The following is a 57,671-nucleotide window of genomic DNA, read 5'->3' as shown; positions in this document are numbered from 1 at the left end:
GCGCGGCACCCTGACCACCGAGGTCTGGGAAACCCAGAACCAGACCCACCTCGAAGTCATCCGCATGCTGCGCGCCGGGGATTTCGAGCGGGACCCGGGCAAGTTCTTTGAATGGGTCAAGTTTCGCTCGCACCTGTCGCGCGGCGTGACCACCGGCACCATGCTGCAGGACGAGGCCTATCATTTCTTGCGTGTCGGCACCTTCCTGGAGCGCGCCGACAACACCGCCCGGCTGGTCGATGTGAAGTTCCATGCCATCCAGAGCGACTTTCCCACCGTGGCGGGCGAGGAGGAGCAAGAGCACGATTTTTACCACTGGAGCGCGATTTTGCGCAGCGTCTCGGCCTTCGAGGTTTACCGCAAGGTCTACCGCGACGTGATCAAGCCCGAGCGGGTGGCCGAGTTGCTGATCCTGCGCCCGGACATGCCGCGCTCGCTGCTGGCCTGCCTGAACGAGCTGATCACCAACCTGTCGATGGTCACCAGCGACCCGCTCAGCGAAACCCAGCGCCGCGCCGGCAAACTGCGCTCGGACCTGCAGTACGCCCGCATCGACGAAATTTTGTCGGCCGGCCTGCATGCCTTCCTGATGCAATTCCTGGACCGCGTGAACGAACTCGGCGCGCACATCAGCCGGGAGTTCCTGGTTCCGGTGACGCGTTGAACGCGCTGAGCACGGTGCCGGCCGCGATTCCTGCAAAGGCCTTGCCATGAAGCTGCACATCAAGCACACCACCGACTACCGCTACACCGAGCCCCTGCGCTATGCCCTGCAGACGCTGTGGCTCACGCCTTTGAGCGGGCCGGCGCAAACCGTGGACTTCTGGAGCCTGGGCGCGCCCGAGGAACTGTTTGCCCAGACCGACGCCTTTGGCAACAGCATCCACTCCTATACCTTTGTCGGCGAACTGACCGACAACGTGCGCTGGAGCCTGGTGAACGCCGCCGGCGTGGTGGAGACCCTCGGCGTTGCCGAATTCACCGACGGGCAAGGCATGCCGCTGCCGCAGCTTTACCTGCGCGAGTCGCCACTGGCCCGGCCGCATCCGCGCCTGGCCGAGTTCGGCCGCCGCTTCATCGCATCCCCGGCACTTGACGGAACAGCCGATTTGCAAGCGATTTTGGCCTTGGCCGCAGGTGTGGCGGGCGTTGTCAGCTATCAAAAAAATAGTACTACTGTTACCACCACAGCATTGCAGGCGTTCGAGGCCGGTGCCGGCGTGTGCCAGGACCAGGCGCATGTGATGGTGGCCATCTGCCGCAGCCTGGGGATTCCGGCGCGCTACGTCAGCGGCTATTTTTACGCCGCCAACGAGCCCGACCTGGCCAGCCATGCCTGGGCCGATGTCTGCCTGGACGTGGCCGGTCGGCGCTGGGTCAGCATTGACGTGACCCACCGCTGCGTGATTGACGAGCGCCATGTGCGCCTGGCAATGGGCACCGACTACAGCGCCTGCCCGCCCATCAAGGGCGTGCGGCACGGCGGCGGCGAGGAGTCGATGACCGTCAGCATCACCATTGAGCCGGTCTGAGCCTGACCTTGCCGCGAATCACCGCTCGGCACTGCTGCTTCAGATGGAAAACGGATGGCGGTGCCAGCAGCTGATACCTGGTGTCAACAACCGACAGCGCGGGCTGGCTTGGCCAGGCCGTCAAGCGGCCAGATCAACCCGCACCCGGCCGCGCACCTGGCCCGCCAGCAGGCGCGGTGCCAGCGCAGCCACTGTTTCCAGTGCGATGGTTTCGGTATTGGCTTCAAGCACATCGGCAGGCAATTCGCGCGCCAGCCGTTCCCAGGCCGTCAGGCGTTTGGCCATGGGCGCTTGCACGCTGTCAATGCCAGCCAGCGTGATGCTTCGCAAAATGAAGGGCGCCACGCTGGCCGGAAAATCCATGCCCTGTGCCAGACCACACGCCGCCACGGTGCCGCCGTATTTCAGACTGGCGCAGATGTTCGCCAGCGTGTGACTGCCCACGCTGTCCACGGCGGCGGCCCAGCGTTCCTTTTGCAGGGGCTTGCCCGGCGCGCTTAAGGTGGCGCGGTCGATCAGTTCGGTGGCGCCGAGTTGCTTCAGGTGGTCGGCCTCGCCCATCCGGCCGGTCGAGGCATGCACTTCAAAGCCCAGGCGGGCGAGCAGCGCGATGGCAATGCTGCCGACGCCGCCGTTTGCGCCGGTGACCAGCACCGGGCCAGCCGCCGGCGTGATGCCCCGGTCCTGCAAGGCCATGACGCACAGCATCGCCGTGTAGCCGGCCGTACCGATGGCCATGGCCTGGCGCGCATCCATGCCTGCGGGCATCGGCACCAGCCAGTCGGCCTTGACCCGTGCCTTTTCGGCCAGGCCGCCCCAGTGGCCTTCGCCGACGCCCCAGCCGTTGAGCAATACCGCGTCACCCGGCTTGAAACGCGCATCCAGGCTTTCGGCCACCGTGCCGGCCAGGTCAATGCCCGGCACCATCGGGAACTTGCGCACCACCGGCGACTGGCCGGTGACGGCCAATGCGTCCTTGTAGTTGACGGTCGAATACGCCACGTTGACGAGCACCTCGCCTTCGGGCAACTGCGCCTCGTCAAGCGATGCCACGTCGGCAAGCGTCGTGCCTTCAGGGGTTTTGGTCAGCAGCAGGGCTTTGAACATGGGATTTCCTTTGGCTTGGTGATTGAATTCTTGGCGGGAGCGCGCAAGCATCGTACCGCGGCAAAATCCATGCACTATCGGCTTGTGTTTCATCCCGTTGCATCTGGCGCATCCAGTTTCACAGGACAACTCACCGCATAATTCTGCTGTCCTCCATGCCTGTGGGCTGCCCCTGAAATCGGGCATTCGCCCCGCCAAAAATTCCCCGAAAAGTCGAGTCTTGATGCGTTATTTGCAGAACGAACCCCAGGCCATGGACGGCGCGATGGCGCCCGTGCCCGCCGCCGCCCCTGAAACAAAAATCCGGATCGACATCGAGGCCGACCCCACGACCGGGTACGCCGCGATCCAGAATGCCGTGCCGGTGGTGCGCGCGTTGCGCCTGACCAACCTGCAGCCAGAAGAGATCGGGCAACTCGAAGTGACGATTTCATGCAGCCCCGCCTTTGCCCGCGGCCTGACACTGCGTTTCGACAAGCTGGCCGTCAGCGAAACCCGGCGCATCTCGCCGCTGGACCTGCTCCCCGACCATGATTTTCTGGCTGACCTGAAAGAGTCGGTCAACGCGTCCATCCGGGTGGTGGCCACCGCCGGCAGCCAGGAACTGGCCAGCGTCAGCCAGCCTGTCCAGGTGCTGGCCTATGACCAGTGGGCCGGAACGCGCGCGCTGCCCGAACTGCTGGCGGCGTTTTGCATGCCCAATCATCCGGCGGTCGATGGCCTGATCGGCAAGGCGTCCCGGCTGCTGCGCGCCAGCCATCCCGAGCTGTCGATGAACGGCTACCAGGCGAAAAGCCGCGATGTGGTCTGGAAACAGGTGTCCAGCCTCTACAGCACGATTGCGGCGGAAAACCTGCAATATGCCCTGCCGCCGGCTTCCTTTGGCAGCGATGGCCAGAAAATCCGCACGCCCGACCGCATCCTGGAGGCGCGCGTCGCCACCTGCCTGGACCTGGCGATGCTGTTTGCCTCGTGCCTGGAGCAGGCCGGCCTTCGACCGGTCATCCTGGTCAAGGAAGGCCATGCCTGGGTCGGCGTCTGGCTGCACCTGGCGTCTTTTGCCGATGTGCTGGTCGATGATGTGCAGGCCATTCGCAAGCGTGTCGACAGCGGTGAGTTGCTGGTATTTGAAACCACCGGCGTGGCCCGGCACGCCAGCCAGCGGCCCTCGCTGCGGGTCGCCATGGCGCAGGGCCATGCCCAGTTGCTCGAAGACGCCAGCTTTCGCTATGCCGTGGACATTCACCGCGCCCGCGAGGCGCAGATCAAGCCGCTGCCGTCGCGCGCGCTTCCCGCCGTACCGGGCGAGGCGCTGCCAGAGCCTGCGCCAGCGGCCATTGAAGCGATGCCGCTGCTGCCGTCGCTCGACGCCGATTCGCTGGCGCCGCTCAACGTGCGCGCAGACGACACGCCCGAGGGCCGGCTGTCAACCTGGAAATCGCGGCTGCTCGACCTGACATTGCGCAACCGCTTGCTCAACTTCAAGCCGACCAAGGCCACGCTGCAGTTCGTCGCGCCCGACCTGGCCCGGCTGGAAGACGCGCTGGCCGACGGCGCCGAATTCAGGATCCGGCCGCTGCCCGAACTGATGGAAGGCACCGACCCACGCATGGCGCAGGTGCATACGCAGCGCGCAGGCAGTACGCCGCTGGACGACATGGCGCTGGAGGCGCTGGGCAACCGCGAATTGCTGGCCCGGGCCACGAAGGACGCGCTGGACGGCAACCTGCTGGCCGTCTACAGCGCCGCCCGCACCGGGCTGGAAGAGGGCGGTGCCAACACGCTTTACCTGGCGATTGGCCTGTTGCGCTGGACCGAAGCCGACAATGCCGAGGCGGTGCACCTCGCGCCGCTGCTGTTGATCCCGGTCACGCTGCAGCGCCAGTCGGTGCGCAGCGGCTTTCGATTGACGCGCCATGACGACGAGGCCATCGTCAACCCGACGTTGCTGCACCTGCTGAAAACCAGCTTCGAGCTGAAGGTCGCCGGCCTGGAGTCGGTGCCGTCGGACGACAAGGGCATTGACGTGGCACAAGTGCTGCAATCGTTCCGGCTGGCGGTGCGCGACATTGCCCAGTGGGAAGTGCTGGAACAGGCGCACCTGGGCATTTTTTCGTTCACCAAGTACCTGATGTGGAAAGACCTGCAGGACCGCACCGAGCAGCTCAGGCAAAACCGGGTCGTCAGGCATTTGATCGACAAGCCCGGCGAGGCTTTTCCGCGCGAAGGCACGCCTGGCGAATTCGACCGGCTCGACGCCACCCATCGCCCGCAGGACATCCTGGCGCCTTTGCTGGCCGACTCGTCGCAGCTCAAGGCGATCTGTGCGGTCGATGCAGGCCGCGACCTGGTGCTCGAAGGCCCGCCCGGCACGGGCAAGAGCCAGACCATCACCAACCTCATCGCGCACAGCCTGGCCAGGGGCAAGACGGTGCTGTTTGTCTCGGAAAAAATGGCCGCGCTGGAGGTGGTGCACCGGCGCTTGAGCAGCATCGGGCTGGGTCCGTTCTGCCTGGAACTGCATTCATCCAAAGCGCGCAAGACCGACGTGCTCCAGCAACTCGGCCAATCGCTGGCCATCAATGCCCAGCGCACGGCCGATGACTGGGCGCGCGAGGCCGACCGGCTGGGGCAGATGCGCCAGTCGCTCAACGGGCTGGTCGATTCGCTGCACCGCGAATACCCCAATGGCTTCACTGTTTTTGAGGCGACCGGCATCTGCATTGCGCACACCGGCCAGGAGGCCTCAAGCATGCCGTGGAGCGACCCGCTGACGCACGACCGGGCGGCGCTGGACCGGCTGGAGGAAACCGTCCGGCGCATGGCCTCGCTGGCCGGCGCGTTACAAACGCTTCAGGCGCATCCGCTGGCCCTCATCGGCCAGACCGACTGGTCGCCTTCCTGGCAGGATGAACTGCTGGGCGCTGCCCGGTCGCTGGATGCTGCATGTGTGTCGCTGCAGGAAAAATCTTCTGGATTTGAAGTGCTGACCGGACAGCCCGCAGTCGGCCTGAGCCTGCAGGCACATGCCGCGCTGGACGAGCTGGCCGATGTGCTGCTGCAGGCGCCCAATGTGCCCGCCGGGCTGGCCGGCCAGGCGCACGAGCCGGGCACCCGCGCCCGGGTACATGCGCTGGCGCAGCATGGCCTGGCGCGCAACCGGCATTGGCAGCAGGTCGGCCTCGGCTGGACGGAGCAGGTCGCCACGCTCGATGCCACCGAGCTGCAAGCGCAATGGGCGCAGGCCCGTTCCGATTGGTGGCCCAAGTCGATGTTGGCGCAGCGCGCCATCACCGGCCGCCTGAGCGGCTTTCGCCGCGACGGCCAGCGGCCGCTGGATACCGATGTGCAGGCGCTGCTGGCGCCGCTGGCGGCGCTGAACGAGGAAGACCGGGCGCTGCGCGCGATGCAGCCAGACGCCGAGGCGCTGCTGCAGGAATCGTATGCCGGCTTGGCGACCGACTGGGCCAGCCTGGCCGGCCATGAGCAGTGGGCGAAGCAGTTCGGCGATGCGGTCACGCGGGTGGCGGGCGCTGATCTGGCACGGCTCGCGCCCTTGCACCAGGCGCTGGCACCGCTGGTGTCCGATGGCCGTGCGGCCTTGTCCGCCAGTGGCGCTGCCGGTGCTGCCTTGCTGGCATACCGGAACGCCTGGCGTGAATTCAGCCAGCAACTCGAAGCCCTGGCCGCGCTGGCGCAGCTAGTCGAACCCTTGCAAGGCCCGGTGGGTGCCGGCGCCGCGCTGGCGCGAATCCAGGGCGTGCTGGGTGCCTGGCAAGCCAGCCGCCGGCAGCTCCAGCCCTGGTGCCTGTGGCGCAACGTTCGCGGCCAGGCCATCGACCAGGGCCTGCAGGCGCTGGTCAGTCGCCTTGAAAGCGGGGCCGTGCCGCTAACCGATGTTGTGTCGCATTTCAACTACAGCTACCGCAACTGGTGGCTCAAACGGACCATCGACCAGGACCCGCTGCTGCGCGGCTTTTCCAGTGCCGACCAGGCACGCAAGATCCGCGAGTTCCGCGAACTTGACGCCCGTTTCCAGACGCTGACGGCGCAGTACATCGTCGCCACCCTGTCGGGCCGCATTCCGTCGATTTCCGGCGATGCCGTCGGCCCCGACAGTGAACTGGGCCGGCTGCGGCGCGAGCTGCAAAAGCAGCGCCGGCAGATGCCGGTGCGCCAGCTGGTGCACGGCTTGCCGACACTGCTGCCTAGGCTCAAACCTTGTTTGCTGATGTCGCCGCTGTCGGTGGCGCAGTACTTGGACGCCGGTTATGCGCCCTTCGACCTGGTGGTGTTTGACGAGGCCTCGCAAATTCCGGTCTGGGACGCGATTGGCGCCATTGCCCGGGGCCGGCAGCTGGTGGTGGTGGGCGACCCCAAACAGCTCCCGCCGACCAGCTTTTTCAGCAAGTCCAGCGACCCCGACGGCGGCGGCGCGGGCGACGAACAGGTCGAAGACCTGGAAAGCATTCTGGACGAATGCCTGGGCGCCGGCATGAACCGCCTGAGCCTGCAGTGGCACTACCGAAGCCGCCACGAAAGCCTGATCACCTTCAGCAATGTCAACTACTACGCGTCCAGCCTGGTCACCTTTCCCTCGCCGGTCACCCACGACAGCGCGGTGCGCTTCGAGCATGTCCATGGCGTGTACGACCGGGGCGGCAGCCGCACCAACCGGGCTGAAGCTGACGCGATTGTCGAAGGCATCAGCGCGCATTACCTGGCACCGGAAAAAAAGCAGCTGACGCTTGGTGTGGTGACCTTCAACCAGACCCAGCAGCAGCTGATCGAGACGCTGCTCGATGCCAGGCGCCGCAGCCACCCCGAACTTGACCGGGCGATCGCAGCGCGTGCCAGCGAGCCGCTGTTCATCAAGAACCTGGAAAACGTGCAGGGCGACGAGCGCGACGTGGTCTTTTTCTCGATCACCTACGGCACCGACGCCGCCGGCAAGACGATGATGAACTTCGGGCCCTTGAACGGCGAGGGCGGCCAGCGCCGGCTGAATGTGGCGATTTCGCGGGCGCGCGAAGCCGTCGTCATCTACAGCACCCTGCTGCCCGGGCAGATCGACCTGGCCCGCGTGCGCGCCGCCGGGGTACGCGACCTGAAGCATTACCTGGAATTCGCCATCCAGGGTTACCGCGCACTGGCCAGCCAGAGCCTGCCGACGGGCCGCGAGCCCGACAGCCCGTTCGAGGTGGCGGTGATCCGGCTGCTGCGCAGCCAGGGCTGGGAGGTGCATCCGCAGGTCGGCTGCTCGGGCTACCGGCTGGACATCGGCGTGGTCGACCCGCGCGCGCCGGGCCGCTACCTGGCCGGCATCGAATGCGACGGCGCCGCCTACCATTCGGCGGCCAGCGCGCGCGACCGCGACCGGCTGCGCCAGTATGTGCTGGAAAACCTGGGCTGGACCATCCTGCGCATCTGGTCCACCGACTGGTGGCTCGACCCCGAAGGCGAGATGGAAAAGATCAGCCAGCGGCTCCAGGCGATTCAGGCGCTGCCAGATTTAAGGCAGACAGCACAGGCCACCGGGGCACAGGGTGCCATGCCGGAGCCGGTTGTCGTCGAGGCGGAACCGGACCTGCCGGATGAACACGCCGATGCTCAAGCCCATGCACACGCCCCTGCGCCGCCCGAAGTTGCCGGGGAAGCGGTCCAGGTCCACGAAGCAGGTGCACAAGCGCATGCGCTGGCCGGTCCGGGCGAAGCGCTGGAAATCTACCGCCACGCCCTGTTGCCTGCCGGCGACCCTTTGCTGTTCCATGCACCGGACGCATCGGAAGTCCTGGTCGAGCACCTGACGCGGGTCATCGACGGCGAAGGGCCGGTCACCGAAGGCAAGCTGTTTCGCCGGGTTGCCCGCGCCTGGGGGCTGGAGCGGTGCGGCGCGCGGGTGGTCGAGCGTCTCAGGGGGCTGGTGCCTGACCGCATGGTTCGCACCATCGAGGGGGATGAAATTTTCTACTGGCCTGCCGGATCGGACATCAGCGCGTGGGAGCGCCTGCGCATTGCCGATGCTGGCGACGAGCTGACACGCCGGCGCATCGACGAAGTCTGCCTGGAAGAGATTTCAGCGCTGGCCCACCATGTGCTGCAACAGGCCGGCGCCGCGTCCCGGCAGGATGTGGCCCGGTCGGTGTGCCGGCTGCTGGGCATGACGCGCATCCCGGCCGAAGCACAAGCGCGCACGGATGAAGCGCTTGACCGGCTGCTGGCGCTGGAAATTGTTGCGGAACTGGCCGGTCAGGTGCGGCTGGCGGAATGACACGGTGGGCATGGCCCGATGGGCTGCTTCAGGCGCGTCGCGCATGCCCGCTATCGTTTGAATAGCTGCTTGTGCTTGTCGGTATTGCGCAAACGCACTGTTTTTCTGTTTTTTCAAGACCAAGGGGCGTCCCGTTGAAGGTGGCCCGTGGCACCTGCCAAATCTTCCAACCCCGGCGCGGACGGAAATCCGTGATCCCTTGCCGTTGTCGACAGCAGGCTTCAAACGCTAGCGCCCGTTGCCGTTGCCGTTGCCGTTGCCCATGGCCTGCGCCACTTCGCGCCCCAGCTCAATCACCGACAGCGCGTAATAGCTGCTCCAGTTGTAGCGCGTGATGACATAAAAATTTTCGGTGCCGGCCACGTAGCTTGGTGCGTCCGGGCCGTTGAGCAGCTCGACCAGCGCCAGCGGGCCTTGGTGTTCCAGCGCCGGGCCTTCGAGCACCGCGCCCTTGGCCATGAAGCTGGGAACGCCGAAGGTCGGCAGGATGTCGGGCGCCATCAGCGCGTCCATGTCCAGGCGGGACGCGTCAAAACTGACCGGGTAGTGCGTCGGCATGCCGGGCTGCCAGCCGTAGGCCTTGAAATAGCTGGCGACCGAGCCGATCACGTCGGCCGGGCTGTTCCACAGGTCGATGGTGCCGTCGCCGTCGAAGTCCACCGCGTGCCTGGCCTGGCTGGAGGGCATGAACTGCGGCATGCCCATTGCGCCGGCATAGCTGCCCAGGGGCTTAAAAGGATCGGCGTTGCGGCGGCTTTGCATCGCCAGGAACTGCTCGATCTCGCCCTTGAAATAGTCGCTGCGCTCCTTCGCGCGCGCATGGCTGGCGGGAAAGTCGAAGGCCAGCGTGGCCAGTGAATCCATCACCCGGAAGCTGCCGGTGTTGCGGCCGTAGATGGTTTCAACGCCGATGATGCCGACGATGATCTCGGCCGGAACACCGTAGTCGGCTTCGGCGCGCGCCAGGCTGCTGCGGTTGGCCTGCCAGAAATCGACACCGGCGCGTATCCGGACCGGGTCGATGAAGCGGCTACGGTAGGCGCGCCAGTTTTTCACGAAAGTTTTCGTCGGCGGCTGCATCAGCCGCGACACGGTCGGGTTGAAACGCGACTGGCCGATGGCTTGCCGCACCCACGCGGGGTCGAGGTTGCGTCGGCTGGCCAGGTCGTCGGCAAAGTGCATCGCGTCCTCGCGGGTGGCGTACAGCGGCCCCTGCGACTGCCCGGTTCCGGCGGAAACTTTGTTTTTCAAGGGTTTTGCTGCTTCTGCGCTTGCCAGGCATGCGCTTGCAGCTATAAAAAACAGAGCAATCTTGAATCGGAGCGAACGGATTTGAATGGTCATGCAGGGAAGTGAATAGGCTAGAGGCGGATTTTAAGCAGGCCAGCGCAGGCGGCTGTATTGCTGCCGGAGGTGTCCCAGCTGGCGATGCGTCGGCTGGACCCGGACTGGCGTTGTCGCGGTGGTGGTCGTGGTCGCGCCGGGTGAAGGGGCGGTGCCGGCATAGCGCTGCATTTCCAGTTGCATCAGCCAGTCATGCAGCGGTTGCCCCTGGGGGCCGTATTTTTGCAGCACCTGCCGGGCCAGCTGGCGCGGCGACGTGGCGGGCGTGCTGTCGATGCCGGTCCGGGCGAGCCGCTTGCGCGCCTGCTCCAGCAGCCGCAGCCACGGATCGTGCTGGCTGCGCTCCCACCAGGCCCAGCCGCCGCCGGCCACGCTGGCCAGCACCACGGCGCCGATCAGCAGCGTGGCCAGGTCTTCCCAGCCGGGGGATTCGAAGCCGATGTCTTTCAGCAGGTTCAGCTGCCGGCCCTGGGTGTAGTTGAGCACCCACTGGGACCAGCCGTTGTTGACGGCTTCCCAGGTGGCGCGCACGCGGCCCGACAGGTTCGGGCTCAAATTGCCGAAAGCCTGCGCGACGGCGCCCCGGGGCGGAGCCAGCCGCTGGAAGGCGCCGGTGCGTCCGGGCGCCACGGCCGAGGTCGGGTCGACGCGCATCCAGCCGCGTCCCGCCTGCCAGACCTCGACCCAGGCATGGGCGTCGCTTTGCCGCACCACCCAGAAGCCGTCCACGGCGTTCATCTCGCCGCCCTGGTAGCCGGTGACGATGCGCGCCGGTATGTCGAGCGCGCGCATCAGGATGACAAAACTCGACGCAATGTGCTCGCAAAAGCCTTCCTTGCGGTCAAACCAGAACTCGTCGGCGGTGTTCCGGCCATAGGCGCCCGGCTCCAGCGTGTAGCTGTAGCCCCCCAGGCGCAGCCGGTCCATCGCCACTTGCACCAAACCAGCGGCGTCGGCCTGGGCATAGCGCGGATCGCGCCGAAGTTCGCTGGCCAGCGCCAGCGTGCGCGGGTTGAAACCCGGCGGCAAATCGACGAACTCCTGCAGGCCCAGCACCTGCTGCGCCGGCCCATGGCTGAAGTGCGGGTAACTGACGGCCTGGTAGCGGACCAGGTCGGTGATGGGCCGGTTGGCCAGCCACTGCAGGTCGTCCTGCATCACCGCGCGGTAGCCGGGCAGTACCGGGCTTTGCGCCGCCGCTTCGAGCAGGAACAGCCAGGGCTGGTTGGTCGGCTGCAGCGTGACTTCATACGGCACGGGCTGGCCGGAAACCTGCAGGTCGGCGGGCAGGGCGTAGCGTGCTGGCAGGCTGGCGCGCAAGGGCAGCCACTGCCGGCCGTCAAAGCTGGACAGCACCGGCCCCCGGAGGTAGAGCTCGCGCTGCGGCGGCGTCTCGCCCTCGAACTTGATGCGCATGGCCACGCTGTTGTCCATCGCCAGCGTGGCGATGCTGCCGACTTCCATGCTGGCGCTCAGGCCGCTGCGCCCGGTCATGGCATCGCTGGGCACGCCCCACAGCGGCGCCATGCGCGGAAACAGCACGAACAGCACCAGCATGAGGGGCGCGCCGAGCAGGGCCAGGGTGCCGGCGGTCCTGGCGGCCTGCGCCAGCGGCGGCTTGCCGACCGGCATGTGGGCATTGACCAGCGCCGTCAGCAGGCCCAGCAGGCCAATCACCATGCTGACGGCGGTCAGCAGCGACTGCGAATAAAAAAAGTTGCTCAGCATGCAGAAAAAGCCAAGAAAAAAGACCACGAAGGCGTCGCGCCGGGCGCGCAATTCCAGCGTCTTGAGCGTGATCAGCACCACCAGCAGCGTCACGCCGGCGTCGCGGCCCAGCAGCGTGCCATGGCTGGCATAGGTCGCGGCCAGCGTCAGTACCAGCAGCACCAGCAGCCAGCGCTTGGCGGGCAGGGCGCGGCCATCAAGCGCCAGCCAGCCGCGCCACAGCAGGACCACGCCTGCGCCCAGGCTGCACCACAGCGGCAGCCGGCCTGCCTGCGGCAACAGCACCCAGCCGATGACCGCGAGCAGGAACAGCGTGTCGCGGCCGTCGCGCGGCAAGCTTCGCAGCGTGGCCAGCCCGGGTGTCAGCATGTGGCCAGCGCTTCCAGGCAATGGCGCTTGTGGGCTTCGCCGCTGGCCGGAGCGATGTCGCCAGCGCTCAATCTCAGGCCGTAGCGCAGGCCAAGACGGTCGGCCTGCAGCACCCAGGCGCAGAGCCGCGACAGCTGGCGTTCCAGGTCCGGCGGACCGGCCTGCCGGATGTCGAGCCAGAGCTCGTGGCGCTGGGCCTGCTGGGTGTCGCGCACCACCAGCCCGGCACTTTCACCGCCGTGGTCGCCGGCCTTGGCGGCTTTTTTCCAGAGCACGTTTTTCAGCGGATCGCCGCGCCGGTAGCCGCGCACGCCGTCGAATTCGCCGCTGCTCTGCGCACGCGCTGCATCGCCCGCGCCCTGGGCGCGCGGCTCGCCAAGCGGCAGCGGCGGCGGGCTGGCCTCGGGCGCGGGGTACACCATGACCTGCGCGGCGGGTCGCCAGACCGTCCAGACCCGGAAGGTGCCCAGCGGAAAACGCGTTTCGGCCGTCAGCGTCGGCAGGCGGTGCAGGCCGCGCCGCTGCGGCGTGAAGGCCACCTGCACCAGGCTGCTGCCTTGCGCCGGCACGTCGGTCCAGGCCCAATGCCGCCCGGCGCCTGGCTGGCCGTCAACCGCCTGCGGGTCCAGCAAGCTCAGGCCGATGCCGTGGCGCACGGAGCGTCGCGCATTCGTGAGTTTGATGTCAAAAGCAGTGTTCGCGCCCGCGTAGTGGTCGTTTGGTGCTATCAAATTCATGGCAAGACCGCGCAGCGTGCCGTGGCACACATGCATGCCGACCAGCGCGGTTCCGGCCAGCAGGAAGGTCAGCAGGTAGCCCAGGTTGAGCTGGTAGTTGATCGAGGCGACCAGCAGCACCAACAGCGTCAGGAACAGCATCAGGCCGGGGCGCGTCGGCAGGATGTAGACGGTCCGCTGGGTCAGCGTGACGCTGTCGGCCAGCGGCAGACGGGCTTCGAACCAATGTCGAAGGCGTGTCCTTGCAAACGACAATGGCTTGGAAAGAACAGCGAATGCGGCCATGAGAACAGAAGGACTGCGGCTCAGGGCAGCGGCACGGCGTCGAGCATGGCGCGCACCTGCTCGATCGCGCCCCGCCCGGCACTGCTCACCGGCACCAGCCGGTGCGCGGCGGTCTGCGGCAGGATGGCGGCAATGTCGTCCGGCGCGACGTAATCCCGGCCGCTCAAGAAGGCCTGCGCCTTGGCCGCCCGCATGATGGCAATGCCGGCGCGCGGGCTCAGCCCCTGCACAAACCAGCGGCCCGACCGGGTCGCGGCGATCAGGTCCTGCAGGTAGTTGAGCAGTGGCTCGGCGGCATGCACCTGCTGGACCCGCTGCTGCAGTTCCAGCAACTCGTGCGGCGCCAGCATGGCCGGCAGGGTGTCGAGCATCTGGCGCCGGTCAGTACCCTTGAGCAGTTCACGTTCGGCGGCGCGGTCAGGGTAACCCAGCGAAATCCGCATGTGAAAACGGTCGAGCTGCGACTCGGGCAGGGCGTAGGTGCCGAGCTGGTCATGCGGGTTTTGCGTGGCAATGACGAAAAACGGCAATGGCAGGGGGCGTGTCTGGCCTTCGATGGTCACCTGCTTTTCTTCCATGGCCTCCAGCAGCGCGCTCTGCGTCTTGGGGCTGGCGCGGTTGATCTCGTCGGCCAGCAGCACCTGGGCAAACATCGGCCCGGGGTGGAACACGAAGCTTTCCTTTTGCCGCTCGTAGATCGACACCCCCGACAGGTCGCTGGGCATCAGGTCGGCGGTGAACTGCACGCGTGAAAACTGCAACCCGAAAGAGCGCGACAGCGCATGCGCCAGGGTGGTTTTGCCGACGCCTGGAACGTCTTCAATCAACAAGTGGCCGCCCGCCAGCAGGCAGGCCACGCAGTCGCTGACCTGGGCGGTTTTGCCCACAATCACCGTGTTAAGCTGATTCAGGAGCGCCTGAAGTTTTTCTTTTGCATGCATGCTTCGAACCATAACGTAATTTTTAACATGATTTACTCATCATGAACAAAACCGGCTATTTCACCCATATGGATTGCTGGAAGCATGAAATGGGGCCAGGCCATCCCGAATGTCCCGAGCGGCTCGATGCCATCGAGCGCCAACTGTTGGCGTGCGGGCTGGCCGATTTGCTGGCGCGCCGGGAAGCGCCGCTCGCCGCCATTGGCGACATCGAACTGGCGCACGACCGCATGCTGGTGGCGGCCATTCGCGGCCTGGGCGAACAGCTCGCCGACGACATCGTGGCCGGTGGCCCGAGCCATGTGCAGATCGACCCCGACACCATGATGAATGTCCACACATGGCGTGCCGCCCTGCGCGCGGCGGGCGCGGCCATTGCGGCCACCGACAGCGTCATCGCCGGAGAAATGGCCAATGCCTTTTGCGCGGTGCGGCCGCCGGGCCACCATGCCGAGCGCAGCAAAGCCATGGGATTCTGCTTTTTCAACAACATCGCCATTGCCGCCAAGTACGCGCTGGAACGCCACGGCCTGAAGCGCGTCGCCATTGTGGATTTCGACGTGCACCACGGCAACGGCACCGCAGACATCATCCAGGGCGATGAGCGCATCCTGATGGTGAGCTTTTTTCAGCACCCGCTGTTTCCGTTCAGCGGCGCCGACAGCGAGGCGCCGAACATGCTCAACCTGCCCGTGCCGGCGCATACCCGGGGCATGGACGTTCGCGAACTGATCGACATGATGTGGATTCCCCGGCTGGAAGACTTCAAGCCCGAAATGATCTTCATCAGTGCCGGTTTTGACGCCCACCGCGACGACGAACTCGGTCAGATGAACCTGAATGAACAGGATTTCGCCTGGATCACTGCACGTATCAAGCAGGTTGCCGACCGCCATGCCAGGGGCCGCATTGTGTCGTCTCTGGAGGGCGGCTACAGCCACGGCGCACTGGGCCGCAGCGTCGAGGCGCATCTCCGCGTGCTGGCTGATTTATAGGAATTTGTTCATGAGCGTTATTTCCCTGGCCGACGTCTCGTCGCCGCTGCTGCACACCCGGGACGAGCACGGCGTTCACCGCCTGGTCTTGAACCGGCCGGCAACCTTCAATGTGCTGGGCGAGGACATGCTGTCCGCGCTGCAGTCGGCGCTCGACGCCATTGCGCTGGACGAATCGGCCCGCATCGTGGTGCTGTCAGCGCAGGGCAAGGCCTTTTGCGCTGGTCACAACCTCAAGGAAATGCGCGTCCGGCCCGAACTGGCCTATTACCAGAAGCTGTTTGCGCAGTGCAGCCGCATGATGCTCTGCATCCAGAAGCTGCCGGTGCCGGTGATTGCCCGGGTGCAGGGCCTGGCGACGGCCGCCGGTTGCCAGCTGGTGGCGCAAAGCGACCTGGCCGTGGCCGCCAGCCAGGCCAGCTTCGGCGTCAACGGCATTGACGTGGGGCTGTTCTGCGCCACGCCCAGCGTGCCGCTGGTGCGCAACATGCCGGCCAAACAGGCCATGGAAATGCTGCTGACCGGCGACTTCATCAGCGCCGACGAGGCGCGCGTCCGGGGGCTGGTGAACCGCGTCGTGCCGCTGGAGGCGCTCGACGACGAGGTTGAAAAAATGGTGCAGGCCATCCTGTCCAAGCCGCGCGAAGCCGTCGCCCTGGGCAAGGCGCTGTTTTACCAGCAGCGTGAAACCGGTATTGAGGCGGCCTACCAGCTGGCCGGGCAGACCATGGCCTGCAACATGATGCATCCCGTCGCGCAGGAGGGTGTGCAGGCCTTCATCGAGAAACGAAAACCGCAGTGGCCGGTGCTGGTGCCGGTGCCGGCGCCGTGAGCCTGGCTGAGGCTCCTCCTGTGGCGGTCTCTGCCGCGCCCGCGCCTCTGGACAGCCTGGACGCCTGGCTGCGCGCCATGACCCAGACCAACGCATTGATTGAACTGGCATCGCTGATGGCCTGCGTGCTGCTCGCCTGGCTGGCCGTGCGCTTGCTGAGCCGCACGCGGCATGTGGCGCACGACGCGTCGATCCTGTTTGGCCGGCGCATCGTCGATGGCGTGTTGTTTCCGCTGCTGCTGCTGGTGCTGGCGTATGTCGCGCAGATGCTGCTGGCGCGGCTGTTTCCGCTGGCGCTGTTCAGGCTGGCCATTCCGGTGCTGCTGGCGCTGGCGGTCATACGCCTGAGCGTCAAGGTGCTGCAGGTCGCTTTCAAGAACGCGCCGGTGGTGCGCGCGCTGGAGCGTACCTTTTCCTGGCTGGCCTGGGCGCTGATGGTGCTCTGGGTCAGCGGCCTGCTGCCCATCATCCTGGACGAACTGGACAACATCAAATGGAAGGTCGGCGGGTCGCTGCTGTCGGTGCGCGCCCTGCTGCAGGGCGCGCTGACGGCCGGCGTCGTGCTTTTGATCACCCTGTGGATCTCCTCGGCGATTGAAAGCCGGCTGCTGCGCTCGGCCACCGGCGGCGAGCTGTCGCTGCGCAAGGCGGTGAGCAATGCCACCCGCGCGGCGCTGATGTTCGTCGGCCTGCTGCTGGCGCTGTCGTCCGTCGGCATCGACCTCACGGCGCTGTCGGTGCTGGGCGGCGCCATCGGGGTTGGCGTGGGTTTTGGCCTGCAAAAGCTCGCCTCGAACTATGTGAGCGGCTTTGTCATGCTGGCCGAACGCAGCGTGCGCATCGGCGACAACATTCGCGTCGACAACTTCGAAGGCCGCATCACCGACATCAATGCCCGCTACACCGTGGTGCGCGCGCCGTCCGGACGCGAATCCATCGTGCCGAACGAGATGTTCATCATCAACCGCATCGAAAACCTGTCGTTGAGCGATACGCGGGTGCTGCAGTCCACCGTGGTGTCGGTTGGCTATGACAGCGACGAGGAACTGGTGATACGCCTTCTGACCGAGGCGGCGCTGGCGCAGGAGCGCGTGCTGCCGGAGCCGGCGGCGGGGGTCAACCTGACCAATTTTGGCGCCGACGGCCTGGAGTTCACGCTGAACTACTGGATTTGCGATCCTGAAAATGGGATGCAAAACGTGCGCTCAAAAGTCAACCTCGCCATCCTGAAATCACTGCGCGCGCACCACATCGAGATTCCCTATCCGCAGCGGGTGATTCACATCCATGCAGGCCCGGCCCTAGAGTCCGGCCATGAGTCATCGACGCCGGCCGCCGGCTTCGGTAAAGCCCTGCCGGAGTCCGAATGACAGCTGTTGCAGGAAGTGCTTTAATTTGGGGCAGCATGCCCTCTATAATTAAATAGAACGATCGTTCTTTTTTGTATTTGCGGCAAGATACGCTTTTATTTCGCAAAACGGCCGCATGGCACCCGGGGTGCCGCGGCATAGAATGCAGAGCTTACGTTTACGTCAACGTCAACGTCAATCAATAATTTTTGGAGCCCCGTCATGAAAATCCTGGTCCCCGTCAAACGCGTCGTCGATTACAACGTCAAGGTCCGTGTCAAAAGCGACGGCAGCGGCGTCGACATCGCCAACGTCAAGATGAGCATGAACCCGTTTGACGAGATCGCCATCGAAGAAGCCGTGCGGCTCAAGGAAAAGGGCGTGGCCACGGAAGTCATCGCCGTGTCCTGCGGCGTGCTGCAGTGCCAGGAAACCCTGCGCACCGCCATGGCCATCGGCGCCGACCGCGCCATCCTGGTCGAAACCGCCGAAGAACTGCAGCCGCTGGCCGTGGCCAAGCTGCTCAAGGCGCTGGTCGACAAGGAGCAGCCGCAACTGGTGATTCTGGGCAAGCAGGCCATCGATGACGACTGCAACCAGACTGGCCAGATGCTGGCCGCGCTGCTGGGCTGGGGCCAGGCCACTTTTGCCTCCAAGGTCGAAGTCGCCGACGGCAAGGCCAGCGTCACACGCGAAGTTGACGGCGGTCTGGAAACGCTCTCGCTCAGCTTGCCGGTCATCATCACGACCGACCTGCGTTTGAACGAGCCGCGCTACGTCACGCTGCCGAACATCATGAAGGCCAAGAAAAAGACGCTCGAAAACGTCAAGCCCGCCGATCTGGGCGTCGATGTCGCCCCGCGCCTCAAGACCCTGAAGGTCAGCGAGCCGCCCAAGCGCAGCGCCGGCATCAAGGTGGCCGACGTGGCCGCCCTGGTGGACAAGCTCAAGAACGAAGCCAAAGTGATTTAACGCGAAACGCAAATCATCCTCGCGAAGGCGGGGATCCATTACTTTCAAGGAACATGACATGACCGCACTTGTTATTGCAGAACACGACAACGCCAGCATCCGGCCCGCCACCCTCAACACCGTCACCGCAGCCAGCCAGTGCGGCGGCGACGTGCATGTGCTGGTGGCTGGCAACGGTGCCCAGGCCGCCGCCGAGGCCGCTTCCAAAATAGCCGGCGTCTCCAAAGTCATCCACGTCGAAGGCGAACACTTCGCCCACGGCCTGGCTGAAAACATGGCGGCGCAGGTGGTTGGCATGGCCAGCGCCTATTCGCACATCCTGTTTCCGGCCACGGCGTCGGGCAAGAACATTGCCCCGCGCGTGGCGGCCTTGCTCGATGTGGGCCAGATTTCCGACATCACCAAGGTCGATGCCGCCGACACCTTCGAGCGCCCGATCTACGCCGGCAACGCCATTGCCATCGTGCAGAGCCTGGACGCGACCAAAGTCATCACGGTGCGCACCACCGGCTTTGACGCCGCCGCCGCCACCGGTGGCTCGGCCAGCGTTGAAACCCCGAGCGGCGTGGCCGACAGCGGCAAGTCCAGCTTTGTCAGCGCCGAAATCGCCAAGAGCGACCGGCCTGAACTGACCGCCGCCAAGATCATCGTCTCCGGCGGCCGGGCACTTGGTTCGAACGAGAAATTCCATGAAGTGCTGGAGCCGCTGGCCGACAAGCTCGGCGCCGCACTGGGTGCTTCGCGCGCGGCGGTCGATGCCGGTTACGCCCCGAACGACTGGCAGGTCGGCCAGACCGGCAAGATCGTTGCGCCGCAGTTGTACGTGGCCATCGGCATTTCAGGCGCCATCCAGCACCTGGCCGGCATGAAGGACTCCAAGGTCATCGTGGCGATCAACAAGGACGCGGAAGCACCGATTTTCAGCGTCGCTGATTACGGCTTGGAAGCTGACCTGTTCAACGCCGTGCCGGAACTGGTTACCGCGCTGTAACCCATGACAAGCCAAAGGGCGTCTTGCAGGACGCCCTTTTTTTATCTGTACTGCCTGCGCTGCCGGGCAACTGTTGATTTATTGGAGAGAAGAAATGAGCTACAAAGCACCCCTTAAAGACATGTTGTTTGACATCCAGCATCTGGCCAACATTGACCAGATCGCGCAGATTCCGGGATTTGAAGACGCCGGGTTCGACACCGCGCAGGCCGTGCTTGAGGAATGCGCCAAGTTCAGCGAAGGCGTGCTGTCGCCGCTGAACTGGGAGGGCGACAAAAACCCTTCGAGCTGGAAAGATGGCGTGGTCTCCACCACCCCCGGTTTCAAGGAAGCCTTCAAGCAATACGCTGAAGGCGGCTGGCAGGGGCTGCAGCACCCGGCCGATTTTGGCGGCCAGGGCCTGCCCAAAACCATTGGCGCGGTGTGCGGCGAAATGGTCAACTCGGCCAACATGAGCTTTGCGCTGTGCCCGATGCTGACCGACGGCGCCATCGAAGCGCTGCTGACGGCTGGTTCTGACGCGCTGAAAGCGGTTTACCTTGAAAAGCTGGTCAGCGGCGAGTGGACCGGTACCATGAACCTGACCGAGCCGCAGGCCGGCTCGGACCTGGCCGCCGTGCGCACCCGCGCCGAACCGCAGGCAGACGGCAGCTACAAGGTGTTCGGCACCAAGATCTACATCACCTACGGCGAACACGACATGGCCGCGAACATCGTCCATCTGGTGCTGGCCCGTGCCAGTGGCGCACCGGAAGGCGTCAAGGGCATCAGTCTGTTTGTCGTGCCGAAATTCATGGTCAATGCCGACGGCTCGGTGGGCGCGCGCAACGACGTGCATTGCGTCAGCATCGAGCACAAGCTGGGCATCAAGGCATCGCCCACGGCCGTGCTGCAGTTTGGCGACCACGGCGGCGCGGTCGGTTACATCGTCGGCGAAGAAAATCGAGGCCTCGAATACATGTTCATCATGATGAATGCGGCGCGTTACGCCGTTGGCGTGCAGGGCATTGCGATGGCCGAGCGGGCCTACCAAAAGGCCGTGAGTTTCGCCAAGGACCGCGTGCAAAGCCGCCCGGTCGATGGCTCCATCAAGGCCAGCGTCGCCATCATTCACCACCCCGATGTCAAGCGCATGCTGATGACCATGCGCGCCTACACCGAAGGCTGCCGCGCCATGGCCGCCGTCGCTGCCGCTGCCTACGATGCCGCGCACCAACACCTTGACGCCGACGTGCGCAAGCAGAACCTGGCGTTCTACGAATTCATGGTGCCGCTGGTCAAGGGCTACAGCACCGAGATGAGCCAGGAAGTCACCTCGCTGGGCATTCAGGTGCATGGCGGCATGGGCTTTATCGAGGAAACCGGCGCCGCGCAGTATTACCGCGACGCCAAAATCCTGACGATTTACGAAGGCACGACGGCCATCCAGGCCAATGATTTGGTCGGCCGTAAAACCGCCCGTGACGGCGGCCAGACCGCCAAAGGCATTGCCGCCCAGATCGAAGCCACTGAATCCGAATTGCGGGCCCAAGGCAGCGACGACGCACTGGCGGTGGCCAAGCGCTTGAGCGCCGCGCGAGAAGCCTTTGTCGATGTGGTCGAGTTTGTCGCCGTCAATACCCGGGGCGAGCCCAATGCGGTGTTCGCTGGCAGCGTGCCTTACCTGATGCTGGCGGGCAACGTGGTCGCGGGCTGGCAAATGGCGCGTTCGCTGCTGGTGGCGCAAGAGCAGTTGGCGCAAGGCGTCGATGCGGCGTTCATGCAGGCCAAGATCACCACCGCGCGTTTCTACGCCGACCACCTGCTGACCAAGGTGCCCGGCCTGCGCGACAGCATCGTCGAAGGCGCTGACAGCGTGAATGCGCTGGCCCTCGACGCGTTTTGAGCATGCTTGAGTTTTGCTACTGAATCAATAGCTGACTGCGCACGCCAGTCTTGCGCAAAATCCACTTTTTACTTAAAAAACAAACAACGACCACGGAGACCACCATGTCCAGACTTCCCGGCGCCCTGAACCATTTGCCGCTGCCCATCATCGGCTCGCCGCTGTTCATCATCAGCAACCCCACGCTCGTCATCGAGCAGTGCAAGGCCGGCGTCGTCGGCTCCATGCCGGCGCTCAATGCGCGTCCGGCCGCGCAGCTCGAAGACTGGCTGGCCGAAATCAGCGAGACACTGGCGGCCTACAACCTGGCAAACCCTGACCAACCCGCCGCGCCGTATGCCATCAACCAGATCGTCCACAAAAGCAACGACCGGCTGGAGCACGACCTGGAGGTGTGCGCCCGCTTCAAGGTGCCCATTATCATCACCTCGCTGGGCGCGCGCGAAGACCTGAACCAGGCCGTGCACGGCTGGGGCGGCGTGGTGCTGCACGACATCATCAACAACAAGCATGCCCACAAGGCGATTGAAAAGGGCGCAGACGGCCTGATCGCCGTGGCCTGCGGCGCGGGCGGCCATGCGGGCGTGAAAAGCCCGTTTGCCCTGATCCAGGAAATCCGCCAGTGGTTCGACGGCCCGGTGGCGCTGTCCGGCTCGATCTCGACCGGCGGCGGCGTACTGGCCGCGCAAGCTATTGGAGCGGACTTTGCCTACATCGGCTCGGCCTTCATCGCCACCGAAGAAGCCCGGGCGTCAGACGCCTACAAGCAGGCGATTGTCGAAAGCAACTCGGACGACATCGTCTACAGCAACCTGTTCACCGGCGTACACGGCAACTACCTAGCCCCCTCCATCCGCGCCGCCGGCATGGACCCGGACAACCTGCCCGAAAGCGACCCCAGCAAGATGAACTTCGGCGGCGACAAGAGCAAAGCCTGGAAAGACATCTGGGGTTGCGGGCAGGGCATTGGCGCGGTCAGCAAGGTGCAAAGCACGGCTGATTTTGTGGCGCAGCTCAGGCGGGAGTATGAGGAGGCGCGGGGGCGGCTGCTGGGTTGATGTTGCGATTGATGGCGGGTTTTGATGTTTCTTAACGAGCGAGTCAGGTGTGGCTAATCCGGTGAATTTTAGGTTTTTCTCGGATAAATGGCGATTTGATAAGTTATTGAAAATAAAGAAAAAATTCTAGAATTATTAGGTTTCAGATTGCAGGTGTTAGGTCGTATTGAGTTGATGAATTTACGTCTGGCACATTGGAAGAAAAACAAAATGCCAACCCTCTTTACTGCTGAGGTTCACGAAGCGGCGAGGCAAGCGTACTTTGTTGGCTGGCTACCAGTGACGAACACGGCGAGACAAGTGTTTCACCCAAAGAGGTTTGGGCCGTCGCGGATGACGCGCACATCGTGGTGGCAAACATTGCCTCGCCAGGGTCAGCCATGAACATTGGGGCCAATGCGAAGGTGTGTTTGAGCTTCATTGATATCTTCGTTCAGAAGGGATTCAAGATAATCGGCACCGCAACTGACCTGAAGCCTTCTGCGCCTGAGTTTTCGAAATGGGCTGGGCCACTTCACGCGATGGTGGGTGATTGCTTTCCAATTCCCAGCGTGTTCGTTGTCTGTGCTACTTCTGTTCATCGGATTATTGCGCCAAGCTATGCTTTTTATCCATCCGAGACAACGGAAGAATCGCAGGTTCAATCTGCTCTGCGTAACTACGGCGCGCATAGAAGGGTCGGGCATGACTAACAAAATATTGCAGTGGATGGCATCGCCGCCCGCTGAAATCATCCGTTAGCGAGCTTGTTTGAAGTAGGGCTTGCGGTAAAGTAGAAATATGGCCCCTACAGTCGTCCGCGACGGACAGTTCCGTTTATTCTTTTTTTCCCGTGAAGAACTGCGCATTCATGTCCACGTGGCCCACCCTGATGGAGAAGCAAAATTCTGGTTAACGCCAGTTGTCACGGTAGCCACCTACACGGGTCTTTCAGCACGACAACTGCGCGAAGCGCAGGCTGTTGTCGAGACACATATCAAGGAGATTAAAGATGCCTGGAACGATCATTTCGGTAGCCGAGGTGACACACGTGTCGAAGCACGGCTTCTGGTTGCTGCTTGACGCAGAGGAATTGCTCGTTCCGTTTGAACACTTTCCATGGTTCAAAAATGCAACGATCGCGCAACTCTCGGATGTTCAGTGGCCCGCGCCCGATCATCTTTACTGGCCTCAACTGGACGCCGATCTTTCCGTCGAGTCCATTCGAAATCCTTCAATGTTTCCTCTGGTTTCGAAAAAAACGGGCTAAGCACAGTCCACGCCTGCGGCAGCCTTAGCCTGCTTAGGCAGCGCAGCGACCAGCGGTAACATCGCGCTTTCCATTTTCCAAACCCCTCCATGCCTCTCCCCAATCACCAACTCAGCATGACCGTGCTGATGACGCCGGACATGGCCAACTTTTCCGGCAATGTCCACGGCGGCACCATCCTCAAATTGCTCGATCAGGTGGCGTACGCCTGCGCCAGCCGTTACGCGGGCGAGTACGTTGTCACCCTGTCGGTCGATCAGGTCATGTTCCGCCAGCCGATTCACGTCGGCGAGCTGGTCACTTTTCTGGCGTCGGTCAACTACACCGGCAACACGTCGATGGAAGTGGGTGTCAAGGTGGTCACCGAAAACATCCGGGGCCAGAGCGTGCGGCATGCGAACAGCTGCTTTTTCACCATGGTCGCTGTGGGCGAAGACGGCAAGCCAAAAGCCATCGCGCCGCTTGAAGTCCAGACGCCCGACCAGGTCCGGCGCTACGCCGCTGCCAAGATCCGCCGCGAACTGCGGCAGGAGTTTGAACTGCGGCGGCAGGCGCTGACCGTCAAGCCTGCGTGAAGGCTGTTTTTATTGCCCGGCGACCGTGCAAAAGTGAAACAGCGCGCCAGCGTCTGCTGGCCTGATGGGGCGGCCCGTTCACCTGCGCCAGCCCGGCATTGACGCGCTCAAGGGTCTGGCCTGTCTGCTCATCATCTGGCATCACCTGGCTTTTTACGGGCCGATGTCGGATGTGGTCTATCCCTTTGCGCCTGACCTGACGGGCTGGCTGTATGACTATGGCCGCATGGCGGTGCAGGTGTTTCTGGTCGTGGGCGGCTTTCTGGCGGCCAGGTCGCTGGCGCCGCAAGGCCAGGCGACCTATGCGTCGCCGGGCAGACTGCTGGCGCGCCGCTACCGGCGGCTGGTGCTGCCTTATGTGGTGGCAGTGGCGGCGAGCGTGGCGGTGGCCGCGCTGGTGCGCCCGTGGTTTGTTCATCCTTCGGTTCCGTCTGAAGCCACGCTGTTCCAGTTGCTGGCCCATGGGCTGCTGCTGCAGGACATGCTGGAATTTGAAGGGCTGTCCGCTGGCGTCTGGTATGTGGCGATTGATTTCCAGCTGTTTGCGATGTCGGTGCTGCTGTTCAGTCTGTCGCGGCGGCTGGAGCGGCGCTGGCCGGGCTTGCGTGCCTGGCCGGTTGCGCCGGGCCTGATGTTGACGGTGATCGTTTGCGCCGCGTCGCTGTTCCTGTTCAACAACGACAGCCGCTGGGACATGGCCGGCGTGTATTTCTTTGGCGCTTACGGTCTGGGCATGCTGGCTTTTTGGGCTGGCAATTCAAACCGGTGGGCTTCGTGGCTGCTGTTCATCGGCCTGCTGGCCGGCACCGCCTTGCTGCTGGATTTCAGGGGACGGCTGCTGGTGGCGCTGGCCGTGGCGTTCGGGCTGGTGTTCTTGCAGCGTTACGCTTCAGGGACAGGCGTGCCACGCTGGCCGCAGCGGCAACTGGCCTGGCTCGGAAAAATATCGTATTCGGTTTTCCTGATTCACTTTCCGGTCTGCCTGCTGGTCAACGCGGTGGTCAGCTATTTTTGGCCTGCGCACTTGCTGGCCAATGTGGCGGGCTTGCTGGCAGCGTTTGCGCTGTCGGTGGGCGCGGGCAGCGTGTTGTACCGAAACGTTGAATCCAGAGCCTCGCTTTATTCTGGCCGCCTGAAATTTCGCTTTGTTGCCTGATGCGGCGTGACGCGCGATAAATTCAAGTAAAAAGTGCCGGTTGCGCCCGCTGGACGGGTTTATGATGCTATTTAATATATAGCGGTCAGCGCTTGAACATGTCCAGCTTCAACGCCGCTTCATGGCCCAGCCGCGACGCATGGGTGGTGTGGTCGGCCAGGTCGTCTCCAGTGAGGCCGTGCACCAGCACATTCAGTCCGTTGCGGTGCTCCTCAAACCAGGGAATCAGCCGGTTGAACCCGGTGCGGTCAAATGCAAGCTGGCAACTCCCGTGCGGATGCGGCCCGACCTCGCGCTCATGCACTTGGCCCACGGTGATGTCGAAAAGCTCGCCGGCCTGTTCGCACAGTGCGCGGGCTTGCGTTGGCGTCTCGGGGCCGAAATAGACGTGGGCGTGGTAACGCTCGTAAATGTTTTGGTGGCGTGGGGTCATGGGCGGATGGGCAGGTGTGGCGGTAAATGGTGGCGGCTGCAGCGTCGGTGCTGCATGGACAGGTTTTGTTTGTAGCGTGAACCGATGGGGTGGATGCGGTCGTCGTTGGTTTTTTTGGCTTGATTCTTGACCGGATTCATCCCGGTGCGCGAATGGCTGCAAGTGTGACTGGCGTCACGTCGATGCCGTAGGCCGCGCCGGCAGGGGAATTGTCGAAGGCAGTGCTCACCATGCCGGCGTTGGCCACCGCGTCAAGATGAAATGAAGCCATGCCGCCGCACACGATGAAGAGGAGGCCGTGCCGTGTTTCATGCGTGCGATGCGCCGGACGAAGGCCGTTCACGCGGGCAACCGCTTTGTGCTTTTGGCTCAGCCGTCTTGGCCGAAAATGCAGGGTGACTACACTGCAGAGTTCGTTTTTCCGCTTTCCTGTTTTTCAAACTTTCCGAAAAAACCGTACCCATGGATATTTTTATGCTGGCGATGCTTGTCGCCATCGCCGCGCACATGCTCAAGTCAAAATACCAGCGCGGGCGAATTGCCTTGCTGGGCAGCCACCTTGGGAAATACCAGATTGAAAAACTGATGGAAACGCTGACCGAAGGCTACATGCGGGCGCTGGGTGAATCCGATGGCCAGCGCCGCGAACAGATTTTCAACCTGCTTGGCACTACCGAGGCTTCGCTGTGCGACCAGCTCAATCGCTTCAGCGCCGAGTTTTCGAAAGTGGATGAAGCCGAGGCCCGGGTCAGCAAGCTGCCCCTGGCCATTCCCTATGCCGACAAGATTTTTCCTGCCGCTACGTTTGACCTGCGCAAGGCTTTGGCGATTCATGCGCAGGGTATTGCCGAGGCGGCAAGAAATGGCGACAACCGCAGCCCCAAGGCCAAGGCGTTCACCGTATCGGCCGAGCTGTTCCTGCTGCAGCACACCTGCCACTGGTTCTGCAAGTCAAAAACCGTTGCTTCCGCCCGCATGCTGGGCCGGCAGAAAACATCCTATGAGCAAGTCGTGAACGCCGTGGCGCCCGAGACCCGCAAGGCCTATTGCGCCCTGGCGGGGTGCTGAGTCCGTCCGCTGGCTACAGCGAGGCCGGGCGACTCGCGGTCGCGTTGGGCTTGCAGTGGGCATAAATGTCCAGCCCTGGCTGATAAACGCTGGTTTGCACGTTCATCAGGCCCAGCACCGAATGAAAATAATTGTCATGGCTGATTGGTGCCTCGAGTTCCTTGCGAAGGCAAGTGGTGGTGATCTGTGTGCGCTGCTCGAATTCAGGTGAAAGCCAGGTGATCCACGGCACATGCTTTTGTACGTCGGGTGCCACGCTGTAGGGCATGCCGTGGAGATAGAGGTTGTTTTCCCCCAAGGACTCGCCATGGTCGGCCAGATAGAGCAGGGCGGGCGCATTGCGCGGCGTTTGCCCCTTGAGCCACTGGATGGCGGATCCCAGTACGTGGTCGGTGTACACAATGCTGTTGTCGTAGGCATTGACAAGCCCTTCGGATGTGCAGCTTTGCAGCGAATTGTTGGTGCATTCGGGCAGAAACTTTTTGAAGGCGGCCGGCGACCGCTTGAAGTAGGCCGGTCCGTGGCTGCCCATCTGGTGCATCACGACCACCACGCCCTTGGCCCGGCGCTCGGCGGGCAGGGCGGCAATGCGCGCGTCCAGTCCTTGCAGCATGACTTCGTCGAAGCATTCGCCGCCGTCGCACAGGCCGGGAACTTTCAACTGGCTGGTATCGACATTGGGAACGCGGTCGCAAACGCCCTTGCAGCCCGACTGGTTGTCGAGCCAGAGCACGGCCAGGCCGGAATGCTGCAGCACGTCCATCAGGCCCTCGTAATTGGCCGGGCGCGATTCATAGGTTGCCCGCCCGAAATGGGAAAACATGCATGGCACCGAGGCCGCCGTGCTGGTGCCGCATGACCACGCGTTGCGCTGGCTGGCGATGTTTTCCTTGGACAGTTCGGGCGTGGTGGGACGGCCGTAGCCGTTGACGGCGAAATTGACACTGCGGCCGGTTTCGCCCAGCACCAGCAGCAGCAGGGGCGGTTTGGTTTGCGCCGTGTAGCTGGCGCCCAGCGTGGCGTCTTCGCCCAGCGGCAGGATGGCCGACTCGTCGCGCTGAAACGGCCTGGCCGCCACCGAGCCCAGCGCATAGAAGGAATTGAGCGGGTTGATCAGGTAGCGCACCTGGGGGTGGTTGCGCATCACCGAGGCAATGCTTTGAAAGAAAAGCACCATCACCACGACCAGCAGGGCGCAACTTGCCAGCAGGGCGGCCAGGTTGAAGACCGCCTGGCGCGTCGGATTTTGCAGCCGGATGTGCTGGCGCCACAGCAGTACGCAGGGCAGCACCGCCAGCAACAGCACGGTGGCCAGCAGGCGCCAGTTCAGCAGGTCGCGCGTTTCGCGCATATCGGTCTGCAGCGTGTTGACCATCATGGCCTTGTCGATGACCACGCCATAGGCCATCATGAAATAGGCGCCAAAAGCTGCCGATACGCAAAACAGCATGATGACCGGCTTGAGCGTCCAGCGCCAGGCCAGCAGGCTGAGCAATCCGGCCGTCGCCAGACCAATCACCAATGCCAGCCCCACGCTGACCGTGACCGCCTGGCCGCCGCTCAGGTCGGGCAGCCGGGCCAGCGCGCGCCACAGCGCCACGTTGCAAACCGTGGCAATCCAGAAGCTGGCGAGCACGACGACCCAAAGCGGCCGCATGCCGGCAGGACGTTGCCCGGCCTTCAAACTTGAAAGAGGCGGGACAGGCTGGGCGGCGTGTGGGGTAGGCAAGTGCAACGACATAGCGCGGCATTGTAGAGGCGGCCAGCTTAGGCCGGGCTTAAGACTTAAGGCTGCAACTGGTCGGCGTGGTGCCTCAGGTGGTCGGCCATGAAAGTGGCGATGAAGTAGTAGCCGTGGTCGTAGCCAGCATGACGCCGCAGCGTGAGGGGCTGGCCGGCCAAGGTGCAGGCCGCCTCAAACACTTGCGGATGGAGCTGGGCTGGCAAAAATTTGTCGGCCAGTCCCTGGTCGATCAGGATGCCGCCGGGGTAGGGGGCGCTGGCTTTTTGCTGCATCAGCACGCTGGCATCGTGGGCCAGCCAGTCCGATTCGTCAGCGCCGAGGTAGCCGGTGAACGCCTTGCGGCCCCATGGGCACTGGCTGGGCGCGCAAACCGGTGCAAAGGCCGACACGGACTTGAACAGGCCGGGGTGCTTGAGCGCCAGCGTCAGGGCGCCATGGCCGCCCATCGAATGGCCAAAGATGCCGATGCGTTCGGCGTCCAGCGACAGGCTGGCCGTCAGCAGTGGCAGCAGTTCGACCGTAAGGTAACTCTCCATGCGGTAATTTTCAGACCAGGGCGCCTGCGTGGCATCAAGGTAAAAACCGGCGCCCACGCCAAAATCCCAGCTGTCGGACTCGCCCGGCACCTTGGCGCCGCGCGGGCTGGTGTCGGGCGCTATCAGTGCTAGGCCCAGCTCGGCGGCCAGGCGCTGGGCGCCCGCCTTGGTCATGAAGGTTTCCTCGTTGCAGGTCAGGCCCGCCAGATAAATCAAGGCGGGGACCGGGCCCGTTGAGGACTGCGGCGGCAAGAATACCGAGAACTTCATCGGCAGGCCGATTTCGTTGGACTCGTGCTGGTAAAAACGCTGCGTGCCGCCAAAACAGCCGTGCTCGCCCAGCAATTCTGGTTGTGTTTTCATGCGCTTTTCAGTTCAGTCAAAGGCTGCCAGCAGGGGGGGGCGTGGGGGCTAATACAACACCACGCCGCGAATCGATTCGCCGCGTTTCATCAGGTCAAACCCCTTGTTGATGTCTTCCAGCGGCATGGTGTGCGTGATCAGGTCGTCGATGTTGATCTTGCCTTCCATGTACCAGTCAACGATTTTCGGCACGTCGGTGCGGCCGCGCGCGCCGCCAAAGGCCGAGCCTTCCCATTTGCGGCCGGTGACCAGCTGGAACGGCCGGGTGCTGATTTCCGCGCCGGCTTCGGCCACGCCGATGATGATGCTGCGGCCCCAGCCCTTGTGGGTGCATTCGAGCGCCTGGCGCATCACCTGCGTGTTGCCGATGCATTCAAAACTGTAGTCGGCGCCGCCGTCGGTCAGCTGAACAATCGCATCGACGACGTTTTCGACATTTTTCGGGTTGATGAAATGCGTCATGCCGAACTTGCGGGCCATGGCTTCGCGTTCGGGGTTCAAATCGACGCCGATGATCTTGTCGGCGCCGACCATCTTCGCACCCTGGATCACGTTCAGGCCAATGCCGCCCAGCCCAAACACCACGACATTCGCGCCGGCCTCGACCTTGGCGGTGAACAGCACCGCACCGATGCCGGTGGTGACGCCGCAGCCGATGTAGCAGACCTTGTCAAACGGCGCGTCCTTGCGGATCTTGGCCAGCGAGATTTCGGGCGCCACGGTGAAGTTGCTGAAGGTTGACGTGCCCATGTAGTGAAAGATCGGCTGGCCGTCCAGGCTGAAGCGGGAGGTCGCGTCGGGCATCAGGCCCTTGCCCTGGGTGCCGCGAATCAGCTGGCACAGGTTGGTCTTGCGCGACAGGCAAAACTTGCACTGGCGGCATTCGGGCGTGTAGAGCGGAATGACATGGTCGCCCTTTTGCAGCGATGTCACCCCGGGGCCGACATCGACCACGATGCCCGCGCCTTCGTGGCCGAGGATGGCGGGGAAGATGCCTTCCGGGTCGGCGCCCGAGAGCGTGTAGTAGTCGGTGTGGCAGATGCCGGTGGCCTTGATCTCGACCAGCACTTCGCCGAACTTCGGACCTTCGAGGTCAACGGTTTCGATGGTCAAGGGTTCGCCTGGTTTCCAGGCAACGGCGGCTTTGGTTTTCATGGGGTTTGGGTCTGCTTCACAGAGTGGGTAAGGAAAACAGATGGCACTATAAGCCAGACTGCCCATCAGGGTTGGCAGGTGCACGGCCAGGCCTTGCATCCTTGCCCCTAGCTACCGACCATCTCGCCAAGCACCCGGGTGCGAACCGGCGCAGCAGGGTCGTTGGGAAACTTGCGCCCAAAGAATGCGGGCGAAGTCTTGAGCTGCTCGATGTCTTTTTCCTCGAACAGGCGCGGGTGAGACTGGTCAAAGTGCTGGAAACAATGGTTCATCGGCCCTTTGTTCAATTGCAGATGCATCAGCAGCGTGGGCAGCACGATTTCCTCGGGCAGGCACAAGCGGCTGAAATAGTCCTTTATCTCGGGACGCTGAAACCGGTCAACCATTTCAGCAACGATGTGCCGGCGTGCACCGAACCAGGTGGTGCCGTAATAAGCGCGAAAGTTTTCGTCGAAAATGTGCCTTCCAATTGATTTTTGGCCAAGTGTCTTCGTCAACTGAAGCGCGAGCCACGACGCGGGATTTCTTCGGTCCCCGCTGCGCAGCCAGATTCCGGCTTCTTCGCGCCGGCCCAGCGAGGCGCCGAAGTACACATTTGAAAGCCGCCTGGCAACCCGAAAGCGAAATGACATGTCCGGCGTCAGTGCCCTGTAGCCGATCGACATCAGCGCGTCCTGGTCGCGCAACACATCAACACAGTCGAAATGTGCGTCGGCACGTCCCGAGATATGCGCTTCAAACTTTTGAATGGGCTTGATCGGCAGGCATGAGGGGCTCAACAATTGAAGGTAGTCAAAATCGAGGTTGGCCAGCGCGTACTGCATCGAATGAAAGACACCTTCCACGAAGCTGAACAGCCCCCAGCCTGTGCGCTTGGGATCGGGAACGAACACAACATTCGAAGCGCTGAGCGGGAAAGCGGGGGTCTGGTGAAAATCATGGTGCACCAGCACGGTATGCGGCGCCAGGGCCCTTGCAAGCTGATCGACGGTTTCCGGCTTGCTGACAGCAGACATCACAAGAAAAACAATATTCGGTTTCATCTTTTTTGCTTGTGGGTGATTTTTAGCAAATTGTTGGTCCGCTGCAGCCGGTGTATTTCAACTTGCAGAACAGGACGCGCTCTTTTTCATCAGGAGTTGCGCTGGTGAGATTTCAATTTTTATTCGACCGGCCATGACTCGCCGAACACCAAAGATGATCGTGATTGCAATCCATTCAGTCAATCTGGCAAACGGACTAATGAATTGCATGAAGTCATCGTTGACACTTGGCAAGACTCGTGATGGCTGGGCGCGCTCCTCTTGGGGACGTGCGCTGTGCGCAGTAAAGGGTGCAGCACAAGCCATTTGTCGGCCGACGCGCTCCAAGGGCTGTCCGAATCCCCACCCTGCGCCTTGTTCAGCCTGCGTCAGTCGCACCAGGTCTCCGGCCAGTGCAAGGCTTGGGTAAACCATAGGCTTGCATGACGGGTTTATGGTGAAAATCCAGCCTCACCCAATGAGGCTGTTTGCAGTGGAAAATTTTTTCCTGACACGCGATCGCCTTTACTTCATTGAAAGAAAAAAGCATGAAATTCTCGAACCTCATGACTGCCGTTTTGCTGGTCGCCGGTCTGGCCAGTACAGCCAGCGCCCAGACCCTGCAGAAAATCAATGACAGCAACAAGATCACCGTGTCTTACCGCGAGGCGTCGGTGCCGTTCAGCTACCTGATCGGCTCGTCCAAGTCCGTCGGTTTCTCGGTCGAACTGACCGATGCCATCATTGACGACGTGCGCAAAAAGCTCAAGAAACCCAACCTTGAAGTGGCCACCATGCCGGTGACCTCGCAAAACCGGATTCCATTGCTGGTCAACGGCACTTATGACCTCGAATGCGGCTCAACCACCAACAATTCGACGCGCGCCAAGGACGTAACGTTCGCCATCAACCATTTCTACACCGGCACGCGTTTGCTGACCAAGAAAAGCTCAGGCATCAAAAACTACGCCGACCTGGCCAAAAAAACGGTTTCCAGCACCACCGGCACCACCAACGCGCAGGTGATCCGCAAGTACAGCGCCGACAAGAATCTCGACATGCAGCTGATCCTCGGCAAGGACCATGACGACTCGCTGCTGCTGGTGGAAAACGACCGCGCCCTTGCGTTTGCGATGGACGACATCTTGCTGTTCGGCCTGATGGCCAACTCCAAGAATCCGGCGGCGCTGGAGGTGGTGGGCGACTCGCTGCAGGTCGAGCCTTATGCCTGCATGCTGCGCAAGGACGACCCGGAATTCAAGAAGCTGGTCGATGGCACCATCAACCGGCTGATGAAGTCGGGCGAATTCGAGAAGATGTACACCAAGTGGTTCGCCTCGCCGATTCCGCCCAAGGGCGTGAACCTGAACCTGCCGATGAGCGAGCAGCTCAAGGCCAACCTGAAGGCCATGAGCGACGCACCGGCACTGTGATTTCGAACCAAAATGGCTGCTTGCGCACTACTGACATGCACACAGCGCTATTGAAAACGTAGCAATTTCCTAACGCTCGACCGAAGCGCTCCAGCGGCTGTCCCAGTCCTTGCCATTCGCCTTGTCCAGGCTGCGGCGGTCGCGCTTGGTGGGCCGGCCGTGTTCCAGGCTGCTGGCCGGGTCGCTGGTCAGGTGCCGGTGTTCGGTGGCCTGGGCCTTGCGCGCCAGACTTTCTTCGGTCTCTTCGTAAAGCTGCTGCGCCACCGGTGCCGGCCCGCGCTGGCTGCTGATGCCGCGCACCACCAGCGTGCGGGTGAGCGTTCCCTGCCGCAGCGCCACCCTGTCGCCCGCCTTGACTTCGCGGGAAGGCTTGGCTTCCAGGTCATTGACACGAACGCGTCCCTTGTCGATTTCCTCGACGGCCAGTGAACGGGTCTTGTAAAACCGTGCCGCCCACAGCCATTTGTCGATACGCAATTTATCCATTCATCTTCCTCCTGAACTCGCATTCTGGACCAGCGGCAGTCGCACCGTGGCGTCCAGGCCCATCACCCTGCCGTGCGCAAGCCGATTTTCCAGGGCGATGCTGCCGCCCAGCGCCTGCACGATCTCCAGGCAGATGGCCAGTCCCAGGCCCGAGCCGTGGGGAACGTCGCCGGCGGAAAAGGGCTGATACAGCCGCGCCGCCAGTTCGTCCGGAATGCCCGGCCCGCTGTCGCTGATGCGCAACATCATGCGGCCTTCCGCGCAGGCGGTGTGCACCGTCAGTGTGCCGCCCGCCGGCGTGTGCTTGATGGCGTTGTGCAGCAGGTTGCGCGTCAGTTCGCCCAGCATCCATTCATGCGCCCGGACCCGGCCAGGCTGTGTTTCGATGCCGAAGTCGATGTCTTTTTCGGCGATCAGCGGCGACACGTCCAGCGCCACCTGCCGGGCCACCTGGGCCAGGTCGATGTCTTGCGGGTCGGGCTGCTGGCGCAACTGCTCGACCTTGGCCAGCGCCAGCATCTGGTTGGCCAGCAGCGTCGCGCGGTCCACCGTGTGGCTGATGTCGGCCAGCGCCTCGTGCGCGTCCAGGTCGCCGCGCAATGCCGACTGCACCTGCACCTTGAGCACCGCCAGCGGTGTGCGCAGCTGGTGGGCGGTGTCGCGGACGAAGCGCTTCTGGTTTTCCAGCAGGTGCTGCAGCCGGCCCATCACCTGGTTGGTCGCCTCCACCAGCGGCAGCAGTTCGCGCGGCGCATCGCGTGCGTCGATCACGCTCAGGTCGCCTTCGGGCCGCGCCTGAAGTTCGGCGCTGAGCCGACGCACCGGCCGCGTGGCGCGCTGCACCACGACCACGACCACCAGCGCAATCACGGCCAGCAACAGCGCCTGGCGCCACAGCGTGTCCAGCAGGATCTTGCGTGCCAGGGTGGTGCGCAGCTCCAGCGTTTCGGCCACCTGGATGACGGCCATGCTGCGGCCTTCGGAACTGGCGACCGGCTGCAGCAGCACGGCGACGCGCACCGCGTCCTCGCCAAACATATCGTCGTAAAAATCCACCAGTGCCGAATACGCCGGCTTGGCCGGAATGCGGCCGCGCCAGAACGGCAGCCCGGCAAAACCTGACACCATTTCGCCGTCCAGACTGGACACGCGGTAGAACAGGCGGCTCTGGTTGTCGGCCTCGAAGGCTTCGAGCGCGGCATACGGAACGGCAACGCGCAACACCGACAGCTCGTCGTAGCCGGTCACGTCGAGCTGCTCGCCAATCGATTTGGCCGAAGCCAGCAGGGTGCGGTCATAAGCGGTGTTGATGGCGCTGAACGCCTGGCTGTACAGCCCCACGGTGTTCACGATGACCAGCAGGCCTACCGGCAGCAAAATGCCCAGCAGCAGGTAGCGCCGAAGGGAGGTTGCCCCCACGCTTGTCGCTTCGCGTGCTGCGACGTTTTCATTGCGGTTCACGCATCGACCTTCAGCAAATAGCCCAGGCCGCGCAGCGTGACTAGCGTGACGCCGGTGCCCACCAGCTTTTTGCGCAGCCGGTAGACCACCACTTCGACGGCTTCGTACTGCACCTCGGCTTCGCCCGGAAACACCAGCTCGAAGAGTTTTTCTTTTGATACCGCATGGCCGGGCTTGACGATGAGCGTTTGCAGCAGGGTCAGTTCGCGCGGGGTGAGTTCCAGCACCAGGCCTTGGTGGTAGATGGCGCCACTCTCTTTTTCATAGCGAAGTGTGCCGGCCAGATAAGCGGTAGAGCCTGATTCGGTATTGTGTGCCGGGCGGCGACGGATCAGGGCACGCAGTCGCGCCTCCAGTTCGTCCAGATCGAAGGGTTTGGGCAGGTAGTCGTCTGCGCCCGTATTCAGCCCGATGATGCGGTCGCCCACCGTGCCGCGCGCGGTCAGGATCAGCACCGGTGTGGCCAGCCCCTGACGGCGCGCCTGCTCCAGCACCTGCAGGCCGTCCAGTCCGGGCAGGCTCAGGTCGAGCACCACCACATCGGGCTGGGCCGCCGTCCACTGCGCCAGCGCCAGCCGTCCGTCGGTGCAGGCGCACACGTCCATGCCGCGCCGGCTCAGGGCGCGTTGCAAGGCGGTCTGCATGGCGGCGTCGTCTTCAATCAGCAACAGTTTCAGAGGGGAGGTCATGGCTGGACATTAGCACTTTCCCCTAGATATTTGGACAGCCACTTGACAGCCAGACTGGGCATCATCAGGGTGTTACCACCACAACAAGGAGACATTCATGCGTCGCGACAACTTTTTGAAATCCATGGCGGCCCTGGCGGCTGCGGGTGCTTTTCCGCTGTCGGCTTTTGCCGCTGCCAATGTCAAGATGATGGTGCCGGCCAATCCCGGCGGCGGCTGGGACACCACCGGTCGGGCGCTGGGCAAGGCGCTGGTTGATTCGGGCGCAGCTTCCACCGTAATCTACGACAACAAGGGCGGTGCGGCCGGCGCGCTGGGCCTGGCCCAGTTCGTCAACGGCAGCAAGGGCGATCCGAACGCATTGATGGTCATGGGCGCGGTCATGCTGGGCGGCCAGATCACCGGCAAGCCGCCGGTCAGCCTGAGCCAGGCCACGCCGGTTGCACGCCTGACCAGCGAATACAACGTGTTCGTGGTACCGGCCGACTCGCCCTTCAAGTCAATCAAGGAAGTGGTCGAACAGCTCAAGAAAGACCCGGGCAGCGTGAAGTGGGGCGGCGGCTCGCGCGGCGCCACCGAGCACATTGCCGCCGCCATGATTGCCCGCGAGGTCGGCGCCGATCCGGCCAAGATCAACTACGTCGCCTTCCGGGGCGGCGGCGAGGCCACGGCGGCCATCCTGGGCGGCAACGTCACCATCGGCGGCAGCGGGTACAGCGAATTTTCCGAATACATCAACACCGGCAAGATGCGGGCGCTGGCGGTCACGTCCGACGCGCGCCTGCCGGGCGTGAACATTCCGACACTCAAGGAGCAGGGCATCAACGTGGTGATCGGCAACTGGCGCGGCGTGTATGGCGCGCCCGGCATCACGCCCGCCCAGCGCCAGGCACTGACGGACATGGTCCTGAAGGCCGTCAAGTCCAAGAGCTGGATCGAAGCTTCCCAGAAAAACAACTGGACGCCTGCGGTGCTCACCGGTCCGGCGTTCGACAAGTTCGTTGATGACGATTTCGCCTCCCTTCGCGCCACCATGGTCAAGTCCGGCATGATCTGAAACTGCTGGCCGCTTGCCGCTTCGCCCGGCGATTTTTCCGGTCAACGGGAAATGCGGCCTTGCAGGGCTGCGCCCCTGTTTTTCCATCTCACACCCGGCACCGTGCAGCACGGGTGCGGGAGCAGTTTGCCTGTGCAACAGACCCATTCACGCCGTCTCATCGTGCCCACGAAGATGTTCAAGTAGGTAACAAGTGATGACCCCTCCCAAAAAATCATTTCCCTTCCAGACCCTGGTTGGCCTCGGCGTGCTGCTGATCGGCCTGGGCCTGGCCGCAGGCGCACTCACCATCCCGTCCGCTGCCGGCTACGGCGGCGTCGGCCCCAACTTTCTGCCCTGGCTGGTGGCCCTGTCGTTGCTGGTGTGCAGCGGCTTCATCATTTGGGAGTCGCGCTCGGGCGGCTTTCGGGCGATGGACGAATCGGCTGACGGCCCCCAGCCTTACTGGCTGGGCTTTGCCTGGATGTCGGCCGGGCTGCTGGCCAATGCGGCGCTGATCACCACCATCGGGTTTATCTTCAGCTGCACCCTGTGCTTTGTGCTGGCAGTCCAGGGCCTCAAAGGCGCCGAGGGCCGCAATGACCGCGGGCCTGCGTTCCTGCTCAAGGACGCGCTGATCGGCATGGCGATTGCCGCCCCGGTGTTCTGGATGTTCACCCAATTCCTGGCCATCAACCTGCCAGGCCTGACCTCGACGGGATGGCTCTAAATGGATATTTTCAACCAGCTGCTGCAGGGATTTGCCACGGCGGCCACCCCTATCAACCTGCTGTGGTGTTTTGTCGGCTGCGCCCTGGGCACGGCCATCGGCGTGCTCCCGGGCATTGGCCCCGCCGTGGCCGTGGCGATGCTGCTGCCGATCACCGTCAAGGTCGAGGCCACGGCCTCAATGATCTTTTTTGCCGGCATCTACTACGGCGCCATGTACGGCGGCTCGACCACCTCCATTTTGCTGAACACACCAGGGGAAACCGCCAGTATGGTCACGGCGATGGAAGGCAACAAGATGGCCAAGAGCGGCCGCGCTGGTGCGGCGCTGGCGACTGCCGCCATCGGCTCGTTTGTCGCGGGCACGATTGCCACGGTGCTGGTCACGCTGTTTGCGCCCATCGTGGCTGACCTGGCGGTCAAGCTCGGCCCGCCCGAATACTTCATGCTGATGCTGCTGGCCTTCACCACCGTGAGCGCCGTTCTTGGCAAAAGCACGGTGCGCGGCATGACGGCGCTGTTCATCGGCCTGGCGGCCGGCCTCGTCGGGCTGGACCAGATTTCAGCGCAGGCGCGCTACACCGGCGGTGTGCCTGAACTGCTTGACGGCATCGAAATCGTGCTGGTGGCGGTCGGCCTGTTTGCCGTGGCCGAGGCCCTGTACGCCGTGCTCTATGAAGGCCGCATTGTCGATACCCAGAACAAGCTGAGCCGGGTCCACATGACCAGGCGCGACTGGCGCCGTTCCTGGCCGGCGTGGCTGCGCGCCACGGCAATCGGTGCGCCGTTCGGCTGCATTCCGGCCGGCGGCACGGAAATTCCGACTTTTCTCAGCTATGCGGTCGAGAAAAAGCTGGCCAAGGGGGAAGACAAGGCCGAGTTTGGCACCCAGGGCGCGATCGAAGGTGTGGCCGGCCCGGAAGCCGCCAACAATGCCACCGTCACCATGGCGATGATTCCACTGCTGACGCTGGGCATCCCGACCTCGAACACCACGGCGATTTTGCTGGGCGCGTTCCAGAACTATGGCATCCAGCCCGGACCGCAGCTGTTCACCACTTCGTCGTCGCTGGTCTGGGCGTTGATTGCTTCGCTCTACATCGGCAACGTGATGCTGCTGGTGCTCAACCTGCCCATGGTCGGCCTGTGGGTCAAGCTGCTGAAAATCCCGAAGCCTTACCTCTATGCCGGCATCCTGATTTTTGCCACGGTCGGCGTGTACGGCATGCGCCAGAGTGCGTTCGATCTGTTCCTGCTGTATGGCATTGGCGTGCTGGGCGTGGTCATGCGGCGTTTTGATTTTCCGACCGCGCCCGTCGTCGTCGGCATGATCCTGGGCCCGCTGGCCGAGGCGCAACTGCGCAATGCAATGTCAATCGGCGAGGGCAGTGCGATGGTGTTTTTGCAGCGTCCCGTGTCGCTGATTCTGCTGGTGGTGGTGGTGGCCGTGTTGGTGCTGCCACGCCTGATCAAGCGCTGGATGGCGCGCCGCCAGCGCACCTGACGCTGCATGATGCCTGGCGCCCAGTGTCCGGGCGCAAGGCATTTGCCGTTGCGGTTCAAAGGCTGCCGCCAGCGGCCAGACCCCGGGGCTGATGAGGCTAGGGCAGCGCCAGCTAGGCCAGGAAGTCCGGCCCGCAGATGGTGGCCAACCAGGCCTCCTGCGCCTTCTTCGGGAGAGCCAGTCTTGCGCGGCCGCTTGACGCTGCTGAAACAGCCTTTCCGTCGGCTATTGCCTGGCCCCGAGGGCCAGCGCCCGATCCCGCGAGTCGGACAGGGCTTTCGGGTCAGGCTGGTTCGCCGTGTCCCAGCCGCCCATGTGCCGGATGGCAATGTCGCTCAGGGCCGCCAGCCACCGCGGGTTGTCATTCAGGCAGTCGATGTAGTGGAACGCCTGGCCGCCCGCTTCCAAAAAGGCATGGCGCGCCTCCATGGAGATTTCTTCCAGCGTTTCCAGGCAGTCGCCGGTGAAGCCCGGGCAGACCAGGTCAACGCTTTTCAGGCCCGACTGGGCCAGCTTGATCAGCGTCGGCTCGGTGTAGGGCTCCAGCCATTTGGCCTTGCCAAAGCGCGACTGGAAGGTGAGCTGGTAGCGGTCCTTGGACAGGCCCAGGTTTTCGGCCAGCAGGCGCGCGGTCTTGTGGCATTCGCAGTGGTAGGTGTCGCCCAGTGCCAAGGTGCGCTCGGGAACGCCATGAAAGCTCATGACCAGCTTGTCGGCCTGGCCGTTTTGCTTCCAGTGCTGGCGGACCCGGTCGGCCAGCGCGTCGATGTAGCCCGGATCGTCGTGGTAGTTGTTGATGAAACGGAACTCTGGAATCCGCCGCACCCTGGCGGCCCAGGTGTAGACCGCGTCGAATACGCTGGCCGTGGTGGTGCCGCTGTACTGCGGATAAGCCGGCAGGATCAGGATGCGCGTCACGCCGTCAGCTTTCAGCTGGTCGAGCTGCGAGGCAATCGACGGGTTGCCGTAGCGCATCGCATAACGCACCTCGACCGGGTGGCCGCGCTGGCCCAGGTAGCCGCGCAGCATGACCGCCTGTTTTTCAGTCCAGACCTTCAGCGGCGAGCCTTCGGGCAGCCAGACGCTGGCGTACTTGGCGGCCGATTTTTTCGGCCGGGTGCGCAGGATAATGCCGTGCAGGATCAGCCACCAGAGGGCTTTGGGAATCTCGACCACGCGCGCGTCGCTGAGGAATTCGCCCAGATAACGGCGCAGCGCCGGCGCGGTGGGCGCATCGGGCGTGCCCAGGTTGCACAGCAAGATGGCGGTGGTGGCAAGCGCTTTGGGCGGTGCGCCGTGGGTATAGGAAGGCTCGGGTGCAAATGACATGCGGTATTCTCGCCTAAGCCATGCTTGACCTGACCCCCATCAAAGCCATCACCCTAGACCTGGACGACACGCTCTGGCCTGTCTGGCCGACCATCGAAAAAGCCGAGCAGGCACTGCATGACTGGCTTGCCCTGCATGCCCCGCAGACGGCGGCGCTGCTGGCCCAGCCAGCGGTGCGCCACGAGATTCGCGAGCATGTCAACGGGCTGTACCCCGAACTCAGACACAACCTGAGCGTCTTGCGCACCCGGGCCATCCGGCTGGCGCTGAGCCGCAGCGGCAACGACCCGGGCCTGGCCGAAGCGGCGTTCGAGGTGTTTTTTGCCGCGCGCCACCAGGTCACGCTGTTTGACGATGTGCTGCAGGCGCTGCAATTCCTGTCGCACCGGTTTCCGCTGGTGGCGCTGTCCAACGGCAATGCCGATGTCCACCGCATCGGCATTGGAAGTTATTTCACGGCCAGCCTCAGCGCCCAGCAGTTCGGCGTCGGCAAGCCCGATCCGCGCATTTTTCATGCGGCGGCAAGCGCCGTCGGGGTGCAGGCGCACGAGGTGTTGCATATCGGCGACGACGCCGCGCTCGATGTGCTGGCGGCGCTCGACTGCGGCATGCAGACGGTCTGGGTGAACCGCACCGACCATCTCTGGACGCATCCCGCCCAGCCGCACGAAACCGTGACAACGCTGACCGAACTGTGCGACCTGTTTTCCTCGTGAGCCCCACTGAAAGCCGACATGACCTTGAGAATCTATGGCACGGCGGCCTCCCGCGCTGCGCGTCCCCTGTGGGTCGCGCAGGAACTGGGCCTGGCCTACGAGCACATCGCCTTGCCCTACGTGGGCGGCGCCACGCGCACGCCCGAGTTCCTGAAGGTCAATCCGAACGGGCGCATCCCGGTGGTGGACGACGACGGCGTGCTGGTCTGGGAATCAATGGCCTGCACGGTGTACCTGGCCGAGCGTTTTCTGGGCAGCAACGGCCTGTCGCTGGCGGCGCGTACCCATGCCGAGCGCGCCGAGATCCTGCGCTGGACTTTCTGGGTCGTGACCGAGTGCGAAAAGGACGCGCTGATTTTCCTGATGCACGCCATGCTCATGCCGCCTGAGCGCCGCAAGCCGCAACTGGCCGAGGAATCGCTCCGGCACCTGGCCAGCCCCCTGCGCATCCTGGACCAGCACTTGCAGGACCGCCCGTGGCTTGCCGGCGACCGCTTCACCGTGGCCGATATCTGCGTGGCGTCGGTCATTGCCTGGCTCGAAGGCGCCAGCGAGCTGATGGCGCAATGCCCGCAGGTGCAAGGCTGGCTGCAGGGCTGCCTGGCGCGCCCGGCCTTCCAGCAGGTCCGTTTCATGGCGAAAAGTGCCTGATGCGCTTATTCAGTAAGCACCTTTCGCTATCAATTGATGAGCGGTTGGCTGTGCGGCCAGTTATTCAGCGCAAGCTGCGGGCCGCCTCAAGCCCGGAGCGCACCGCGCCTTCCAGCGTCGCCGGATACGGACCGGCCAGGTAGTCGCCGCAGGCCAGCAGACCGTTGGCGACCTGCTGCGCCGGTCGCTGCAAGCCTGGCGTGCAGGCGAAGGTGGCGCGTTTTTCGACAATCGTCTGCACCGGCTGCAGGTCCGCCAGTCCCAGTTGCCGCGCGGCCTGCGTTAGCACCTGCCGTGTCAGCGTGGCGCTGTCGCCGGTGCTGGCGCTGACGACAAAAGCCAGCAGGCCGGCCGGGCCGCCGAGCTGCCCCCGGTCAAAGACAAACTGGGCGGGTTCACCCGCGCTGGCATGCAAGGCCAGCATCGGCTGCGGCAGGCGCGCGCTGGCGCCAGACACATAGACGGTGGTCAGCGCTTCATGCGCCAGGCCGCGCGCCTGCGCCATCCACGCCTCGGCGGCGACACCGCTGCCCTGCACCAGGCGCGCCGCTTCAGCCGGCGGGCAGGCCAGCAGGACGCGGTCAAAGGTTTCGCTGTCCACCGCCCAGCTTGGGCCGGCTGGCGACAGGGACTGAACCCGCACACCCAGCCGCTGCTCGCCGCCGTGTGCCGTCAGCCAGGCCAGCGCCGCATCGGGCAGCAGGGCGCTCAGGTCGGCGCGCGGCAGCAGCAGGTTCGAGCCGCCGCTTTGCGCAAACAGCGCATCGTGCATCACGCGCAAGAACACCTGCCCACAGGCGCGTTCGGGCGGCGTGTTCAGCGCCGAGACACACAGCGGATCGATCAGCGACGCCATCGGCCTGGGCGCCAGGCGGCGGCACAGCTCGCTGACCGATTGCCCCGGCGGGCAGGTGAAGCCGCCCAGCCGCCAGCCCAGCGCCACCCTGAGCAGCGACAGCTTGTCGGCCCACGACCAGCCGCTGGCGGTCGCGATCCCGGCAACGGCATCCAGCGGCGCCGGCCAGTCGGGCAGCTTCAGGCCGCTGCCGTCGGGGAAGCGCATCGTCAGCGGCAGGCGCAGGAAGGACGCGGCCGCATCGACACCGACATCCTTCATCAGCCGCAGCGTCGCGGCATAGGCGCCAATCAGGATGTGCTGGCCGTTGTCCAGGGCGACCGGCAGACCGTCCAGCGTCGCCATGACGCGCCGGGCGCGACCGCCAGCGGTGCGCGAAGCCTCGAAAATCGTGACCTGATGACCGCGCCGCGTGGCCTCGACCGCGGCGGCGCAACCGGCCCAGCCAGCGCCGACGATGGCGACCTTCATGCTTTTCCAGCAACAGACATTTGTCCGCCTGGCCATCCCCAAGCCAGCCAGAGCCCCGGAACCGGCTTTGCCGGGCCGCAGGCGCAGCGGTCCCCCTGGGGGGCAGCGCAGCACGCGAAGCGACAAGCGTGGGGGCGATGGCCATACCAGCAGGGGCCGCGGAACCGGCTTCGCCGGACCGCAGGCGCAGCGGCCCCCCTGGGGGGCAGCGCAGTACGCGAAGCGACAAGCGTGGGGGTCATTGCACTTTGCCAAACGCCTGGGTTTTCCAGGCTAGCCAGAACTTGCGCAGCGGCGTCAGGCTGACGCGCTGGTGCAGCACCTGAAAGTTGTCGGCGGCGATTTCGCGCAGCAGCGTGCGGTAGATGCTGGCCATCATCAAGCCGGGCTTTTGGGCGCGGCGGTCGGCTTCGGGCAGCAGCGCCAGCGCTTCGTCGTACAGGCCAAGCGCGCGTTCGGTCTGGGACTTCATCAGCGCGGTGAAACGGTCCGAATACTCGCGCTTCAAAATTTCGTGCGCCTTCACGTCAAACTGCTGCAGCTCATTGACCGGCAGGTAGATGCGCCCGCGCATCGCGTCTTCGCCGACGTCGCGGATGATGTTGGTGAGCTGGAACGCCAGGCCCAGCTTGTGCGCGTAAGCGGTGGTGGCGCCATCGGTCTGGCCAAAGATGCGCGCCGCCACTTCGCCGACGATGCTGGCGACCAGGTGGCAGTAGCGCTGCAGCGCCGGAAAATCCAGGTAGCGGTTTTGCGACAGGTCCATCATGCAGCCGTCGATGACCGCCTGCAGGTGCCGCGCTTCAATGCCGTAGGTGGCGGTCATCGGCATCAAGGCTTTCATCACCGGATGGGTCGGGTTGCCGGCAAATGACTTGGCCACCTCGCCCTGCCACCAGCCCAGCTTGGTATGCGCAACGCCAGGGTCGGTCACTTCATCGACCACATCGTCGATTTCGCGGCAAAAGGCATAAAAAGCGGTGATGGCGGCGCGCTTTTCCTGGGGCAGGAAAAGAAAGGCATAGTAAAAACTGCTGCCGGAAGCGGCGGCCTTTTGCTGGACATAGTTCTCGGGCGTCATGCGCGAGATTGTCGCAGGCTGAAACGGCCGATTTGCTGCAGTGCGGGATACAAGGTTAAAAGCGTCGGGGCTATATCCTTACATCCAGATTGCGCGCCAGCCCATCACCATCACATCCCAAGTTCCGAGCTTGGGCCGCTGCCGCAGCGTGTCAAAGCCCTGTGCCTCGATCTTGTCCAGAATCCGCAGGCCGCCTTGGACCACCAGGCGCAACTCCCAGCCGCCGCGCCCGGGCACCTTTTTCACCAGTTTCGAGCCTTTTCGCATCATGGCGCCCGCCAGGTGGGTGTGAGCAGCTATTAAATTTATAGTACTCGGGTTGCGCTCCAGCCTGAGGAGCTGCGCTTCATCAACGCCATGCTCGGCCCAGCTGTCGGCAGGCAGATAAATTCGTCCGCGCGGGATGTCCACGCCCAAATCCTGCCAGAAGTTGATCAGCTGCAGCGCGCTGCAGATGCAGTCGCTTTGCGCCAGCGATTCGGCATCGTTCACGCCGTAGAGGTGCAGCAGCAGCCGGCCGACCGGATTGGCCGAACGGCGGCAGTAATCAAACAGTTCGGCCTGGCTCGCATAGCGCTGCTTGATCACGTCCTGCTCGAACGCACTCAGCAGGTCGGCCAGAAGATTCACCGGCAGGTCGAACTGCCGGATCATCGGGCCGAGTTGCCTGAACACTTTGGTCCAGCGGGGTGAAGGCGGCCGGCCGGCGGCGGTCGCCATCAGGTCGGCGCGGTAGGCGGCCAGGTCGTCCAGTCTGGTTTGCGGCGCAGCATCACCTTCATCGGCGATGTCGTCGGCGGTGCGGGCAAACCAGTAGATGGCGGCAATGGCCGGGCGTAAATGCGGCGGACACAGCACTGTGGCCACCGGAAAATTCTCGTAATGGCTGACGCCTTGCAGGCTGGCAGGGTGCGGGGAGGGGCCTGGATTCATGCGCTGGATTGTCGCTTGACAAGATTTTGCATTTCTCATAGATTACTAACCGATCAGTCAGTAACCTTTGGTCATGCTGCCTCGCACCTGACCGCCCGGATTCGCCCGGTCCCTTTTCCCATCAGCCCATCATGAACAAAACCGTTGTCTCCCTGGCAGGCGCCGCCCTGCTGCTGGTCGCCTGCTCAAGGCCCGCCCCGCCCGAGGAACCGGTTCGCGCCGTGAAGGTCATCACCGTCGGCGCCAGCGCTTATTCCCCACGCCATGAATATGCCGGCGAAGTCCGGGCGCAGGTCGAATCCCGGCTGGGGTTCCGGATTGGCGGCAAGCTCGTCAAGCGGCAGGCTGAACTCGGCCAGCAGGTCAGGGCCGGGCAGGTGCTGGCGCAGCTCGATCCGCAGGATTACCGGCTGGCCGCCGAGGCTGGCCGCGCGCAGGTGGCCGCCGCCGCCACCAACCGCAACCTGGCCGCCGCCGATTTCAAGCGCTACCAGGTCCTGAAGGACCAAAATTTCATCAGTGGCGCCGAACTTGAACGCCGTGAAGCGGCCCTGAAGGCTGCGCAGGCGCAGCTGGAGCAGGCCCAGTCGCAGTCGGCGGTGCAGGGCAACCAGACCGGCTATGCGGTGCTGACGGCCGATGTGTCCGGCGTCGTGACGGCGGTGGAGGCCGAGGCGGGCCAGGTCGTGGCCGCCGGCGCGACCGTGTTGCGGATTGCTGCCGACGGCGTGCGCGACGTGGTGTTTTCAGTGCCCGAGGACAAGGTGACCAGCATCAAGCCAGGCGCGCCGGTGCGCATCCGCGTCTGGGCGCAGGACTCCGAACTGACCGGCAAGGTGCGCGAGGTGGCTGCCAGCAGCGACCCGGTGACGCGCACGTACCCGGTCAAGGTGTCGATCGAGGGCAAGGCGCCGCCGCTGGGCGCGACGGTTTATGCCATTCTGGGCAACGACGCCGCCACCGGCGCGCCGGTCATCAAGCTGCCCACCAGTGCCTTGCGCCAAGAAGGGCAGGGCACCGCCGTGTGGGTGCTGGACAAGGCCAGCATGACAGTCAGGTCGCAGGTGATCCAGGTGGCCACCGCCGACAGCAACGAGGTGGTGGTGGGCTCTGGCCTGACGCCGGGGATGCTGGTGGTCAGCGCCGGCGTGCATGTGCTGTCGCCCGGCCAGAAAGTCAGTATTTATGAATCAAAAATGCCTTCTGCGCAAGCTGGACGGGTGCAGTCAGCTCCTGATTCAATAGCGAAGCCGGCACTGGCCGCGCCGGCTGCTTCCGCTTCCGGTACGAAGTGAGGCCGGCATGACGCAACCCATCCACAATCCGTCCAGCGGCCCAGGCGATGTGCCTTCAGAAAAATTCAACCTGTCGCGCTGGGCGCTGGAGCATCCGGCGCTGACGCGCTACTTGCTGCTGGTGCTGATGGTGCTGGGCTTTTCGGCCTATTTCCAGCTCGGGCAGGATGAAGACCCGCCGTTCACCTTCCGCGCCATGGTGGTGCGCACCTACTGGCCGGGCGCCACCGCGCAGCAGGTGGCCGAGCAGGTCACTGACAAGCTCGAGCGCACGCTGCAGGAGGTGCCCTATGCCGACCGCATCCGCAGCTATTCCAAACCGGGCGAGTCGCAGATCATTTTCCAGATCAAGGATTCGTCCAAAGCCAGCGAGGTGCCCAATGTCTGGTACTCGGTGCGCAAGAAGATCGGTGACATGCGCGGCACGCTGCCCGCCGGCGTGCAGGGCCCGTTTTTCAACGACGATTTCGGCGATGTCTATGGCGTGATCTACGCGCTGGAGTCTGACGGCTTCAACTATGCCGAACTCAAGACCTTTGCCGACGACGTGCGCCAGCAACTGCTGCGCGTTCCCGACGTCAGCAAGGTCGAGTTATTCGGCGTGCAGGAAGAAAAGGTCTTCATCGAGGTGTCGCAAAAGCGCCTGGCCACGCTGGGGCTGGACCTGAACCAAGTGCTGGCGCAACTCGGCCAGCAAAACGCGGTCGAACCGGCGGGCAGCGTGCAGACGCCGCTCGATGTGGTGCAGGTGCGCGTCGCCGGCCAGTTTGAGACGCTGGCGCAACTGCGCGCCATGCCGATTCGCGGCAGCTCGGGCCGGCAGTTCCAGCTCGGCGACATTGCCGAGATCCGGCGAGGTTATGTTGATCCGCCGACCGTCAAGGTGCACCACCAGGGCCGGGAAGTGATTGCGCTGGGCGTGGCCATGACCAAGGGCGGCGACATCATCCGGCTGGGCAAGTCGCTGGAAAAACTCTCCGCCAGCCTGGAACGCAGCCTGCCGGCCGGCGTCAGGCTGGTCCACATGCAGGACCAGCCGAAGGCCGTGGCCAGTTCCGTGAACGAGTTTGTCGGCGTGCTGATCGAGGCCGTGCTGATCGTCCTGGCGGTGAGTTTCATCAGCCTGGGCCTGCACAAGCGGCCGCACGCGGGGCCGGGGCAACTGCCGCTGTGGAAGCGCTACTACATTGACATCCGGCCGGGGCTGGTCGTGGGCATCACGATTCCGCTGGTGCTGAGCCTGACCTTCCTGGCGATGTGGTACCTGGGCATCGGCCTGCACAAGATTTCGCTGGGCTCGCTCATCATTGCGCTGGGGCTGCTGGTCGATGACGCGATCATTGCCGTCGAGATGATGGTGCGCAAGATGGAGGAGGGCTACGACAAGGTGCGCGCCGCCACCTTCGCCTACGAAATCACCGCCATGCCCATGCTGACCGGCACGTTGATCACCGCCGCCGGGTTCTTGCCGATTGGGTTGGCCAAGTCCGTCACGGGCGAATACACCTACGCAATTTTTGCGGTCACGGTGATCGCGCTGGTGCTGAGCTGGATCGTGTCGGTGTACTTCGTGCCTTACCTGGGTACCGTGCTGCTCAAGGTGCCGCCGCATGTGATGCAGGTTCAGGCGGGCGAGGACAGCCCGCACGAGATGTTCAACAGCCCGTTCTACAACACCTTTCGCCGCACCGTGAACTGGTGCGTGGAACACCGCTGGCTGACGATTGGCGGCACGGTGCTGATCTTTGCACTCGGCATTGTCGGCATGGGCCGGGTGCCACAGCAATTTTTTCCGGATTCCAGCCGGCCTGAAATCATTGTTGACATCTGGTTTCCTGAAGGCACCTCGTTTGCTGCCAATGAAATGACCGCCAAGCGCGTCGAGCGGCGCCTGATGCAGGAAGAGGGCGTTGCCACCGTCAGCACCTGGCTGGGTTCGGGCGTGCCGCGTTTCTATTTGCCGCTGGATCAGGTTTTTCCGCAGACCAATGTCTCGCAAATGATTGTGCTGGCCAAAGACCTGAAGGTTCGCGAATCGCTGCGCATCAAGCTGCCGGCGCTGCTGGCGACCGAGTTCCCTGAAGTGCGTGGCCGCGTCAAACTGTTGCCCAATGGGCCGCCAGTGCCGTATCCGGTGCAGTTTCGCGTCGTCGGCAGCGACCCGCTGGTGCTGCGCGAGCGCGCCGACGAGGTCAAGGCCGTGATGCGCGACAACGCCAGCATGCGCGGCGTCAATGACAACTGGAATGAATCGGTCAAGGTGATGCGCCTGGAAGTCGATCAAGCGAAGGCGCGCGCACTCGGCGTGACCAGCCAATCGATCGCGCAGGGCGCGCGTACGCTGCTCAGCGGCTCGACGGTAGGCCAGTTCCGCGAAGGCGACTTGTCTGTCGACATCGTGCTGCGACAGCCGGTCGATGAACGCAATGCCATCACCGATATCGGCAATGCCTATTTGCCGACGGCGTCTGGCCAGTCCATTTTGCTCACGCAGGTTGCCAAGCCGGTGTTTGCCTGGGAGCCGGGCGTGATGTGGCGCGAAAACCGCGACTACGCCATCACCGTCCAGGGCGACATAGCAGAAGGACTTCAGGGCGCCACTGTCACCACGCAATTGCAACCCAAGCTAAAGGCGCTGGAAGAAAAATGGCACAGCAGCGGCATGACGGGCTACCGCATCGCAGTGGCCGGCGCGGTCGAAGAAAGCAGCAAGGGCTCGGCATCCATCGCGGCCGGGATCCCCATCATGCTGTTTCTGACCTTCACGTTGTTGATGCTGCAACTGCACAGCTTCAGCCGGGCCATGCTGGTGTTCCTCACCGGCCCGCTGGGCATTGCGGGGGTCGCCGGGGCGCTGATTCTGCTGGGCCGTCCGTTTGGCTTCGTGGCCTTGCTGGGCGTGATTGCGCTCATGGGCATGATCCAGCGCAACTCCGTCATCCTGATTGACCAGATCGAGCAAGACCGGGCCAGTGGCATACCCGCCTGGGACGCGATTGTCGAATCGGCCGTGCGCCGCCTGCGACCCATCGTGTTGACGGCGGCAGCGGCCGTGCTGGCGATGATTCCGCTCTCGCGCAGCGTGTTCTGGGGGCCGATGGCGGTAGCCATCATGGGGGGGCTGATCGTTGCGACGGTGCTGACGCTGCTGGCCTTGCCGGCGATGTACGCGGCCTGGTTTCGCGTCCGGCGGGAAGAGGGCGGCACACCGCCTTCGGCTTGAATACGACCGCCGGATTGTTTGTCAGAAAAAGCGACCTCCGGATACAGGCTAAAATAGAAAGTTGACCGATTTCAGGCGGGAATCTGGAGCGTAATCCGGATTCCCGCTGTTTTTTCAGGAGCGCGGGTGGCGAAATTGGTAGACGCACCAGGTTTAGGTCCTGACGGTAGCAATACTGTGCGGGTTCGAGTCCCGCCCCGCGCACCATCCCTGAGGCTTTGCCGTGGCAGTTGTGCCGCTGGCCCTCAGAAGCTGCTTGACTGCAGCAGACCAGGCGAAAGCCCGGTTTTGAACATCTTTGATTTTTAGGAAACCATCATGGCCGTGACTGTTGAAAATCTTGAAAAGCTCGAGCGCAAAATGACGCTCACGCTGCCCCTCAATACCATCCAGTCGGAGGTCAACACCCGCCTGAAAAAGCTGGCCCGTACCGTCAAGATGGACGGTTTCCGTCCCGGCAAAGTGCCAATGAGCGTGGTCAGCCAGCGCTATGCCTATTCGGTGCATTACGAAGTCATGAATGACAAGGTCGGCGAGGCCTTTGCGGTTGCTGCCAACGAGGCCAAGCTGCGCGTGGCCGGACAGCCCCGCATCAGCGAAAAAGAGGACGCGCCTGAAGGCGAACTGGCTTTTGACGCGATTTTCGAGGTCTATCCCGACGTCAAGATTTCCGACCTGGCTAACGCCGAAGTCGAAAAGGTCAGCGCAGAAGTCAGTGACGCTGCCATCGACAAGACGCTCGACATCCTGCGCAAGCAGCGCCGCACCTTTGCCCAGCGCGCAGCCGATTTGCCCGCGCAGGACGGCGACCGCGTCACCATCGATTTCGAAGGCAAGATGGACGGCGAGACCTTCGCCGGCGGCAAGGCGGAAGACTTCCAGTTTATCGTCGGCGACGGCCAGATGCTGAAGGAATTTGAAGATGCAGTGCGCGGCATGAAGACTGGCGACAGCAAAACCTTTCCCCTGAATTTTCCTGCCGATTACCACGGCAAGGACGTGGCCGGCAAGCAGGCCGATTTCCTGGTGACCCTCAAGAAAATCGAAGCAGCGAACCTGCCCGAAGTCAACGAGGCGCTGGCCAAGTCGCTCGGAATTGCCGACGCGACGGTCGAAGGCCTGCGTTCAGACATCAAGAAGAATCTCGAACGCGAAGTCAAATTCCGCCTGTTGGCCCGCAACAAGAATGCAGTGATGGATGCGCTGGTGGCCAATGCCGAACTGGACCTGCCCAATGCCAGCGTACAGGCCGAACTCGAGCGCCTGGTGGAAGGCGCACGTGCCGACCTGAAAAAGCGCGGCATCAAGGACGCTGACAAGGCGCCGATCCCCGACGACATTTTCCGTCCGCAGGCTGAAAAGCGTGTCCGTCTGGGTCTGGTGGTGGCCGAACTGGTGCGCGCCAATGAACTGCAGGCCAAGCCCGAGCAACTCAAGGCGCATATCGAAGAACTTGCTGCCAGCTACGAAAAACCGCAGGAAGTCGTTCGCTGGTACCTGAGCGACAACAGCCGCATGGCCGAAGTAGAGGCCGTGGTGATTGAAAACAATGTTACTGACTTTGTCCTCGGCAAAGCCAAGGTCAATGAAAAAGCCATCTCGTTTGACGAGTTGATGGGCCAGAACTGAGCGGCTGACTTCTCCTGACGCTGGGGCTTGTGCTTTGCGGTACAGGCCCCAACTCATTTTCGGTACAGTACATACATCTCTGGAGAAAAATCAATGGTCAGAAACATCACTTTAGGGGGCTACAGCAGCCCTCAATCCGCCAGTCAGGAAATTCAGGGCCTGGGCATGGTTCCCATGGTCATTGAACAATCCGGCCGTGGCGAGCGTTCTTACGACATTTATTCGCGCCTGCTGAAAGAGCGCGTGATCTTCCTGGTCGGTCCGGTCAATGACCAGACGGCCAACCTGGTGGTCGCACAGCTGCTGTTCCTGGAAAGCGAAAATCCAGACAAGGACATTTCTTTTTACATCAACTCGCCTGGCGGTTCGGTCACGGCCGGCATGGCCATTTACGACACCATGCAGTTCATCAAGCCCGACGTGTCGACGCTTTGCGTCGGCATGGCCGCCAGCATGGGGGCATTCCTGCTGTCAGCTGGCGCCAAGGGCAAGCGTTTTTCTCTGCCCAATTCGCGCGTCATGATCCACCAGCCGTCCGGTGGTGCGCAGGGACAGGCGTCGGACATCGAAATTCATGCCCGTGACATCTTGAAGACACGCGACCAGTTGAACCGCATCCTGGCCAACAACACTGGCCAGACGGTTGAAAAAATCGAGCGTGATACAGAACGTGACTATTTCATGTTTGCCGACGAAGCCAAGGCCTATGGCGTTGTGGATCAGGTGATCTCCAAGCGACCCTGATCTGTCCTGTAGAGCTTAATACTGCTTTGCAACAACGGCGTTTTTCTGTTACAGAAGCGCCGTTTTTTATTGGTTATCATTGGCGAAGCGCATAGTTTCACAATGTCACGTTAAAGGTGCCCCCCACAATGGCCGATAAAAAAGGCTCCTCCAGCGAAAAGACGTTGTATTGCTCTTTTTGCGGCAAAAGCCAGCATGAAGTCAAGAAACTGATTGCCGGTCCATCCGTTTTTGTCTGTGATGAGTGTATTGATCTGTGTAACGAGATCATTCGCGATGAATTGCCTGCGGGCAGTGAAGTGACCGAGACGCGAAGTGACCTGCCGACACCAGCAGAAATCAAGGCGACGCTCGACGGTTACGTTATCGGCCAAGAACCGGCCAAGCGAACATTGGCTGTGGCCGTCTATAACCATTACAAGCGGCTGCGTCACAAGGAATCGGCCAAAAAGGATGATGTCGAACTGACTAAAAGTAACATCTTGCTGATCGGGCCCACGGGTTCCGGCAAGACTTTGCTGGCACAGACGCTGGCCCGGACCCTTAACGTGCCTTTTGTCATGGCTGATGCCACCACGCTCACTGAAGCCGGCTATGTCGGCGAAGACGTGGAAAACATCATCCAGAAGCTCCTGCAAAGCTGCAACTACGAGGTTGACCGCGCGCAGCAGGGAATTGTTTACATTGACGAAATTGACAAAATTTCTCGTAAATCCGACAACCCCTCCATCACCCGCGATGTATCGGGCGAAGGCGTGCAGCAGGCGCTGCTCAAGCTGATGGAAGGCACGATGGCTTCCGTGCCGCCGCAGGGCGGGCGCAAGCATCCGAATCAGGATTTTTTACAGGTTGACACCACCAATATCCTTTTTATTTGCGGCGGCGCCTTCTCCGGACTTGAAAAAGTCATAGAGGGCCGTACAGAAGCATCGGGAATTGGGTTTGGCGCAGCTGTCAAAAGCAAAAAGGCTCGGAGTTTGACTGAAGCGTTCAAGGATGTCGAACCCGAAGACCTGATCAAGTTTGGCCTGATTCCAGAACTGGTCGGACGGATGCCGGTCATTGCCACCCTGGCGGAACTCAGCGAAGATGCGCTGGTGCGCATTCTGACGGAACCGAAAAATGCGGTGGTCAAGCAGTTCAGCAAATTGCTCGCCATGGAAGGCGTGGATCTGGAAATCAGGCCATCGGCCCTGAAGGCCATCGCCCGCAAGGCACTTGCCCGAAAAACCGGCGCACGAGGTTTGCGTTCAATTCTTGAGCAATCCCTGATTGACACCATGTTTGATTTGCCGACCACCAGCAATGTTGATAAGGTGGTTGTTGACGAAGCAACGATCGAGGAAAACAAGCCGCCGTTGCTGGTCTACCGCGAAGCCGCCAAGAAAGCCTGAATCCCGGGCCGGACGAGACAGGCGCCTGCAGTGGCAACCCTCGCCTCCCGTTACTACAATTTCGCTCGATCCTGAAAGGGAGCGTCGCGCTTTGCCTTTTTATGAAGGTTTAGGGTTTTATATGTCTGCACAAACTTTTCTTCCTGCAACTCCTGTCGAACTGCCTCTGCTGCCGTTGCGGGATGTTGTCGTCTTTCCGCACATGGTGATTCCGTTGTTCGTTGGCCGACCCAAGAGCATCAAGGCATTGGAACTGGCCATGGACTCTGAGCGTCGAATCATGCTGGTGGCCCAGAAAACCGCAGCCAAGGACGAGCCGTCCGTTGATGATATGTTCGCGGTGGGCTGTATAGCTTCCATCCTGCAACTCCTGAAGTTGCCAGATGGAACGGTCAAGGTTCTGGTTGAAGGCCAGCAGCGTGCCAGGGTGAACAAGATTGAGGAAGGCGAGCTGCATTTCACCGCCAACGTGTCGCCGGTCGAGCCCGTGGCTGTTGTCGCTGGCAACAAGGGCAGCGAGATCGAGGCCTTGCGCCGCGCCGTTACCCAGCAGTTTGACCATTACGTCAAATTGAACAAAAAAATACCCCCCGAGATCCTGACATCGATTTCCAGCATCGACGACGCAGGACGGCTGGCGGACACGATTGCTGCGCATTTGCCGCTCAAGCTGGATGCCAAGCAGGTTATTTTGGATCTGGACAATGTTAAAGCGCGTCTTGAGAACCTGTACGAGCAACTTGAGCGCGAGGTTGACATTCTCAATGTGGATAAAAAAATCCGTGGGCGCGTCAAGCGGCAGATGGAAAAGAATCAGCGCGACTTTTACCTGAACGAGCAGGTCAAAGCTATCCAGAAAGAACTGGGGGAGGGAGAAGAAGGCGCTGATCTTGAGGAGATCGAAAAAAAAATCAAGAGCGCAAAAATGCCGCAGGAAGCCCGTAAAAAGGCAGAAAGCGAACTCAAGAAACTTAAACTGATGTCGCCAATGTCGGCTGAAGCCACGGTGGTCCGCAGCTACATTGATGTGCTGCTCGGCTTACCTTGGAGCAAGAAAACCAAGATCAAGCATGATCTGCTCAATGCCGAAGCCGTGCTCAACGAGGACCACTATGGCCTTGAAAAGGTCAAGGACCGCATTGTCGAGTACCTTGCAGTGCAGCAGCGGGTTGACAAACTGAAGGCTCCGATTCTGTGCCTCGTAGGCCCCCCGGGTGTCGGCAAGACCTCGCTCGGCCAGTCGATTGCCAAAGCTACTGGTCGCAAGTATGTTCGAATGGCTCTGGGTGGCATGCGCGACGAGGCAGAAATTCGTGGACACCGCCGTACTTATATTGGGGCTCTGCCCGGAAAGGTGTTGCAGAACCTGAGCAAGGCCGGCACCCGAAATCCGCTGTTCCTGCTTGACGAGATTGACAAGCTTGGCACCGATTTCCGCGGGGATCCCTCAAGTGCGCTGCTCGAAGTGCTGGACCCAGAACAGAACCATACCTTTGGCGATCACTACGTTGAGGTCGATTTTGACCTGAGTGACGTGATGTTTGTTGCAACGTCAAATTCGATGAATATACCGCCGGCCCTGTTGGACCGCATGGAAGTCATCCGCTTGTCGGGCTATACCGAAGACGAAAAAACCAGCATTGCTATGCGCTACTTATTGCCCAAGCAGGTCAAGAACAATGGCGTAAAGGACGACGAACTGGAGGTGCAGGAACAGGCGGTGCGCGATATTGTGCGTTACTACACGCGTGAAGCCGGTGTTCGCTCACTGGAGCGGGAGTTGTCCAAGATTTGCCGCAAGGTCGTCAAGGGCATACAACTCAAGAAGATGACTCCCAAAGTACTCGTCACGCCAGACAATCTGAATGAATTCCTTGGTGTCCGGAAATACGACTATGGTCGTGCGGAAAAAAACAATCAAGTGGGCCAAGTTGTTGGTCTGGCTTGGACTGAAGTGGGCGGTGATCTTCTTACGATCGAAGCGGCAGTCATGCCGGGCAAGGGCGTCATCACTCGCACAGGGTCACTGGGCGATGTTATGAAAGAGTCGGTCGAAGCAGCGCGTACCGTGGTCCGAAGCCGTTCCCGGGGTTTGGGTATCAAGGACGAGATGTTTGAAAAACGTGACATACATATTCATGTACCTGATGGTGCGACACCTAAGGATGGCCCGAGTGCCGGGGCTGCCATGACCACGGCGTTTGTCTCTGCATTGACAGGAATTCCTGTCCGTGGTGATGTCGCCATGACTGGTGAAATAACATTGAGGGGTGAAGTGACTGCCATTGGCGGCCTGAAAGAAAAACTGCTTGCTGCCTTGCGCGGGGGCATAAAGACTGTGTTGATCCCGCAAGAAAATGCCAAGGATCTTCAGGAAATTCCAGAAAATGTTAAAGCAGGCTTAGAAATCATTCCAGTGAAATGGATTGACCAGGTGCTGCAGGTTGCCTTGGAGCGGCAGCCGGTTCCCTTAACCGATGAAGAAGTTGCATTGATAGCCGCCGCCAGTGCTGCATCCCCATCCCAATCTGTTGGAACGGTCCAGCATTGAGCAAACTTCTCCCTGATCCAGAAAATGTTTAAAAATCAAGCTATAATTAAAGGCTAGACTCGCGGGAGTAGCTCAGTTGGTAGAGCGCAACCTTGCCAAGGTTGAGGTCGAGAGTTCGAGCCTCTTTTCCCGCTCCAATTCAAAGGGCAGCACTTAAAAATGCTGCCCTTTTTGGTTGGAAATTATCAAAATATAAGGCGCGGTAACAAAGCGGTTATGTACCGGATTGCAAATCCGGCTAGCCCGGTTCGACTCCGGGCCGCGCCTCCACAAACTGATTGCCATCAGTTTTTCACATGAAAACAGAAATAGTGAAAAACTTAGCTATAATCAAAAGCTAGATTCGCGGGAGTAGCTCAGTTGGTAGAGCGCAACCTTGCCAAGGTTGAGGTCGAGAGTTCGAGCCTCTTTTCCCGCTCCAATTCAAAGGGCAGCACTTAAAAATGCTGCCCTTTTTGGTTGGAAATTATCAAAATATAAGGCGCGGTAACAAAGCGGTTATGTACCGGATTGCAAATCCGGCTAGCCCGGTTCGACTCCGGGCCGCGCCTCCATAAAGCCAGGGTCATAAGCCCTTTAATGGGGCTTTCTGTTTGACAATGACAAGCAGCGCAGGGATGCAATTCCTGATTTTTACCAGCGAGAGTGGCGTAATCGGTAGCCGCACGGGACTTGAAATCCTATGTCTTTCCCTGAATGTTCCTCAAATGTATAGAAAAATCAACGACTTACGAAAACATTTGGGACAATTTTTCTACAAGTGGGGATTTTTCGGTTAAAGACACGGGACAACCCTTTTTGGGAAAACAGGCTTCTTGGCATTATGGAAAATTCGACTGCGTGAGTCGAACAAGCGAGAGTGGCGTAATCGGTAGCCGCAAGAGACTTAAAATCTCTCGTCCTATGGGCGTACGGGTTCGATTCCCGTCTCTCGCACCAATCACACATGCCGGCGCACCCGTCCCAGCGCTAAAAGCCCCATCAAGGTCTGCAGGGCGTGGCACAAAGGCCTAGCAGGCTGCTGAAATCTGACTGCGTAGGCACAGCAGTTGAGGTGAAGCATTGCATTTTTGCGATTATTTTTCACACATTGAAATTTCAGCGTTCTTTTAACCGTTTATCGCTGGGTTAAATCGCTCCCACCGATTTTTTTAGCCATTTATTGACCCTGCAAACGGATTTTTCCTAACGTGCGCATGCGCGTCAAGTTGTACGCGGCCATCGTCAGCACAAACACTTGGTCCACGCGCGCCAAGCCGCGCACCATCACCTGGCGAATCCGGTCCACCGTTTTGGCCCAGCCAAAGCCCTGCTCGATGAGCTTTCTCTTTTGCTGCGAGACGCAATAGCCCGCACTTTGGGCAATCGCATCGGGCACGGCTGAGCGCCGTCCTGAAGTGTTCTGCGCCACATGCGGCACAACGCCCATCGCCAGGCACGCCTCGATGAACTCCTGCGCGTCATAGCCCTTGTCCGCACCTAGCGTGATAACGGTTTGCTCGTCTGGCAAGGCTTGCCGGGCGTCATGAATCATGACTTTGGCCGCTTCGCGCTCGGCGTAGCCGTCTGCTCTGGTCACCACGGCGCTGGCAATCAAGCCGTGGCGGTTGTCGCTCAGCGTGTGGCCCATAAAGCGCAGCTCGCTGGCCGTCTTGCCCTTGCGGTACAGCCTAGTGTCGCGTCATGAGAAATTTGACGTGGACAATGGGGAATGGAACATTACAAAGTCACCTTGTCAGAGCAGGAAAGAGCCGAGTTGCAGG

The 57,671-nt window shown here is 62.4% G+C and carries 46 protein-coding genes, 6 tRNA genes and 1 pseudogene (1 of these 53 running past the window's edge); 34 read left to right on the top strand and 19 right to left on the bottom strand.

The genetic code is table 11. From position 1 onward, the window contains the following. Together IWX85_RS13855 and IWX85_RS13850 are read left to right on the top strand one after the other, a co-directional pair. On the top strand, nt 1–664 hold the 3' portion of the coding sequence (locus tag IWX85_RS13855; RefSeq protein WP_196870121.1) for an alpha-E domain-containing protein. Its footprint begins 299 nt before the window's first position; only the last 664 of its 963 coding nucleotides appear in the window; the start codon falls outside the window, past its left edge; its stop codon occupies nt 662–664. Nucleotides 665–710: 46 nt separating this feature from the next. Then, nucleotides 711–1,532 carry a transglutaminase family protein gene (locus IWX85_RS13850; RefSeq protein WP_036809890.1) on the top strand — a complete coding sequence of 274 codons (822 nt, stop codon included), beginning with the start codon at nt 711–713 and terminating at the stop codon, nt 1,530–1,532. Nucleotides 1,533–1,652: 120 nt separating this feature from the next. Here IWX85_RS13850 and IWX85_RS13845 read toward each other — a convergent pair whose 3' ends face one another. Next, nucleotides 1,653–2,639, bottom strand: coding sequence for an MDR family oxidoreductase (locus IWX85_RS13845; RefSeq protein WP_196870120.1), 987 nt, complete (start codon nt 2,637–2,639; stop codon nt 1,653–1,655). Between the two features lie 223 nt (nt 2,640–2,862). Between IWX85_RS13845 and IWX85_RS13840 the strand changes: the two genes are divergently transcribed. Next, nucleotides 2,863–8,910, top strand: coding sequence for a DUF3320 domain-containing protein (locus tag IWX85_RS13840; protein WP_196870161.1), 6,048 nt, complete (start codon nt 2,863–2,865; stop codon nt 8,908–8,910). Between the two features lie 228 nt (nt 8,911–9,138). Here the strand turns inward: IWX85_RS13840 and mltB are convergent, their stop codons facing one another. The 4 genes from mltB to IWX85_RS13820 are packed head-to-tail and all read right to left on the bottom strand — an operon-like array spanning nt 9,139 to nt 14,314. After that, entirely contained in the window at nt 9,139–10,254 is a 1,116-nt protein-coding gene (gene mltB, locus IWX85_RS13835; protein WP_196870119.1) for a lytic murein transglycosylase B, read from the bottom strand. A 30-nt stretch (nt 10,255–10,284) separates the two neighbouring features. Beyond that, nucleotides 10,285–12,351 carry a DUF3488 and transglutaminase-like domain-containing protein gene (locus tag IWX85_RS13830; protein WP_196870118.1) on the bottom strand — a complete coding sequence of 689 codons (2,067 nt, stop codon included), beginning with the start codon at nt 12,349–12,351 and terminating at the stop codon, nt 10,285–10,287. After that, on the bottom strand, nt 12,345–13,373 hold the full coding sequence (locus IWX85_RS13825; RefSeq protein ID WP_196870117.1) for a DUF58 domain-containing protein: 1,029 nt from the start codon (nt 13,371–13,373) through the stop codon (nt 12,345–12,347). Before IWX85_RS13825 ends, IWX85_RS13830 begins: the two co-directional genes overlap by 7 nt. A 20-nt stretch (nt 13,374–13,393) precedes the next feature. Then, nucleotides 13,394–14,314 (bottom strand): MoxR family ATPase, encoded by a 921-nt coding sequence (locus IWX85_RS13820; RefSeq protein WP_036809902.1) that lies wholly within the window; start codon nt 14,312–14,314, stop codon nt 13,394–13,396. Between the two features lie 41 nt (nt 14,315–14,355). Here IWX85_RS13820 and IWX85_RS13815 point away from each other — a divergent pair, with 41 nt between their 5' ends. The 12 genes from IWX85_RS13815 to IWX85_RS13760 all read left to right on the top strand — a co-directional run bounded on the left by IWX85_RS13815 (nt 14,356) and on the right by IWX85_RS13760 (nt 25,376). Then, nucleotides 14,356–15,309, top strand: coding sequence for a histone deacetylase family protein (locus IWX85_RS13815; RefSeq protein WP_036809905.1), 954 nt, complete (start codon nt 14,356–14,358; stop codon nt 15,307–15,309). A 10-nt stretch (nt 15,310–15,319) separates the two neighbouring features. After that, nucleotides 15,320–16,141 carry an enoyl-CoA hydratase gene (locus IWX85_RS13810; protein WP_196870116.1) on the top strand — a complete coding sequence of 274 codons (822 nt, stop codon included), beginning with the start codon at nt 15,320–15,322 and terminating at the stop codon, nt 16,139–16,141. A 77-nt stretch (nt 16,142–16,218) separates the two neighbouring features. After that, a complete protein-coding gene (locus IWX85_RS13805; RefSeq protein WP_196870160.1) occupies nt 16,219–17,511 on the top strand; it encodes a mechanosensitive ion channel family protein in 1,293 nt (430 codons plus the stop codon). 201 nt (nt 17,512–17,712) lie between these two features. Beyond that, a complete protein-coding gene (locus IWX85_RS13800) occupies nt 17,713–18,462 on the top strand; it encodes an electron transfer flavoprotein subunit beta/FixA family protein (protein ID WP_036809911.1) in 750 nt (249 codons plus the stop codon). 58 nt (nt 18,463–18,520) lie between these two features. Then, complete coding sequence (locus tag IWX85_RS13795; RefSeq protein ID WP_036809914.1) at nt 18,521–19,453, top strand: electron transfer flavoprotein subunit alpha/FixB family protein; 933 nt, start codon at nt 18,521–18,523, stop codon at nt 19,451–19,453. Nucleotides 19,454–19,547: 94 nt separating this feature from the next. Continuing rightward, nucleotides 19,548–21,338, top strand: coding sequence for an acyl-CoA dehydrogenase (locus IWX85_RS13790; RefSeq protein WP_196870115.1), 1,791 nt, complete (start codon nt 19,548–19,550; stop codon nt 21,336–21,338). Between the two features lie 104 nt (nt 21,339–21,442). After that, nucleotides 21,443–22,396, top strand: a complete 954-nt coding sequence (locus IWX85_RS13785; protein ID WP_196870114.1) for a nitronate monooxygenase family protein — start codon at nt 21,443–21,445, stop codon at nt 22,394–22,396. Nucleotides 22,397–22,665: 269 nt separating this feature from the next. Then, entirely contained in the window at nt 22,666–23,088 is a 423-nt protein-coding gene (locus IWX85_RS13780; RefSeq protein WP_196870159.1) for a pyridoxamine 5'-phosphate oxidase family protein, read from the top strand. 88 nt (nt 23,089–23,176) lie between these two features. Continuing rightward, nucleotides 23,177–23,458 (top strand): DUF4160 domain-containing protein, encoded by a 282-nt coding sequence (locus IWX85_RS13775; RefSeq protein ID WP_081932653.1) that lies wholly within the window; start codon nt 23,177–23,179, stop codon nt 23,456–23,458. Next, entirely contained in the window at nt 23,388–23,645 is a 258-nt protein-coding gene (locus IWX85_RS13770; RefSeq protein WP_196870113.1) for a DUF2442 domain-containing protein, read from the top strand. The genes IWX85_RS13775 and IWX85_RS13770 overlap by 71 nt, the downstream gene beginning before the upstream one ends. Nucleotides 23,646–23,734: 89 nt before the next feature. Further along, nucleotides 23,735–24,220, top strand: coding sequence for an acyl-CoA thioesterase (locus IWX85_RS13765; protein ID WP_036809926.1), 486 nt, complete (start codon nt 23,735–23,737; stop codon nt 24,218–24,220). A 64-nt stretch (nt 24,221–24,284) separates the two neighbouring features. After that, nucleotides 24,285–25,376, top strand: coding sequence for an acyltransferase (locus IWX85_RS13760; protein WP_196870112.1), 1,092 nt, complete (start codon nt 24,285–24,287; stop codon nt 25,374–25,376). Between the two features lie 85 nt (nt 25,377–25,461). On the opposite strand, the gene IWX85_RS13755 is transcribed toward IWX85_RS13760, so the two are convergent. Together IWX85_RS13755 and IWX85_RS13750 are read right to left on the bottom strand one after the other, a co-directional pair. Further along, a complete protein-coding gene (locus IWX85_RS13755) occupies nt 25,462–25,809 on the bottom strand; it encodes a DOPA 4,5-dioxygenase family protein (RefSeq protein WP_196870111.1) in 348 nt (115 codons plus the stop codon). A 136-nt stretch (nt 25,810–25,945) separates the two neighbouring features. Next, the gene (locus tag IWX85_RS13750) at nt 25,946–26,152 is read right to left on the bottom strand and encodes a hypothetical protein (RefSeq protein ID WP_036809932.1); all 207 of its coding nucleotides are present in this window, start codon (nt 26,150–26,152) and stop codon (nt 25,946–25,948) included. 119 nt (nt 26,153–26,271) lie between these two features. On the opposite strand from IWX85_RS13750, the gene IWX85_RS13745 reads away from it, so the two are divergent. After that, nucleotides 26,272–26,877, top strand: coding sequence for a hypothetical protein (locus tag IWX85_RS13745; RefSeq protein WP_036809935.1), 606 nt, complete (start codon nt 26,272–26,274; stop codon nt 26,875–26,877). A gap of 13 nt (nt 26,878–26,890) precedes the next feature. Here the strand turns inward: IWX85_RS13745 and IWX85_RS13740 are convergent, their stop codons facing one another. The 4 genes from IWX85_RS13740 to IWX85_RS13725 all read right to left on the bottom strand — a co-directional run bounded on the left by IWX85_RS13740 (nt 26,891) and on the right by IWX85_RS13725 (nt 31,718). After that, nucleotides 26,891–28,534, bottom strand: a complete 1,644-nt coding sequence (locus IWX85_RS13740) for a phosphoethanolamine transferase (protein ID WP_231379772.1) — start codon at nt 28,532–28,534, stop codon at nt 26,891–26,893. Between the two features lie 128 nt (nt 28,535–28,662). Continuing rightward, a complete protein-coding gene (gene fghA, locus IWX85_RS13735) occupies nt 28,663–29,520 on the bottom strand; it encodes an S-formylglutathione hydrolase (protein WP_196870109.1) in 858 nt (285 codons plus the stop codon). Between the two features lie 48 nt (nt 29,521–29,568). Then, entirely contained in the window at nt 29,569–30,675 is a 1,107-nt protein-coding gene (locus tag IWX85_RS13730) for an S-(hydroxymethyl)glutathione dehydrogenase/class III alcohol dehydrogenase (protein ID WP_196870108.1), read from the bottom strand. A gap of 107 nt (nt 30,676–30,782) precedes the next feature. Beyond that, entirely contained in the window at nt 30,783–31,718 is a 936-nt protein-coding gene (locus IWX85_RS13725; RefSeq protein ID WP_196870107.1) for a hypothetical protein, read from the bottom strand. A 527-nt stretch (nt 31,719–32,245) separates the two neighbouring features. Between IWX85_RS13725 and IWX85_RS13720 the strand changes: the two genes are divergently transcribed. Continuing rightward, a complete protein-coding gene (locus tag IWX85_RS13720; protein WP_036813486.1) occupies nt 32,246–33,130 on the top strand; it encodes a transporter substrate-binding domain-containing protein in 885 nt (294 codons plus the stop codon). Between the two features lie 69 nt (nt 33,131–33,199). Here the strand turns inward: IWX85_RS13720 and IWX85_RS13715 are convergent, their stop codons facing one another. The 3 genes from IWX85_RS13715 to IWX85_RS13705 are packed head-to-tail and all read right to left on the bottom strand — an operon-like array spanning nt 33,200 to nt 35,766. Then, a complete protein-coding gene (locus tag IWX85_RS13715) occupies nt 33,200–33,616 on the bottom strand; it encodes an RNA-binding S4 domain-containing protein (protein ID WP_036809951.1) in 417 nt (138 codons plus the stop codon). Next, complete coding sequence (locus IWX85_RS13710; RefSeq protein WP_370584289.1) at nt 33,617–35,077, bottom strand: sensor histidine kinase; 1,461 nt, start codon at nt 35,075–35,077, stop codon at nt 33,617–33,619. Beyond that, entirely contained in the window at nt 35,074–35,766 is a 693-nt protein-coding gene (locus tag IWX85_RS13705; protein WP_196870106.1) for a response regulator transcription factor, read from the bottom strand. Before IWX85_RS13705 ends, IWX85_RS13710 begins: the two co-directional genes overlap by 4 nt. A gap of 97 nt (nt 35,767–35,863) precedes the next feature. Here IWX85_RS13705 and IWX85_RS13700 point away from each other — a divergent pair, with 97 nt between their 5' ends. From IWX85_RS13700 to IWX85_RS13690, 3 genes are all read left to right on the top strand, one after another. Then, entirely contained in the window at nt 35,864–36,823 is a 960-nt protein-coding gene (locus IWX85_RS13700) for a tripartite tricarboxylate transporter substrate binding protein (RefSeq protein WP_196870105.1), read from the top strand. 196 nt (nt 36,824–37,019) lie between these two features. Beyond that, nucleotides 37,020–37,532, top strand: coding sequence for a tripartite tricarboxylate transporter TctB family protein (locus IWX85_RS13695; RefSeq protein ID WP_036809957.1), 513 nt, complete (start codon nt 37,020–37,022; stop codon nt 37,530–37,532). Beyond that, on the top strand, nt 37,533–39,035 hold the full coding sequence (locus tag IWX85_RS13690) for a tripartite tricarboxylate transporter permease (protein WP_196870104.1): 1,503 nt from the start codon (nt 37,533–37,535) through the stop codon (nt 39,033–39,035). Nucleotides 39,036–39,260: 225 nt separating this feature from the next. Here IWX85_RS13690 and hemH read toward each other — a convergent pair whose 3' ends face one another. Further along, nucleotides 39,261–40,364 (bottom strand): ferrochelatase, encoded by a 1,104-nt coding sequence (hemH, locus tag IWX85_RS13685; RefSeq protein ID WP_036809963.1) that lies wholly within the window; start codon nt 40,362–40,364, stop codon nt 39,261–39,263. Between the two features lie 20 nt (nt 40,365–40,384). Between hemH and IWX85_RS13680 the strand changes: the two genes are divergently transcribed. Beyond that, the gene (locus IWX85_RS13680; RefSeq protein WP_036809966.1) at nt 40,385–41,080 is read left to right on the top strand and encodes an HAD family hydrolase; all 696 of its coding nucleotides are present in this window, start codon (nt 40,385–40,387) and stop codon (nt 41,078–41,080) included. Between the two features lie 18 nt (nt 41,081–41,098). Beyond that, entirely contained in the window at nt 41,099–41,731 is a 633-nt protein-coding gene (locus IWX85_RS13675; RefSeq protein WP_036809969.1) for a glutathione S-transferase family protein, read from the top strand. Between the two features lie 64 nt (nt 41,732–41,795). Here IWX85_RS13675 and hpnE read toward each other — a convergent pair whose 3' ends face one another. The 3 genes from hpnE to hpnC all read right to left on the bottom strand — a co-directional run bounded on the left by hpnE (nt 41,796) and on the right by hpnC (nt 45,072). Further along, the gene (gene hpnE, locus IWX85_RS13670; protein WP_196870103.1) at nt 41,796–43,058 is read right to left on the bottom strand and encodes a hydroxysqualene dehydroxylase HpnE; all 1,263 of its coding nucleotides are present in this window, start codon (nt 43,056–43,058) and stop codon (nt 41,796–41,798) included. 238 nt (nt 43,059–43,296) lie between these two features. Further along, nucleotides 43,297–44,139, bottom strand: a complete 843-nt coding sequence (hpnD, locus tag IWX85_RS13665) for a presqualene diphosphate synthase HpnD (protein ID WP_036809975.1) — start codon at nt 44,137–44,139, stop codon at nt 43,297–43,299. A 78-nt stretch (nt 44,140–44,217) separates the two neighbouring features. Then, nucleotides 44,218–45,072, bottom strand: coding sequence for a squalene synthase HpnC (gene hpnC / locus IWX85_RS13660; protein WP_231379770.1), 855 nt, complete (start codon nt 45,070–45,072; stop codon nt 44,218–44,220). A 131-nt stretch (nt 45,073–45,203) separates the two neighbouring features. On the opposite strand from hpnC, the gene IWX85_RS13655 reads away from it, so the two are divergent. The 12 genes from IWX85_RS13655 to IWX85_RS13600 all read left to right on the top strand — a co-directional run bounded on the left by IWX85_RS13655 (nt 45,204) and on the right by IWX85_RS13600 (nt 56,847). Further along, nucleotides 45,204–46,367, top strand: coding sequence for an efflux RND transporter periplasmic adaptor subunit (locus IWX85_RS13655; RefSeq protein WP_036809979.1), 1,164 nt, complete (start codon nt 45,204–45,206; stop codon nt 46,365–46,367). 7 nt (nt 46,368–46,374) lie between these two features. Further along, nucleotides 46,375–49,590 (top strand): efflux RND transporter permease subunit, encoded by a 3,216-nt coding sequence (locus IWX85_RS13650; protein WP_196870101.1) that lies wholly within the window; start codon nt 46,375–46,377, stop codon nt 49,588–49,590. A gap of 120 nt (nt 49,591–49,710) precedes the next feature. Continuing rightward, nucleotides 49,711–49,797, top strand: a tRNA-Leu gene (locus tag IWX85_RS13645). Between the two features lie 111 nt (nt 49,798–49,908). Continuing rightward, complete coding sequence (gene tig / locus IWX85_RS13640; RefSeq protein ID WP_036809982.1) at nt 49,909–51,219, top strand: trigger factor; 1,311 nt, start codon at nt 49,909–49,911, stop codon at nt 51,217–51,219. Between the two features lie 93 nt (nt 51,220–51,312). Further along, entirely contained in the window at nt 51,313–51,963 is a 651-nt protein-coding gene (gene clpP / locus IWX85_RS13635; protein ID WP_051984310.1) for an ATP-dependent Clp endopeptidase proteolytic subunit ClpP, read from the top strand. Nucleotides 51,964–52,091: 128 nt separating this feature from the next. Then, entirely contained in the window at nt 52,092–53,357 is a 1,266-nt protein-coding gene (gene clpX / locus IWX85_RS13630; protein ID WP_029524025.1) for an ATP-dependent Clp protease ATP-binding subunit ClpX, read from the top strand. 121 nt (nt 53,358–53,478) lie between these two features. Beyond that, entirely contained in the window at nt 53,479–55,908 is a 2,430-nt protein-coding gene (gene lon / locus IWX85_RS13625; RefSeq protein ID WP_196870157.1) for an endopeptidase La, read from the top strand. 61 nt (nt 55,909–55,969) lie between these two features. Then, nucleotides 55,970–56,045 (top strand) — tRNA-Gly (locus IWX85_RS13620). Nucleotides 56,046–56,104: 59 nt separating this feature from the next. Beyond that, nucleotides 56,105–56,178 (top strand) — tRNA-Cys (locus IWX85_RS13615). 75 nt (nt 56,179–56,253) lie between these two features. Continuing rightward, nucleotides 56,254–56,329: transfer RNA gene (locus tag IWX85_RS13610), tRNA-Gly, on the top strand. A 59-nt stretch (nt 56,330–56,388) separates the two neighbouring features. Next, nucleotides 56,389–56,462 (top strand) — tRNA-Cys (locus IWX85_RS13605). Between the two features lie 299 nt (nt 56,463–56,761). Beyond that, nucleotides 56,762–56,847 (top strand) — tRNA-Leu (locus IWX85_RS13600). 220 nt (nt 56,848–57,067) lie between these two features. Here IWX85_RS13600 and IWX85_RS13595 read toward each other — a convergent pair. After that, nucleotides 57,068–57,586, bottom strand: a pseudogene (locus IWX85_RS13595) (transposase); the annotation flags it as partial. Between the last annotated feature and the right edge of the window lie 85 nt (nt 57,587–57,671).

Source organism: Polaromonas sp. CG_9.11, from assembly GCF_015752225.1.
GTDB lineage: Bacteria > Pseudomonadota > Gammaproteobacteria > Burkholderiales > Burkholderiaceae_C > Polaromonas.
This window is presented reverse-complemented; position numbering and strand designations above follow the sequence as displayed.

Excerpts from the sequence above, each read along its gene's own strand:
- IWX85_RS13680 (WP_036809966.1), top strand. The coding sequence starts at position 40,385 with ATGCTTGACCTGACCCCCATCAAAGCCATCACCCTAGACCTGGACGAC.
- hpnD (WP_036809975.1), bottom strand. The coding sequence starts at position 44,139 with ATGACGCCCGAGAACTATGTCCAGCAAAAGGCCGCCGCTTCCGGCAGC.
- IWX85_RS13845 (WP_196870120.1), bottom strand. The coding sequence starts at position 2,639 with ATGTTCAAAGCCCTGCTGCTGACCAAAACCCCTGAAGGCACGACGCTT.
- IWX85_RS13745 (WP_036809935.1), top strand. The coding sequence starts at position 26,272 with ATGGATATTTTTATGCTGGCGATGCTTGTCGCCATCGCCGCGCACATG.
- IWX85_RS13720 (WP_036813486.1), top strand. The coding sequence starts at position 32,246 with ATGAAATTCTCGAACCTCATGACTGCCGTTTTGCTGGTCGCCGGTCTG.
- IWX85_RS13770 (WP_196870113.1), top strand. The coding sequence starts at position 23,388 with ATGCCTGGAACGATCATTTCGGTAGCCGAGGTGACACACGTGTCGAAG.
- IWX85_RS13810 (WP_196870116.1), top strand. The coding sequence starts at position 15,320 with ATGAGCGTTATTTCCCTGGCCGACGTCTCGTCGCCGCTGCTGCACACC.
- IWX85_RS13825 (WP_196870117.1), bottom strand. The coding sequence starts at position 13,373 with ATGGCCGCATTCGCTGTTCTTTCCAAGCCATTGTCGTTTGCAAGGACA.
- IWX85_RS13785 (WP_196870114.1), top strand. The coding sequence starts at position 21,443 with ATGTCCAGACTTCCCGGCGCCCTGAACCATTTGCCGCTGCCCATCATC.
- IWX85_RS13705 (WP_196870106.1), bottom strand. The coding sequence starts at position 35,766 with ATGACCTCCCCTCTGAAACTGTTGCTGATTGAAGACGACGCCGCCATG.
- IWX85_RS13815 (WP_036809905.1), top strand. The coding sequence starts at position 14,356 with ATGAACAAAACCGGCTATTTCACCCATATGGATTGCTGGAAGCATGAA.
- IWX85_RS13655 (WP_036809979.1), top strand. The coding sequence starts at position 45,204 with ATGAACAAAACCGTTGTCTCCCTGGCAGGCGCCGCCCTGCTGCTGGTC.
- IWX85_RS13675 (WP_036809969.1), top strand. The coding sequence starts at position 41,099 with ATGACCTTGAGAATCTATGGCACGGCGGCCTCCCGCGCTGCGCGTCCC.
- hpnC (WP_231379770.1), bottom strand. The coding sequence starts at position 45,072 with ATGAATCCAGGCCCCTCCCCGCACCCTGCCAGCCTGCAAGGCGTCAGC.
- hpnE (WP_196870103.1), bottom strand. The coding sequence starts at position 43,058 with ATGAAGGTCGCCATCGTCGGCGCTGGCTGGGCCGGTTGCGCCGCCGCG.
- IWX85_RS13830 (WP_196870118.1), bottom strand. The coding sequence starts at position 12,351 with ATGCTGACACCCGGGCTGGCCACGCTGCGAAGCTTGCCGCGCGACGGC.
- IWX85_RS13820 (WP_036809902.1), bottom strand. The coding sequence starts at position 14,314 with ATGCATGCAAAAGAAAAACTTCAGGCGCTCCTGAATCAGCTTAACACG.
- IWX85_RS13690 (WP_196870104.1), top strand. The coding sequence starts at position 37,533 with ATGGATATTTTCAACCAGCTGCTGCAGGGATTTGCCACGGCGGCCACC.
- IWX85_RS13775 (WP_081932653.1), top strand. The coding sequence starts at position 23,177 with ATGGCCCCTACAGTCGTCCGCGACGGACAGTTCCGTTTATTCTTTTTT.
- tig (WP_036809982.1), top strand. The coding sequence starts at position 49,909 with ATGGCCGTGACTGTTGAAAATCTTGAAAAGCTCGAGCGCAAAATGACG.
- IWX85_RS13755 (WP_196870111.1), bottom strand. The coding sequence starts at position 25,809 with ATGACCCCACGCCACCAAAACATTTACGAGCGTTACCACGCCCACGTC.
- fghA (WP_196870109.1), bottom strand. The coding sequence starts at position 29,520 with ATGAAAACACAACCAGAATTGCTGGGCGAGCACGGCTGTTTTGGCGGC.
- clpX (WP_029524025.1), top strand. The coding sequence starts at position 52,092 with ATGGCCGATAAAAAAGGCTCCTCCAGCGAAAAGACGTTGTATTGCTCT.
- IWX85_RS13800 (WP_036809911.1), top strand. The coding sequence starts at position 17,713 with ATGAAAATCCTGGTCCCCGTCAAACGCGTCGTCGATTACAACGTCAAG.
- IWX85_RS13740 (WP_231379772.1), bottom strand. The coding sequence starts at position 28,534 with ATGCGGCCGCTTTGGGTCGTCGTGCTCGCCAGCTTCTGGATTGCCACG.
- lon (WP_196870157.1), top strand. The coding sequence starts at position 53,479 with ATGTCTGCACAAACTTTTCTTCCTGCAACTCCTGTCGAACTGCCTCTG.
- IWX85_RS13765 (WP_036809926.1), top strand. The coding sequence starts at position 23,735 with ATGCCTCTCCCCAATCACCAACTCAGCATGACCGTGCTGATGACGCCG.
- mltB (WP_196870119.1), bottom strand. The coding sequence starts at position 10,254 with ATGACCATTCAAATCCGTTCGCTCCGATTCAAGATTGCTCTGTTTTTT.
- IWX85_RS13805 (WP_196870160.1), top strand. The coding sequence starts at position 16,219 with ATGACCCAGACCAACGCATTGATTGAACTGGCATCGCTGATGGCCTGC.
- clpP (WP_051984310.1), top strand. The coding sequence starts at position 51,313 with ATGGTCAGAAACATCACTTTAGGGGGCTACAGCAGCCCTCAATCCGCC.
- IWX85_RS13725 (WP_196870107.1), bottom strand. The coding sequence starts at position 31,718 with ATGAAACCGAATATTGTTTTTCTTGTGATGTCTGCTGTCAGCAAGCCG.
- hemH (WP_036809963.1), bottom strand. The coding sequence starts at position 40,364 with ATGTCATTTGCACCCGAGCCTTCCTATACCCACGGCGCACCGCCCAAA.
- IWX85_RS13840 (WP_196870161.1), top strand. The coding sequence starts at position 2,863 with ATGCGTTATTTGCAGAACGAACCCCAGGCCATGGACGGCGCGATGGCG.
- IWX85_RS13790 (WP_196870115.1), top strand. The coding sequence starts at position 19,548 with ATGAGCTACAAAGCACCCCTTAAAGACATGTTGTTTGACATCCAGCAT.
- IWX85_RS13795 (WP_036809914.1), top strand. The coding sequence starts at position 18,521 with ATGACCGCACTTGTTATTGCAGAACACGACAACGCCAGCATCCGGCCC.
- IWX85_RS13850 (WP_036809890.1), top strand. The coding sequence starts at position 711 with ATGAAGCTGCACATCAAGCACACCACCGACTACCGCTACACCGAGCCC.
- IWX85_RS13715 (WP_036809951.1), bottom strand. The coding sequence starts at position 33,616 with ATGGATAAATTGCGTATCGACAAATGGCTGTGGGCGGCACGGTTTTAC.
- IWX85_RS13700 (WP_196870105.1), top strand. The coding sequence starts at position 35,864 with ATGCGTCGCGACAACTTTTTGAAATCCATGGCGGCCCTGGCGGCTGCG.
- IWX85_RS13650 (WP_196870101.1), top strand. The coding sequence starts at position 46,375 with ATGACGCAACCCATCCACAATCCGTCCAGCGGCCCAGGCGATGTGCCT.
- IWX85_RS13695 (WP_036809957.1), top strand. The coding sequence starts at position 37,020 with ATGACCCCTCCCAAAAAATCATTTCCCTTCCAGACCCTGGTTGGCCTC.
- IWX85_RS13760 (WP_196870112.1), top strand. The coding sequence starts at position 24,285 with ATGGGGCGGCCCGTTCACCTGCGCCAGCCCGGCATTGACGCGCTCAAG.
- IWX85_RS13730 (WP_196870108.1), bottom strand. The coding sequence starts at position 30,675 with ATGAAAACCAAAGCCGCCGTTGCCTGGAAACCAGGCGAACCCTTGACC.